General features: G+C 74.6%; 49 protein-coding genes (1 of these 49 only partly in view). 36 read left to right on the top strand and 13 right to left on the bottom strand.

The annotated features are described in order from the left end of the window. Positions 1 to 23: 23 nt before the first annotated feature. Positions 24 to 698, top strand: a complete 675-nt coding sequence (locus BXA05_RS14750) for a 4a-hydroxytetrahydrobiopterin dehydratase (RefSeq protein ID WP_076405746.1) — start codon at positions 24 to 26, stop codon at positions 696 to 698. Between the two features lie 68 nt (positions 699 to 766). Next, positions 767 to 1,579 carry a hypothetical protein gene (locus BXA05_RS14745; RefSeq protein WP_076405745.1) on the top strand — a complete coding sequence of 271 codons (813 nt, stop codon included), beginning with the start codon at positions 767 to 769 and terminating at the stop codon, positions 1,577 to 1,579. Between the two features lie 36 nt (positions 1,580 to 1,615). Here BXA05_RS14745 and BXA05_RS14740 read toward each other — a convergent pair whose 3' ends face one another. Then, positions 1,616 to 2,980 (bottom strand): cytochrome P450, encoded by a 1,365-nt coding sequence (locus tag BXA05_RS14740; RefSeq protein ID WP_244550479.1) that lies wholly within the window; start codon positions 2,978 to 2,980, stop codon positions 1,616 to 1,618. 128 nt (positions 2,981 to 3,108) lie between these two features. On the opposite strand from BXA05_RS14740, the gene BXA05_RS14735 reads away from it, so the two are divergent. From BXA05_RS14735 to BXA05_RS14685, 11 genes are all read left to right on the top strand, one after another. Continuing rightward, positions 3,109 to 4,203 carry a 3-oxoacyl-ACP synthase III family protein gene (locus tag BXA05_RS14735; RefSeq protein ID WP_240696671.1) on the top strand — a complete coding sequence of 365 codons (1,095 nt, stop codon included), beginning with the start codon at positions 3,109 to 3,111 and terminating at the stop codon, positions 4,201 to 4,203. Positions 4,204 to 4,226: 23 nt separating this feature from the next. Beyond that, entirely contained in the window at positions 4,227 to 4,991 is a 765-nt protein-coding gene (locus tag BXA05_RS14730; protein WP_076405743.1) for a glycosyltransferase family 2 protein, read from the top strand. Beyond that, a complete protein-coding gene (locus tag BXA05_RS14725) occupies positions 4,988 to 6,280 on the top strand; it encodes a cytochrome P450 (protein ID WP_244550478.1) in 1,293 nt (430 codons plus the stop codon). Before BXA05_RS14730 ends, BXA05_RS14725 begins: the two co-directional genes overlap by 4 nt. Beyond that, positions 6,277 to 8,112, top strand: coding sequence for a class I adenylate-forming enzyme family protein (locus BXA05_RS14720; protein WP_076405741.1), 1,836 nt, complete (start codon positions 6,277 to 6,279; stop codon positions 8,110 to 8,112). Before BXA05_RS14725 ends, BXA05_RS14720 begins: the two co-directional genes overlap by 4 nt. Next, positions 8,109 to 9,089 (top strand): NAD-dependent epimerase/dehydratase family protein, encoded by a 981-nt coding sequence (locus tag BXA05_RS14715; protein ID WP_076405739.1) that lies wholly within the window; start codon positions 8,109 to 8,111, stop codon positions 9,087 to 9,089. Before BXA05_RS14720 ends, BXA05_RS14715 begins: the two co-directional genes overlap by 4 nt. Positions 9,090 to 9,136: 47 nt before the next feature. Beyond that, a complete protein-coding gene (locus BXA05_RS14710) occupies positions 9,137 to 10,183 on the top strand; it encodes a DUF4037 domain-containing protein (RefSeq protein WP_076405737.1) in 1,047 nt (348 codons plus the stop codon). Positions 10,184 to 10,202: 19 nt separating this feature from the next. Further along, complete coding sequence (locus BXA05_RS14705; protein WP_083711908.1) at positions 10,203 to 12,071, top strand: alpha-glucosidase; 1,869 nt, start codon at positions 10,203 to 10,205, stop codon at positions 12,069 to 12,071. A gap of 376 nt (positions 12,072 to 12,447) precedes the next feature. Further along, positions 12,448 to 14,358: an acetolactate synthase large subunit gene (locus BXA05_RS14700; RefSeq protein WP_061268746.1), complete on the top strand. Its 1,911-nt coding sequence runs from the start codon at positions 12,448 to 12,450 to the stop codon at positions 14,356 to 14,358. A gap of 98 nt (positions 14,359 to 14,456) precedes the next feature. Next, a complete protein-coding gene (ilvN, locus tag BXA05_RS14695) occupies positions 14,457 to 14,981 on the top strand; it encodes an acetolactate synthase small subunit (protein ID WP_061268745.1) in 525 nt (174 codons plus the stop codon). A 114-nt stretch (positions 14,982 to 15,095) separates the two neighbouring features. After that, the gene (gene ilvC, locus BXA05_RS14690) at positions 15,096 to 16,121 is read left to right on the top strand and encodes a ketol-acid reductoisomerase (protein ID WP_021481959.1); all 1,026 of its coding nucleotides are present in this window, start codon (positions 15,096 to 15,098) and stop codon (positions 16,119 to 16,121) included. A gap of 289 nt (positions 16,122 to 16,410) precedes the next feature. Beyond that, positions 16,411 to 16,950, top strand: a complete 540-nt coding sequence (locus BXA05_RS14685; protein ID WP_074809855.1) for an ASCH domain-containing protein — start codon at positions 16,411 to 16,413, stop codon at positions 16,948 to 16,950. A gap of 73 nt (positions 16,951 to 17,023) precedes the next feature. Here BXA05_RS14685 and BXA05_RS14680 read toward each other — a convergent pair whose 3' ends face one another. Further along, the gene (locus tag BXA05_RS14680; protein ID WP_076405735.1) at positions 17,024 to 18,244 is read right to left on the bottom strand and encodes an ROK family transcriptional regulator; all 1,221 of its coding nucleotides are present in this window, start codon (positions 18,242 to 18,244) and stop codon (positions 17,024 to 17,026) included. Between the two features lie 132 nt (positions 18,245 to 18,376). On the opposite strand from BXA05_RS14680, the gene BXA05_RS14675 reads away from it, so the two are divergent. Continuing rightward, complete coding sequence (locus BXA05_RS14675) at positions 18,377 to 19,420, top strand: 3-isopropylmalate dehydrogenase (protein ID WP_076405733.1); 1,044 nt, start codon at positions 18,377 to 18,379, stop codon at positions 19,418 to 19,420. A 207-nt stretch (positions 19,421 to 19,627) separates the two neighbouring features. Next, positions 19,628 to 20,761 (top strand): branched-chain amino acid aminotransferase, encoded by a 1,134-nt coding sequence (locus BXA05_RS14670; protein WP_076405831.1) that lies wholly within the window; start codon positions 19,628 to 19,630, stop codon positions 20,759 to 20,761. Between the two features lie 110 nt (positions 20,762 to 20,871). Here the strand turns inward: BXA05_RS14670 and BXA05_RS14665 are convergent, their stop codons facing one another. Then, entirely contained in the window at positions 20,872 to 21,465 is a 594-nt protein-coding gene (locus BXA05_RS14665; protein ID WP_076405730.1) for a hypothetical protein, read from the bottom strand. A 335-nt stretch (positions 21,466 to 21,800) separates the two neighbouring features. On the opposite strand from BXA05_RS14665, the gene cimA reads away from it, so the two are divergent. From cimA to BXA05_RS14625, 8 genes are all read left to right on the top strand, one after another. Next, on the top strand, positions 21,801 to 23,459 hold the full coding sequence (gene cimA / locus BXA05_RS14660) for a citramalate synthase (protein WP_076405729.1): 1,659 nt from the start codon (positions 21,801 to 21,803) through the stop codon (positions 23,457 to 23,459). Positions 23,460 to 23,494: 35 nt separating this feature from the next. Next, positions 23,495 to 24,544 carry a lipoate-protein ligase LplAB gene (gene lplAB / locus BXA05_RS14655; protein WP_076405727.1) on the top strand — a complete coding sequence of 350 codons (1,050 nt, stop codon included), beginning with the start codon at positions 23,495 to 23,497 and terminating at the stop codon, positions 24,542 to 24,544. Positions 24,545 to 24,840: 296 nt separating this feature from the next. Next, a complete protein-coding gene (locus BXA05_RS14650) occupies positions 24,841 to 26,148 on the top strand; it encodes a sugar ABC transporter substrate-binding protein (protein WP_076405725.1) in 1,308 nt (435 codons plus the stop codon). 111 nt (positions 26,149 to 26,259) lie between these two features. Continuing rightward, on the top strand, positions 26,260 to 27,264 hold the full coding sequence (locus tag BXA05_RS14645) for a carbohydrate ABC transporter permease (RefSeq protein ID WP_076405723.1): 1,005 nt from the start codon (positions 26,260 to 26,262) through the stop codon (positions 27,262 to 27,264). Between the two features lie 56 nt (positions 27,265 to 27,320). Continuing rightward, entirely contained in the window at positions 27,321 to 28,157 is an 837-nt protein-coding gene (locus tag BXA05_RS14640) for a carbohydrate ABC transporter permease (protein ID WP_371810625.1), read from the top strand. Beyond that, positions 28,154 to 29,890, top strand: a complete 1,737-nt coding sequence (locus tag BXA05_RS14635; protein ID WP_076405721.1) for a glycoside hydrolase family 3 N-terminal domain-containing protein — start codon at positions 28,154 to 28,156, stop codon at positions 29,888 to 29,890. The genes BXA05_RS14640 and BXA05_RS14635 overlap by 4 nt, the downstream gene beginning before the upstream one ends. Continuing rightward, positions 29,887 to 31,188 carry an anhydro-N-acetylmuramic acid kinase gene (locus BXA05_RS14630; RefSeq protein ID WP_076405719.1) on the top strand — a complete coding sequence of 434 codons (1,302 nt, stop codon included), beginning with the start codon at positions 29,887 to 29,889 and terminating at the stop codon, positions 31,186 to 31,188. Before BXA05_RS14635 ends, BXA05_RS14630 begins: the two co-directional genes overlap by 4 nt. Then, the gene (locus tag BXA05_RS14625) at positions 31,185 to 32,177 is read left to right on the top strand and encodes an N-acetylmuramic acid 6-phosphate etherase (protein WP_083711907.1); all 993 of its coding nucleotides are present in this window, start codon (positions 31,185 to 31,187) and stop codon (positions 32,175 to 32,177) included. The genes BXA05_RS14630 and BXA05_RS14625 overlap by 4 nt, the downstream gene beginning before the upstream one ends. A gap of 102 nt (positions 32,178 to 32,279) precedes the next feature. Here BXA05_RS14625 and BXA05_RS14620 read toward each other — a convergent pair whose 3' ends face one another. Continuing rightward, positions 32,280 to 33,029, bottom strand: coding sequence for a YggS family pyridoxal phosphate-dependent enzyme (locus BXA05_RS14620; protein WP_076405717.1), 750 nt, complete (start codon positions 33,027 to 33,029; stop codon positions 32,280 to 32,282). 109 nt (positions 33,030 to 33,138) lie between these two features. Here BXA05_RS14620 and BXA05_RS14615 point away from each other — a divergent pair, with 109 nt between their 5' ends. Continuing rightward, positions 33,139 to 33,537: a YccF domain-containing protein gene (locus BXA05_RS14615; protein ID WP_021483390.1), complete on the top strand. Its 399-nt coding sequence runs from the start codon at positions 33,139 to 33,141 to the stop codon at positions 33,535 to 33,537. An 8-nt stretch (positions 33,538 to 33,545) separates the two neighbouring features. On the opposite strand, the gene ybaK is transcribed toward BXA05_RS14615, so the two are convergent. The 3 genes from ybaK to BXA05_RS14600 all read right to left on the bottom strand — a co-directional run bounded on the left by ybaK (position 33,546) and on the right by BXA05_RS14600 (position 36,254). Then, positions 33,546 to 34,049: a Cys-tRNA(Pro) deacylase gene (gene ybaK / locus BXA05_RS14610; RefSeq protein WP_061266868.1), complete on the bottom strand. Its 504-nt coding sequence runs from the start codon at positions 34,047 to 34,049 to the stop codon at positions 33,546 to 33,548. A 42-nt stretch (positions 34,050 to 34,091) separates the two neighbouring features. Then, entirely contained in the window at positions 34,092 to 35,276 is a 1,185-nt protein-coding gene (locus tag BXA05_RS14605) for a Cmx/CmrA family chloramphenicol efflux MFS transporter (protein WP_076405715.1), read from the bottom strand. 252 nt (positions 35,277 to 35,528) lie between these two features. Further along, positions 35,529 to 36,254, bottom strand: a complete 726-nt coding sequence (locus tag BXA05_RS14600; RefSeq protein WP_061266857.1) for a VIT1/CCC1 transporter family protein — start codon at positions 36,252 to 36,254, stop codon at positions 35,529 to 35,531. A gap of 89 nt (positions 36,255 to 36,343) precedes the next feature. Here BXA05_RS14600 and BXA05_RS14595 point away from each other — a divergent pair, with 89 nt between their 5' ends. Beyond that, a complete protein-coding gene (locus tag BXA05_RS14595; RefSeq protein ID WP_076405713.1) occupies positions 36,344 to 36,769 on the top strand; it encodes a carboxymuconolactone decarboxylase family protein in 426 nt (141 codons plus the stop codon). Positions 36,770 to 36,796: 27 nt separating this feature from the next. Here BXA05_RS14595 and BXA05_RS14590 read toward each other — a convergent pair whose 3' ends face one another. Continuing rightward, positions 36,797 to 39,532, bottom strand: coding sequence for a DEAD/DEAH box helicase (locus tag BXA05_RS14590; protein WP_043657742.1), 2,736 nt, complete (start codon positions 39,530 to 39,532; stop codon positions 36,797 to 36,799). Positions 39,533 to 39,869: 337 nt separating this feature from the next. Here BXA05_RS14590 and BXA05_RS14585 point away from each other — a divergent pair, with 337 nt between their 5' ends. Beyond that, complete coding sequence (locus BXA05_RS14585) at positions 39,870 to 44,987, top strand: glycoside hydrolase domain-containing protein (protein ID WP_076405711.1); 5,118 nt, start codon at positions 39,870 to 39,872, stop codon at positions 44,985 to 44,987. A 118-nt stretch (positions 44,988 to 45,105) separates the two neighbouring features. Continuing rightward, positions 45,106 to 45,702, top strand: a complete 597-nt coding sequence (locus BXA05_RS14580) for a YdeI/OmpD-associated family protein (RefSeq protein ID WP_074809840.1) — start codon at positions 45,106 to 45,108, stop codon at positions 45,700 to 45,702. A gap of 30 nt (positions 45,703 to 45,732) precedes the next feature. Here the strand turns inward: BXA05_RS14580 and BXA05_RS14575 are convergent, their stop codons facing one another. Beyond that, positions 45,733 to 46,560, bottom strand: a complete 828-nt coding sequence (locus tag BXA05_RS14575; RefSeq protein ID WP_061266840.1) for an aminoglycoside 3'-phosphotransferase — start codon at positions 46,558 to 46,560, stop codon at positions 45,733 to 45,735. Positions 46,561 to 46,644: 84 nt separating this feature from the next. Continuing rightward, entirely contained in the window at positions 46,645 to 47,640 is a 996-nt protein-coding gene (locus BXA05_RS14570) for a 3-methyladenine DNA glycosylase (RefSeq protein ID WP_374990521.1), read from the bottom strand. 201 nt (positions 47,641 to 47,841) lie between these two features. Between BXA05_RS14570 and BXA05_RS14565 the strand changes: the two genes are divergently transcribed. Next, positions 47,842 to 48,891: a DUF4190 domain-containing protein gene (locus BXA05_RS14565; RefSeq protein ID WP_076405709.1), complete on the top strand. Its 1,050-nt coding sequence runs from the start codon at positions 47,842 to 47,844 to the stop codon at positions 48,889 to 48,891. A 28-nt stretch (positions 48,892 to 48,919) separates the two neighbouring features. Then, on the top strand, positions 48,920 to 49,867 hold the full coding sequence (locus tag BXA05_RS14560; RefSeq protein WP_076405707.1) for a hypothetical protein: 948 nt from the start codon (positions 48,920 to 48,922) through the stop codon (positions 49,865 to 49,867). A 24-nt stretch (positions 49,868 to 49,891) separates the two neighbouring features. Here BXA05_RS14560 and BXA05_RS14555 read toward each other — a convergent pair whose 3' ends face one another. From BXA05_RS14555 to BXA05_RS14545, 3 genes are all read right to left on the bottom strand, one after another. Continuing rightward, entirely contained in the window at positions 49,892 to 50,272 is a 381-nt protein-coding gene (locus BXA05_RS14555) for an MmcQ/YjbR family DNA-binding protein (RefSeq protein ID WP_076405705.1), read from the bottom strand. 76 nt (positions 50,273 to 50,348) lie between these two features. Continuing rightward, on the bottom strand, positions 50,349 to 51,356 hold the full coding sequence (locus BXA05_RS14550) for an aldo/keto reductase (protein WP_076405703.1): 1,008 nt from the start codon (positions 51,354 to 51,356) through the stop codon (positions 50,349 to 50,351). 10 nt (positions 51,357 to 51,366) lie between these two features. Further along, a complete protein-coding gene (locus BXA05_RS14545) occupies positions 51,367 to 52,587 on the bottom strand; it encodes a heparan-alpha-glucosaminide N-acetyltransferase domain-containing protein (RefSeq protein WP_076405701.1) in 1,221 nt (406 codons plus the stop codon). A gap of 129 nt (positions 52,588 to 52,716) precedes the next feature. Between BXA05_RS14545 and BXA05_RS14540 the strand changes: the two genes are divergently transcribed. From BXA05_RS14540 to BXA05_RS14510, 7 genes are all read left to right on the top strand, one after another. Then, positions 52,717 to 53,607: a methyltransferase domain-containing protein gene (locus BXA05_RS14540; RefSeq protein WP_083711906.1), complete on the top strand. Its 891-nt coding sequence runs from the start codon at positions 52,717 to 52,719 to the stop codon at positions 53,605 to 53,607. A 31-nt stretch (positions 53,608 to 53,638) separates the two neighbouring features. After that, positions 53,639 to 54,421 carry a fumarylacetoacetate hydrolase family protein gene (locus BXA05_RS14535; protein WP_076405698.1) on the top strand — a complete coding sequence of 261 codons (783 nt, stop codon included), beginning with the start codon at positions 53,639 to 53,641 and terminating at the stop codon, positions 54,419 to 54,421. Positions 54,422 to 54,424: 3 nt separating this feature from the next. Continuing rightward, positions 54,425 to 54,700: a hypothetical protein gene (locus BXA05_RS14530; RefSeq protein WP_076405696.1), complete on the top strand. Its 276-nt coding sequence runs from the start codon at positions 54,425 to 54,427 to the stop codon at positions 54,698 to 54,700. A 2-nt stretch (positions 54,701 to 54,702) separates the two neighbouring features. Further along, complete coding sequence (locus tag BXA05_RS14525) at positions 54,703 to 55,326, top strand: hypothetical protein (RefSeq protein ID WP_143311167.1); 624 nt, start codon at positions 54,703 to 54,705, stop codon at positions 55,324 to 55,326. Beyond that, positions 55,326 to 55,670, top strand: a complete 345-nt coding sequence (locus tag BXA05_RS14520; RefSeq protein WP_076405692.1) for a YxzC family protein — start codon at positions 55,326 to 55,328, stop codon at positions 55,668 to 55,670. Before BXA05_RS14525 ends, BXA05_RS14520 begins: the two co-directional genes overlap by 1 nt. A 66-nt stretch (positions 55,671 to 55,736) precedes the next feature. Continuing rightward, positions 55,737 to 57,239, top strand: a complete 1,503-nt coding sequence (gene gltX / locus BXA05_RS14515; protein WP_170963186.1) for a glutamate--tRNA ligase — start codon at positions 55,737 to 55,739, stop codon at positions 57,237 to 57,239. Next, positions 57,236 to 57,671, top strand: partial view of an HAD family hydrolase gene (locus BXA05_RS14510; RefSeq protein ID WP_076405688.1) — the 5' portion only. 353 nt of this gene lie beyond the right edge of the window; only the first 436 of its 789 coding nucleotides appear in the window; its start codon is at positions 57,236 to 57,238; its stop codon lies off the right edge, out of view. Before gltX ends, BXA05_RS14510 begins: the two co-directional genes overlap by 4 nt.

Raw genomic sequence — 57,671 nt, 5'->3', positions numbered from 1 at the left:
GCGACGCACCCCGGAGGACGGCCATGACCCAGACGGCGGACGACCGCATCACCGCGCGCCAGTTCCACGACAGCGACGGCGTCGAGGACTGGCGGTTCATCCTCAGGACGGTGCAGACGCTGTTCCGCACGGGGTCGTTCACCGCGGGGGTGGAGCTCGTCGACGCGATCGGCGAGCTCGCCGAGGCGGCGAACCATCACCCCGACGTCGACCTGCGGTACGGGACGGTGACGGTCCGGCTGACCTCGCACGACGTCGGGGGCGTCAGCGAGCGGGACGTGGCCCTCGCCCGGCAGATCTCCGCGGCGGCGCGCGAGCTCGACCTCGTCGCGGACCCGACGGCGGTGCAGGACCTCGAGATCGCTGTCGACACCCTCGTCGGGACGGCGGTGCAGCCGTTCTGGCGCGCGGTCCTCGGGTTCGACGAGGGCGCCCCCGAGCTGCCCGCACCCGAGCTCCGCGATCCGAGCGGGCGCGCCCCGGCGTTCTGGTTCCAGCAGATGGACGCGCCGCGCGAGCAGCGCAACCGCATCCACGTGGACGTGACGGTCCCGCACGACGTCGCGGAGGCGCGCGTCACCGCCGCCATCGCCGCGGGCGGGCACCTCGTGTCCGACCGGCGCGCGCCCGCGTTCTGGGTCCTGGCCGACGCCGAGGGCAACGAGGCGTGCGTGTGCACCTGGCAGGCGCGCGACTGACCGGGGCCGGTGGCTACGGGGATGAGACGAGCGCGCAGGAACCGTCCGGTCCCTGCGAGGCTGGTCCCGTGAGCGCACGTCCGGAGAGATCGCCGCGCCGTCGCCGGGCCGCGTCCGCCGTCGTCCTGCTGGCCATCGTGACGGCCGCGGTCGTCGCGGTCGGCGGGTGCACTGCCGCCGGGGAGCCGGAGGTCGCTCCGGGGTCCTCCACCCCGAGCCCGACGGCCACCGAGGACGCGCTGGGCACGCGCGACGAGCCGTCGGAGGAGACGACGCCCGAGGTGGTCGACCCGCTCGCCGACCGTCCCTCCGCGCCACCCGCCCAGGCGGTGGACGCGGGAACGGTCGCCGCCGGTGCACCCGCCGCGGCGAGCGGGACGGGGAGCGCCGCCGTGACGTTCGCGCGCGACGGCGACTTCGCCGTCGTCGTGCACCTGGACTGCGGCGACTGCGCGGGGACGCGCGCGTTCATGGCACCGACGGACGTCACGCCGTACCCGGGTGCGCTCGGTGAGACGACCGGGTCGTACCTCATGGACGTCTTCGAGGACTCCGCGCCGCAGCAGTCGATCTGGCTCGAAGCGTCGGGGGAGTGGTCCCTGCGGTTCGAGAGCTGGAACGACCTGCCGCCCGTCGCAGGGCCGCAGTCGGGCACGGGACCGACCGTCCTGCGGCTCGACGGCAGCACGACGAGCGCGGAGGTGTCGTGGACGCCAGCGGGCCCCGAGGACTCGTTCCAGGGCCGATACTTCGGGGTCACGCGCGAGGCGTCGCGCATGTTCGGCGACACCGAGGCGTTCACCGAGACGTACGACCTCGCGCTTCCCGGTGTCCTCGCCGTGAAGACCGCCGGCACGTGGAGCGTGACCCCGGAGGGCTGACGCCCGGTGTACCGCTGCCGATTCCCGCCCTGCGGGTCAGGCGCGCGCAACGACCAGCTGGTCGTAGCCGGGCACGAGGACCCGGCGCTTGGCGCGGCGCGACACGACGCGCAGGGGTGCGCCGTCGTCGTACAGCGCGTGCAGGAGCGCGGCGATCTCGGCGCGGGCGAGCGCGGCGCCGAGGCACAGGTGGCGCCCCGCGCCGAACCAGAGCTGGCGCGTCTCGCGCACGTAGGGGCGGTCGGCGCGGAACGGCCCGGCCGCTGTGTTCGCCGCCCACGTGAGGATCATGACGCGCTCCCCGGCGCGCAGGGTGCGGCCCGCGACCTCGACGTCGGCCGACACGCCCCGGCCGATCACCGAGGCCGGGCTCGTCACGCGCAGACCCTCGCGCACGGCGTTCTCGACGGCGTCCGGCTCGCCGGCGGTCCGCTCGACGGGGTGGGCGCGCTCGTCGGCCAGGAGCCGGAGCAGGCGGTGCTGCTCGCCCGTGTCGATCAGGAGCGCGGTGGTGCGGGCCATGGCCGACGCCGACGTCTCGGTGCCCGCGACCATGAGCAGGCTCGCGAGCCCGGTCGTCTCCTCCAGCCCGAGGCCGAGCTCGCGGCACCGGCCGAGCAGGCGGTCGGCCGGCGCGTGCCGCCACCCGTCCGGGACGCCCTGGGTCAGCTCGGCGACGATCTCCCGCGCCGCCGCGACCTGGCCCGGCGCGAGGTACGTCGAGCCGGCGCTCCCGAGCGCGATCGACGCGAGCCGCTCGCCCGTCGCGAAGGCCGCCAGGGCGTCGTCGTCCGTCGGGACGGCCTCCGGCGTCACACCGGTCCCGGCGCCTGCCGCTGAGCCCGGCGCTGAGCCCGCCCCTGAGCCCGCCCCGGTGGCCGCCGGGGACGGGATGCCGAGCAGCGAGATCATCATCCGGCCGACGAGCACGCGCGCGAGCCGGCCGACGTCGACCGTCCCGCCCGCGGCGAGGGTGCGGCGCGCGTCGTCGAGCGCGAGCGACCACGCGCCGTCAACCAACGCCGCGGCGCTCGCCTCGGTGAAGAGCTCGCGCGAGCGGGTGCGCAGGTCGTGGTGGCCCGGGCCGTCGAACAGGTCGAGGACCCAGTCGCCGAGGATCTGGGCCCAGAGGTGCCCGACCCCGCCCTCGCCGACGATCGTGAAGTGCCGGTGGTCGGTGAGGATGCGGCGACCCACGGTCGGGTCGGCCGTCACCCACCCGAGGCCCGGCACCCGGCGCAGCCAACCGCCCGGACGCCGCCCGGTGAGCGCGCCGCCCACGAGGAGCACGCCGGCCATCGCGGGGCGCGCGGCGGTGAGGACCTGCAGCTCGTGCCGGGTCGTGAGCAGGGCGCGACGGCGCTCGCGGGTGGGCACGGGTCCGGTCGTGGTCGCAGTCACGGGGTCAGTGTGGCGCACGGGCAGGGCCACGGGGCGGCCGCGCCGCCGTCCGGGGATGGGCACTTCACCCCATCGGAACCTGTGGACGACCGCCGTCCGAGGGGGTCTGCTTGGCTACTGTGTCGCGCGTGCCAGAGAACCCACCCCGCCCGGTAGCCCCCGGGTCCGCACCCGTGCGTCCCGCGGCGGTGATCGCCGCCGTCGGGGTCCACCTGCCCGAGCGCGTGGTCGACGTGCGCGAGGCGGAGCGCGCGCTCGCGGAGCGCAACCCGGGCGCGGCGCCGCGCGTGCCGATGGTCTCGCGCCTCACGGGCGTGCGGCAGGTCCACGTGCTCCCCGACGACTGGGACGCCTCCGACCTCGCCGTCGCGGCCGCGGAGAAGCTGCTGGCGACCCAGGGCCTCGCCCCCGACGACGTCGACCTGCTGCTCTTCGCGTCGGCGAGCCAGGACATGGTCGAGCCCGCGACGAGCCACATCGTCGCCGCGAAGCTCGGGGTCCGGGCGCCCGTCATGGACGTCAAGAACGCGTGCAACTCCGTGCTCAACGCCATCGAGGTCGCCGAGGCGCTCGTCGCGACGGGCCGGTACGGCACCGTGCTCGTCGCGTGCGGGGAGGCGCCGTCGCGCGCCGTGCGCTGGGACGTCCCCGACCGCGCGACCTACCTGCTCTCCGCCCCGGGCTACACCATGTCCGACGCCGGGGCCGCCGTCCTCGTGCGCCGCGCCACCGCGGCGGAGGCCGACGCGCGCGACGGCTCCGGCGCCCCCGCGCCCCGCGGCATCCTCGCGAGCGCGTTCGGCGCCGAGTCGACGCACTGGGACGTCGGCATGCTCCCCGGGGGCGGCACCGCGCACCCGCGCGACCTCGAGCGCACCTACTTCGAGATCGACGGGTCCCGGCTGCGGGACGCGTTCCTCGCGCTCGGGCCGGGGGTCGTCCTCGACGCGCTCGGCCGTGCGGGGCTCACGTGGGACGACGTCGCGCTCGTCGCCGTGCACCAGGTCGCCGTCGCCTACCTCGACGACGTGCACGCCGCGCTCGGTCTGCCGACCGGCCGCACGCTCGTCACCGTCGCCGACCACGGCAACGTCGCCTCCGCGACGCTCCCGCTCCAGCTCGCGACCGCGCTCGAGACGGGCCGGGTCGGGCCGGGCGACGTCGTCGTGCTCGTCGGCCTCGCGGGCGGCATCAGCATCGGCGCGACGGTGGTGCGGCTGTGAGCACCCGGCGGTTCACGCGAGGAGTGACGAGCACGCAGCGGCTCGCCGTCGTGGTGCCCGCGCGCGACGAGGCGCACGGGATCGTCGCGACGCTGGAGGCGCTGCGCGACCAGCAGGACACGGACTTCGACCTCGTCGTCGTGGACAACGGGTCGTCGGACGGCACGGGCGACCTGGTGCGCGCGACCGCGGCGGCGTGGGGCATGACGCGGTGGCGCGTCGTCGACGAGCCGCAGAAGGGCACGGGCGCGGCGGCCGACACGGGGATGCGGGCGGCGATCGCGCAGGGCGCGACCCACCTCGCCCGCACCGACGCCGACTGCCTGCCGCTGCCCGACTGGACCCGACGCGTGCGGGCCGCGTTCGCGAGCGGGCACGACCTCGTCGCGGGACGGCTCGTGCCGCGTACCGACGACCGCCCGGTCTCGCGCGTCCAGCAGGGCGTGCTCTCCGCGGCGGTGAGCGTCGCGAGCACGTTCGGGCGCTTCCGCCCCGGCAACCAGGACCCGTCCTACCTCGGGCCCTACGTCATGGCGCCGGGCTGCAACATGGCGATCACCGCGGCGCTGTACGAGGCGGCGGGCGGGTTCCCGCGCACCGCGATCGAGGACGTCCACGAGGACCGGGCGCTCGTCAACGCGGTGCGCCGCCGCACGCGACGGTACGGCGCGCACCGTGACGTCGTCGTGCGGGCCTCGACGCGCCGGGCGCACGCGTGGGGCCTCGTCCGCACGCTCGGCTGGTACGCCGACCACCGCTACCGGCCCGAGCTCGTGGACATCCGGTGACCGGCACGGCGCTCGCGCCCGCACCCGCCGGGCTCGCCGCGGCGATGCGCTGGGAGGAGCGGGTGCAGCGCGGGGCGCACCCGCTCGTCTACCCGGCGATCCGGGCCCTGCGGCACCGCGGCCCGGTCGTGCGCGTCCCCGGGATCGGGGTGGTCGTGTCCGACGCCGCGACGGCGCGCGCCGTGCTGCTCGACACCGAGCACTTCTCCAAGGTGGGCCCGGGGTCGCCGTCGGACCTGTGGACGCCCGTGCTCGGCCCGTCCGTGCTCCTCAACATGGAGGGCGCCGACCACGCGCGCCTGCGCCGGGCGCTGTCAGGTCTCTTCACGCCCCGCGCGGTGCGCGACCTCGTCGCGGTGAGCGTGCCCGACGTCCTCGCGGGCCTCGCCCCGCGGCTGCTCGCGGGCGAGCGCGTCGACTTCGTGGCGGAGACGGCGACCATGGCCGGCACGGTCGTCTGCGCGATGACCGGGCTGCCCCCGACGGACTCCGCCGTCCGCGAGGCGATGACCGCCGCACAGTCCGTGGTCGGCCTCGTGCGCCTGCACCGGCGCAGCCTCACGCCCAGCCAGGTGCGGCACGCGCGCGCCGTCCTCGCACGGCTGTCCGCACCGGCGCGCGACGCGTACCGCGCGGGGGACCCCGCGACCGTCCCCGGGCGCATGCGCGAGCTCGGGCTCTCGGAGGACGAGGCGCTCGGCGCCGTCGGCGCGTTCGTCCTCACGGGCACCGAGACCATCCAGTCGTTCGTGCCGCGCCTCGTGGCACTCACCGCGGACACCGGCTGGCTCGACCGGCTCCTCGCGGCCGACCCCGGCGCCGGGCCGGAGGCCGCGGCGCTGCGCGGCCGCGTCGTCGAGGAGGCGCTGCGCGTCACGGCCCCCACGCCCGCCATGCTCCGCTCCGTGCGTGCCGCCACGACCGTGGGCGACGTCCGCGTCCGCGCGGGCGACCGGGTCGTGATCGCGACGATCTCCTGCTGCAAGGACGCGGGCCCCTTCGACCCGGACGCCCCCGTCGACCCGGCGGTGCGACACCTGTGGTTCGGCGCCGGCCCGCACTTCTGTCTCGGCATGCCGCTCGCGACGGCCCAGGTCGACGCCGTCCTGGACGCCCTGCGCCCGGTCGCCGCGGCGGGTCGGAGCCTTCAGGTCACCGACCGAGCCGTCGCCCGCGGCGTGCTCATCCCGGCGTACCGCTCGCTCGTCGTGCGGGCGGTCGGCGGCGAGGTGCGCGCACCGGGCCCGGTCGCCGGATCGGCCGCGTCGTCGGCCGGGGAGGCGGCATGACCGCGCCCGACGACGTGGCCCGCCACCTGCTCGCCCCGATCCTCGCCCGCGGGGCCGCCGGGCACGCGTCCGCCGACGCGGTCGCGCTCCGGCGCTGGACGCGGCCGGGCCGCCGCGGTGCGCGCGTGCGCGAGGAGGCCTCGTACGCCGACCTCGCGCGGCGCGTCGAGGCGACCGCGACGACGCTCTCGGCCGACGGCCTCGCGCCGGGCGACCGCGCCCTGTTCTCGGTGCGGCCCCGGCCGGAGGGAGTCGTGCTCGCGTTCGGGGTGGTCCGGGCGGGCGGGACCGTCGTCTTCGTCGACCCCGGCTCGACGCCCGAGCTCTTCGCGGCACGCGTGAGCGCAGCCGGGCCGTCGCTCGCGACGACCGAGTCGCTCCTCTACGCCGTCTCGCGCGGGCCGCTGCGCCGTCTGGCGCGGTCACGGGGCCTGCTCCTGCCCGACTACGCGAGCCTCCCGCTGCGGCACGTGCACGCCGGCCCGTGGCTCCCCGGGGTGCCGCGCGGCTCGCGCGCCGCCCGCCGCCTCGCCGCGAGCGCGGTCGACCGCGCGGCGCTGCCGCCGCTCGACCCGGACCGTGAGGCGCTCACCGTCTTCACGTCCGGCACGACGGCGCAGCCGAAGGCCGTCGTGCACACGGCCGGGTCGCTGCTCGCCGGGTGCGACCTGCTGCGCGACGTGTTCGCGCTCGCGCCGGGCGACGTCGTGCACACCGACCAGATGCTGCTCGGCGTCCCGGCGCTGCTCGCGGGTGCCACGTGGTCCGTGCCGGCCGACCCGCCGAGCCGCGACATCACGACCTTCGCGCGCCAGCTCGACGGCGCCGCGGGCACGTACCTCGTGCCCGCGGACGTCACGGCGCTGCTCGACGTGATCGAGGCCGGGGCGGTCCCGGCACGCGGGCCGCGCGTCGCGCTCGTCGGCGGTGCGCCCGTGACCCGCGCGCTCCTGGAGCGCGCGGCGCGCCTGCTGCCCGGCACGCGGTGGGTCGCGGTGTACGGAATGACCGAGATCCTGCCGGTCGCGGTGGTCGAGGCCCGCGAGAAGCTCGCGTACGCGGGCGACGGCGACCTCGTCGGCGTGCCGCTGCCCGGCACGGTCGCGCGGCTCGACCCGGTCGAGGACGAGGAGCCCGAGGGCGGCCGGGACGCCGTCGGCGAGCCCGGCCGCGACGACGTCGTCGGGGAGCTCGTGCTGTCCGGGCCGTCGCTCATGGCGGGCTACCTGCACGACCTCGACGCCCCCGCCCGCGGCGCGGGCGCCCGGGCGGCGGAGCACCGCACCGGCGACCTCGCGCGCCGCGACGACGCGGGGCGGCTCGTCCTCGTCGGCCGCACGCGGGACATGATCATCCGGGGCACGACGAACATCTACCCCGGCCTCTACGAGCCGCGCGTCGCGGCGCTCGACGGCGTCGGCGAGGCGCTGCTCGTGGGGGTTCCCCAGGTGGACGGCGACGAGCGGGTCGCGCTCGTCGTCACCTCGGCGTCGGGAGACTCTCGGCCGGACACGGCCACCAGGCCCGATCCTCGGCCCGACGCCGGTACGGCGGTGCGCCTGGACCCGCACCACCCACTCGTGGACCGGGTGCGCACCGCGCTGCCGGGCATGCTCGACCACGACGCGCTGCCCGACGTCGTGCTGCTCGCCGACCGCATCCCGCTCGCCGGTCGCTCGCGCAAGCCCGACCGCGCCGCGCTCTCGCGCGCCGCCGCGCCGCTGGTGCCCGCCGCACCGCTGGAGACCGCCGCGCCGAGCGTGCCCGCCGCGCCGCTGGTGCCCGCTGAGTCGGCCGCCGTCGGCCGAGACACGCCCGGCGCCCGCGCGTGAGGGTCGTCGTCACCGGGGCGTCGGGGTTCGTCGGGGGAGCGGTCGCGCGCGGGCTGGTCGGCGACGGCCACGAGGTCTGGACGTCCTCCCGCCGCGACCCGGCGGTCGACGGCGCCCGGCACCTCGCCTGGGACCTCACCACCGGTCCGCTCGCCGACCCGCCCCCGGTGGACGCCGTCGTGCACGCGGGCGCCGCCGTGTCCGACTGGTGCGCGCTCGACGTCGCGCGCGCCACGAACGTCGCCGGGACGCTCGCGGTCCGCGACACGTTCCCCGGCGCGCGGTTCGTGCACGTCTCGTCCGGCAGCGTGTACGACCCGTACCGCCCGAGCGTCCGCGCCCGCGAGCACGAGGCGCCGGTCGCCCGGTACCTCGACGCCTACGGCACGACGAAGGCGGAGGCCGAACGCGCGCTGGCCCGCGACGTCGCGCGCCACCCCGACCGCGGCGCTGTCGTCGTCCTGCGCCCGCACGCCGTCTACGGGCCGGGCGACTCGACGCTCCTGCCGCGCGTCGAGGCCGCCGTGCGGCGCGGGCGCCTCGTCCTGCCCGGCGGCGGGCGCGTGCTCCAGTCCCTGACCCACGTGGACACGCTGCTCGCCGCGGCGCGCGCCGCCGTCGTGCTGCCCGACGCCGCGGCCCGCGCGCCCGGCGCGGGGGACGGCGCGGCCGGAGGCCCGCTCGTCGTGAACGTCGCCGACGCCGAGCCGGTGGTCCTGCGCGACGCGCTCGCCGACGCGCTGCGCCGCCGGGGTACCGCCGTGCGGGTCGTCGCCGTCCCGGTGCGGCCCGCCTGGGCGCTCGCGGGCGCGGTCGAGACGGTCGCCCGGCGGCTGCGTCGCCGCGAGCCGCCGCGCCTGACCCGGTACGCGCTGAGCCACCTCGCGATGGAACGCACCTACGACCTCACGGTCCTGCGCGACGTGCTGGGCGTCGACCCGGCTCCCACGCGCTTCGTCGGGGCCGAGCGGTGGTAGCGGCGAAAGCCCTGGGTGTCGTGACGCCGACCCGCTAGGTTGCCCGGGTGGAGACCGGGACCGACCTCGCGCGGCGCTACTACGACGAGGTCGTCGGGCCGATCCTGCTCGGCCGCTGGCCCGGGCTGCCGCACGCGGCGGGACGCCTCGGGAGCGGGTCCGACGTCCTCGGGCTCGACGACGCGACGTCGCGCGACCACGACTGGGGTCTGCGCCTGACGTTGCTGGTCGACGAGCCGATGGTCGACGAGGTCGACGCGCTGCTCGGCGCGGCGCTGCCCGACACGTTCGCCGGGCACCCGACCCGGTTCCCGACCACGTGGAGCCCGCACGGTCCGCACCAGGTCGAGGTCGCGTCGCCGTCGGGCTTCGTCACGTCGCGCCTCGGCGTCGACGCGACGCGACCGCTCGCCGTCGACGACTGGCTCACGCTCACCGGTCAGGCGGTCCTCGAGGTGACGGCCGGGCCGGTGTTCGTGGACACCGGCGGTCAGGCCACCGCGGCGCGCGAGCGCCTCGCCTGGTATCCCGACGACCTGTGGCGGTACGCGGTCGCCGTCGACTGGGCGCGGATCGGGCAGGAGCTGCCGTTCGTCGGCCGGACGGCGGAGCGCGGAGACGGCCTCGGGTCGCGCGTCGTCGCCGCCCGGCTCGTGCGCGCAGCGATGCACCTCGGCTTCCTGCTCGAGCGGCGCTGGACGCCGTACGCGAAGTGGTTCGGGACGACGTTCGCCGCGCTCCCGCGTGCCGCCGCCGCCGGGCCCGACCTCGCGGAGGCGCTCGCGGCCGACGACTGGCGGGCGCGCGAGGCGGCGCTGTGCCGAGGGCTGGCGACCCTGCACGACCTCCAGGGCGAGGTGGGCCTCCCGACCGCGACCGACGTCGTCGTCCCGTTCTTCGACCGGCCCTTCCGGGGGCTCGGGCCGGTGGCCGACGTGGTGACCTCCGCGATCCAGGACCCGGTGGTGCAGGCGCTGCCACCGGGCGTCGGGACCGTCGAGCAGTGGGTCGACGACGTCGACGTCCTCACGGACCCCGCCCGTCGCGTCGCCGCGTCGCGCGGCGTCGGGCAGGCTGGGACCAGGACCCCCTGACCCGAGAGGAAGCCGTGCGATGACCTCGTCCGCACCCACCCCGGACCCCCTGCCCCGCGGCGGGTGGCCCGGCGCCGAGACGCCCGGTGACGCCCCCTGGTGGACGCGCTCGGTCGTCTACCAGGTGTACCCGCGCTCGTTCCAGGACACCGACGGCGACGGCATCGGGGACCTCCCCGGGATCACGCGACGCCTCGACCACCTGGAGCGGCTGGGCGTCGACGTCGTGTGGCTGTCCCCGGTGTACCGGTCGCCGCAGGCGGACAACGGCTACGACATCAGCGACTACGAGGACGTCGACCCGCTGTTCGGGTCGCTCGCGGACCTCGACGCCCTGATCGAAGGGCTGCACGCGCGCGGGATGAAGCTCGTCATGGACCTCGTCGTCAACCACACGAGCGACGAGCACCCGTGGTTCGTCGAGTCGCGCTCGTCCGCGCAGAGCCCGCGGCGCGACTGGTACTGGTGGCGCCCCGCGCGCGAGGGCATGGAGCCCGGCGCCCCGGGCGCCGAGCCGACGAACTGGCGCTCGTTCTTCGGGGGCAGCGCGTGGCGGTTCGACGAGGCCTCGGGCGAGTACTACCTGCACCTGTTCGACCCCAAGCAGCCGGACCTCAACTGGGAGAACCCCGACGTCCGCGAGGCGGTCTACGCGATGATGCGGCGGTGGCTCGACCGCGGGGTCGACGGCTTCCGCATGGACGTCATCAACCTCATCTCCAAGGACGTCGCGCCCGACGGCTCGCTGCCCGACGGCGAGGTGCACTGGGGCACGTACGGGGACGGGAGCCCGCACTACACGGACGGGCCGCGCGTGCACGAGTTCCTCGCCGAGATGCACCGCGAGGTGTTCGCGCCTTACCTCGCCCAGGGCCGGGAGATCCTCACGGTGGGGGAGACGCCGGGCGTGACGGTCGAGCACGGCGTGCGGTACACCGACCCGGACCGTCGCGAGGTCGACATGGTGTTCCAGTTCGAGCACATGGGCATCGACCACGGGGCGACCCGGTACGACCCGGTCCGGTGGGACCTCGCCGACCTCAAGGCGACCCTCGGCCGCTGGCAGGCGGGCCTCGCCCACCGGGGCTGGAACGCCCTCTACTGGGACAACCACGACCAGCCGCGCGTCGTCTCGCGGTTCGGCGACGACTCCCCGGAGCACCGCGTCGCCTCGGCGAAGGCGCTCGCCCTCCTGCTGCACCTGCACCGCGGCACGCCGTACGTCTACCAGGGCGAGGAGCTCGCCATGACGAACGCGCCGTTCACGCGGATCGAGCAGTACCAGGACGTCGAGTCGCTCGGGTACTTCCGCGAGCTGACCGGTCGCACGGGCGCCCCGCGCCTGCGGACCGACGGCGAGATGCTCGCCGTGCTCGCGCACGCGAGCCGCGACCACGCCCGCACGCCCGTGCAGTGGGACGCGAGCGCGAACGCGGGCTTCACGACGGGGACGCCGTGGCTCGAGGTCAACCCCAACCACACGACGATCAACGCGGAGGCCGCCTGGGCCGACGAGGACTCCGTGCTGCACTTCTACCGGCGGCTCGTCGCGCTGCGCCGGGAGGAGCCGGTCGTCGCGCTCGGCGACTTCCGCATGCTGCTGCCCGACCACGAGGCGGTCTACGCGTTCACGCGCGCCCTCGACGCGCCCGGGCCCGACGGCACGACCGTCCGGGACGAGCTCCTCGTGCTCGTCAACGTCGGTGGCGTCCCGCAGGACGTCCCGCCCGGGACGCTCACGGGCTGGGACGCGGGGTCGGTCCTCGTGACCACGCACCCCGGGCGGGCCGACGACGGCACCCGGCCGGGCGCCGTCGGGCACCTGGAGCCGTGGGAGGGACGGGTGCTCCGGCGCACCGGACCGCACCCCGCACGTCCCAGTGCGTGAGACGGCCGCCTCGACACGTGACATCACCGGGACATGGGCGTACAGTCCCAGACGTGCAGACGATCCTCCTTGTAGTACTTCCTGAGCGCGCCGGCTGAGTCCACGCCACCAGGCTTCGTCAGCGCGCTCACCCCTCGTCCAGCCCGGCATCCCGGGTCCGAGGGGTTTTTTGTTGCCACCACAACGCCATCAGCACGGCAGACAGACCGCGGCAGGCCCACCCGGCCACCGCGAGCGCCGCACCCGCGAGACCCGCGAGGACCGGCACCCGCACACCGCGACCAGCACGACCGCACCACCACGGTCGGCTCCGGCTCCCGGCGGAGCGCCCCACGGGGCGCCCGCCGGGCCGAGGCCACGACACGCAGGAGACACCATGGCCCAGGGTCCCACCCCGGCACCTCCGCGACAGGGCGCCCCGGCGCCCGCCGCGGCGCCGAAGCCCGCCCCGACACCCGCGTCGGTCGCCCCGCGCGGCGACGTCCGGCGCGCAGCCACGGCTCGCCCGGCCGGCGCCTCGAACGGCGCCCCGACGGGCGAGGAGATGACGGGCGCGCAGTCGATCGTCCGCTCGCTCGAGGAGGCCGGTGCCGAGGTCGTCTTCGGCATCCCGGGTGGTGCGATCCTCCCGACGTACGACCCGCTCATGGACTCCCAGCGCCTGCGCCACATCCTCGTGCGCCACGAGCAGGGCGGCGGCCACGCGGCGCAGGGCTACGCCCACGCGACCGGACGCGTCGGCGTCACGATGGCGACGTCGGGACCGGGCGCGACGAACCTCGTGACCCCGATCGCCGACGCGAACATGGACTCGATCCCGCTCGTCGCGATCACGGGCCAGGTCGCCGAGTCGATGATCGGCACCGACGGCTTCCAGGAGGCGGACATCGTCGGCATCACGATGCCGATCACCAAGCACTCCTACCTGGTCACCGACCCCGACGACATCCCGCGCACCATCGCCGAGGCGTTCCACATCGCCTCGACCGGCCGCCCGGGCCCGGTGCTCGTCGACATCGCGAAGTCGGCGATGCAGTCCCGCACCACGTTCTCCTGGCCGCAGGACGTGCAGCTGCCCGGCTACCACCCGGTGACGAAGCCGCACAGCAAGCAGATCAAGGAGGCCGCGCGCCTGCTCGCGACGGCCCGCCGCCCGGTCCTGTACGTGGGCGGCGGCGTGATCCGCGCGAACGCGTCGGCCGAGCTGCGCCGCCTCGTCGACCTGTCGGGCGCGCCCGTCGTGACGACGCTCATGGCGCGCGGCGCGGTGCCCGACACGCACCCCCAGAACCTGGGCATGCCCGGCATGCACGGGACCGTGCCGGCCGTGGCGGCGCTGCAGAAGGCCGACCTCGTCGTGTCGCTCGGCGCCCGCTTCGACGACCGCGTCACCGGCGCGCTGTCGAGCTTCGCCCCGCACGCGCAGGTGGTGCACGCCGACATCGACCCCGCGGAGATCGGCAAGAACCGCGACGTGGACGTGCCGATCGTCGGCGACCTCAAGGAGGTCATCACCGACCTGCTGCCGGAGCTCGAGCGTGAGCACGAGGCCAAGGGCAAGCCGGACGTCGAGGCCTGGTGGCGCCAGATCGACGACTGGCGCGAGACGTACCCGCTCGGCTACACGGAGCCCGACGACGGCCACCTCGCCCCGCAGCACGTCATCTCCCGCCTGGGCGAGATCTCGGGCCCCGAGTCGATCTACGTCGCGGGCGTCGGGCAGCACCAGATGTGGGCGGCCCAGTTCATCCGCTACGAGCACCCGCGGACGTGGCTCAACTCCGGCGGCCTCGGCACCATGGGCTTCTCGATCCCGGCGGCCATGGGCGCGAAGGTCGGACGCCCCGACGCCACGGTGTGGGCGATCGACGGCGACGGCTGCTTCCAGATGACCAACCAGGAGCTCGCCACCTGCACGATCAACGAGATCCCCATCAAGGTCGCGCTGATCAACAACAGCTCGCTCGGCATGGTGCGCCAGTGGCAGACGCTGTTCTACGACCAGCGCTACTCGAACACGGACCTGCACACCGGCCACGGCACGGCGCGCGTGCCCGACTTCGTCAAGCTCGCCGACGCGTACGGGTGCGAGGGCATCCGCGTCGAGTCGATGGGGGAGGTGGACGCCGCGATCAAGCGCGCGATGGAGATCGACGACCGTCCGGTCGTCATCGACTTCAACGTCTCGCGCGACGCGATGGTGTGGCCGATGGTCGCCGCCGGCGTGAGCAACGACGACATCCAGTACGCGCGGGGCATCTCGCCCGCCTGGGACCGGGAGGACTGAGCGGAATGCAGCGGAGGTTGAGGGCCGCAGCGAAGCAAGGCACTCGGCTGCAGCGCAATGCAGCCCCGATCCGACCCCTGTCCCTGGAGGACTGACCGATGTCCCGCCACACCCTCTCCGTGCTCGTCGAGAACAAGCCCGGCGTGCTGACGCGCGTCGCGGGCCTGTTCGCCCGCCGCGCCTTCAACATCCACTCCCTCGCCGTCGGCCCCACCGAGCACGAGGAGATCTCGCGCATCACCGTGGTCGTCGACGTGGAGGAGCGCCCGCTCGAGCAGGTGACGAAGCAGCTCAACAAGCTGGTCAACGTCATCAAGATCGTCGAGCTCGACTCGTCCGCGTCGGTCCAGCGCGAGCTCCTGCTCGTCAAGGTGCGTGCCGACGGCACCCACCGCACCGGCGTGCTCGAGGTCGTCAACCTGTTCCGCGCGAAGGTGGTCGACGTCGTGCCCGACGCCGTGACCATCGAGGCGACGGGCACGGGGGAGAAGCTCGACGCGCTGCTCGGGGCCCTCGAGCCCTACGGCGTGCGCGAGATCGTGAAGTCGGGGACCGTCGCCGTCGGGCGCGGGTCCCGCTCCATCACGGACCGCGCGCTGGAACGCGTCGTCCGCTCCGCCTGACCATCGCCTACCCTCGCACCGAGACCCCCGTGGGCGTCGGCGCGCACCGGTCGCCGTTCCGCGCGACACCGCAACAGACCCCTGCACCGCAACGAAGAACCGAGGAGATCCATCGTGGCTGAGCTGTTCTACGACGACGACGCCGACCTGTCCATCATCCAGAGCAAGAAGGTCGCGATCGTCGGCTACGGGAGCCAGGGCCACGCGCACGCCCAGAACCTGCGCGACTCGGGCGTCGAGGTCGTCGTCGCCCTGCGCGAGGGCTCCAAGTCCGTCGCGAAGGCCCAGGACGAGGGCTTCGAGGTCAAGTCCGTGGCGGACGCCGCCGCGTGGGCCGACCTGATCATGATCCTCGCGCCGGACCAGCACCAGCGCTCGATCTACAACGACGAGATCAAGCCGAACCTCGCCACGGGCAAGACGCTCGCGTTCGCGCACGGGTTCAACATCCGCTTCGGCTACATCGAGGCCCCCGAGGGCGTCGACGTCATCCTCGTCGCCCCGAAGGCGCCGGGTCACACGGTGCGCCGCGAGTTCGTCGCGGGCCGTGGCATCCCGGACATCATCGCCGTCGAGAAGGACGCGTCGGGCCAGGCCTGGGACGTCGCGCTGTCGTACGCGAAGGCGATCGGCGGCACGCGCGCGGGCGTCATCAAGACGACGTTCACCGAGGAGACCGAGACCGACCTGTTCGGCGAGCAGGCCGTGCTCTGCGGCGGTGTGTCGCAGCTCGTCCAGTACGGCTTCGAGACGCTGACCGAGGCCGGCTACCAGCCGGAGATCGCGTACTTCGAGGTGCTGCACGAGCTCAAGCTCATCGTCGACCTCATGTGGGAGGGCGGCATCGCCAAGCAGCGCTGGTCCGTCTCCGACACCGCCGAGTACGGCGACTACGTCTCCGGCCCGCGCGTCATCGACGCCCGCGTCAAGGAGAACATGCAGGGCGTCCTCGCCGACATCCAGTCGGGCGCGTTCGCCAAGCGCTTCATCGACGACCAGGACGCCGGCGCGCCGGAGTTCACGGCGCTCCGCGAGAAGGCCGCGCAGCACCCGATCGAGAAGGTCGGCAAGGAGCTGCGGTCGCTGTTCGCGTGGAAGCAGCAGGACGCCGACTACACCGAGGGCAGCGCCGCGCGCTGATCCTCGGCCTCTGAGCTCGGCTCACCTCTGGGGGTGGGTGACCCCTGTCGCGCGATCTACCATCCGCGGTGCTCGTTCCTCGCACCGCTCCCGCCAGGCCCACCACGATCGCGCGACAGGGGTCACCCACCCCCTTGCTGTCGGCTCACCCGGGCGCTGGCCAGCAGGCCGCCAGTCCCGGACCTGGTCGCGGCGTCCGAGAAGATGGCGGATCGTGCCGGCGCGACACGGGTGGGACGAAGGGCGGGAGACCGGGCAGATCCGATTCTCGGTGCGCCACGATAGGGGCATGACCCGAGAGACGGACGAGGGAGACCCGGTGACGGACGACGTGACGGTGGACGAGCGGGCGGCGGAGATCCTGGCGTTCTGGGAGCTGGCGCGGCCCAGCGCGGGCATGGCGCGGCTCGGTGTCGTCACGGGCACGACGGTGTCCGAGAGCGTGCCGCCCCCGGCGTGGTCGTTCGGGGACAACCCGGCGCTGGCGGACGACCTGCTCATGGCGGTGCTCACGGGGGAGAAGACGGCGACGTCGTCGGCCCTGTGGGAGTACGAGGAGACGGGCGAGGCGGTGCCGCGCGTCGGCGAGCTGTCGATCCTGCTCGACGGCGCGGGCCACCCGCGCGCGCTGATCCGCACGACGTCGGTCGAGGTGGTCGCGTTCGAGGACGTCGACGCGGACTTCGCGCACGCGGAGGGCGAGGACGACCGGTCGCTGGAGTCGTGGCGCGTCGAGCACGAGAAGTACTTCCGTCGCGTCCTGTCGCGCGAGTTCGCGCCGGACATGCCGCTGGTGTGCGAGCGGTTCGAGCTGCGCTACCCGCGCTGAGCGCGGCGAGGATGAGCGGTGGCCGGCCGTGCCACGGTCGGCCGGCCACCGCTCGCGAGGTAGGTGAAGAGGACTACCCCGGGACGGAGGGCGCGACGACCGGGTGGTCCGGTCGTCCCGCGGCGGCGAGCAGGAGGGTGCGCACGTCCTCGGCGACGACGGAGCGCGCGCCGCGCAGGACGGCGAGCTCGGGGACGGCGCTCGCGACGACCGCTCCCGTCCGCTGGTCGGTGCCGCGCAGGACGGCGGCGGTCGCCTCGGCGAGCGGCGCGCCGCACGCGACGCCCGTGGGCCCGCCGAGCACGACGGCATCGGGCTCGAGGATGGCGACGACGGGCTGGAGGACGACCGCGACGCGGAGCGCGAGGTCCTGCACGAGGTCGTGCACCGCGGTGCTGTCGCGGTGCGCGGCGAGGGCGGCGACGGCGTCGCCGTAGGAGGAGCCCTCCTCGGTGATGCCGGGGAGCCCCGCGCGGGCGCACAGCTCGACGAGGCGGAGACCGCCGACGAGGTCCTGCACGTTGACCGAGTCGTCGATGCCGGCGGCGGGCACGGGGAGGTAGCCGATCTCACCGGCGCCACCCGCGGTGCCGTGGTGCACGCGGCCCTCGAGCCACGCGCCCATGCCGATGCCCTCGCCCAGCCACAGCAGCGCGAAGCTCTCCTCGTCGCGGCCGGCGTCGCGCTCGGCGATCGCGGCGAGGTTGACGTCGTTCTCGACGTGGACGTCGATGCCGAGCACGTCCTCGAGGTGCGCGCGCAGCCCGCGGCGCGGCCAGCCGGGGAGCTCCCCGACGAGGGCGATGTCGCCGGTGCGCGGCGCGACGGCGGCCTGCACGCCGACGACCGCGGTCGCGACGCGGGAGACGGGGATGCCGGCGTCGGCGCAGGCCTCGTCGCGCGCGGCGAGGACGTCGGCGGCTGCCGAGCGCTCGGGACCGGCGGCGACGGTCGTCTCGCCGAGCGTGCGGCCGAGCGCGTCGACGACGCTGGCGCGCACCCCGGCGGGCACGACGTCGAGCGCGAGTCCCACGACGACGTCGGTCCGGGCGGCGTACTGCGTGGCCTGGGGGCCGCGCGCGCCCTGCACGGAGCCGGTGGGCTCGATGAGCCCCGACTGCTCGAGCCGTGCGACGATCTGGGAGGCGGTCGGTCGCGAGACGCCGGTGCGGTCACCGATCTGGGACCGGGTCAGCGGGCCGACGTCGAGGAGGAGCTCCAGGGCCGCGCGGTCGTTGATGGTGCGCAGGAGCCCCGGGGTGCCGGGAACCCTCGACGTGGCGGGCGCGGTCATGGTCGGTCCTTCGACGGGCTTTAGGAAAGTTTACTAATAGTGGACCCGCCGCGCGTGGAACGCAACTCGGCGCCCGTCCGAGACGTGAGACCACCGTCCCGAAGGGTGGCGGCGCGGCGTAGGCTCGCCGGCATGACGCGCACCATTGATCTGGCAGTCGTGGCCGGCGACGGCATTGGGACCGAGGTCGTCGAGCAGGGGCTCGCCGTGCTCGAGGCCGCCGTGGCCGGCTCGGACGTGAAGGTCTCCACGACGCCGTTCGACCTGGGTGCGCGCCGCTGGCACGCGACGGGGGAGACGCTCACCGACGCGGACCTCGACGCGATCCGCGGGCACGACGCGATCCTCCTGGGCGCGATCGGCGACCCGAGCGTCCCGTCCGGCGTCCTCGAGCGCGGCCTGCTGCTCAAGCTGCGCTTCGCGCTCGACCACTACGTCAACCTCCGCCCGGGCAAGCTGTACCCGGGCGTCACGTCGCCGCTCGCCGACCCGGGCGAGATCGACTTCGTCGTCGTGCGCGAGGGCACCGAGGGCCCGTACGTCGGCAACGGCGGCTCGCTGCGCACCGGAACGCCGCACGAGATCGCGACCGAGGTCTCCCTCAACACGGCGTTCGGCGTCGAGCGCGTCGTGCGCGACGCGTTCGCCCGCGCCCAGGCGCGTCCGCGCAAGCACCTCACGCTCGTGCACAAGCACAACGTCCTCGTGCACGCGGGCCACCTGTGGCGCCGCACGGTGGAGGCCGTCAACGCGGAGTTCCCCGACGTCACGACCGACTACCTGCACGTCGACGCCGCGACGATCTTCCTCACGACGAAGCCCTCGCGCTTCGACGTGATCGTCACCGACAACCTGTTCGGCGACATCCTCACCGACCAGGCCGCCGCGATCACGGGCGGGATCGGCCTCGCCGCGTCCGCGAACATCAACCCCGACCGCACCGCGCCGTCGATGTTCGAGCCCGTGCACGGCTCGGCTCCGGACATCGCCGGGCAGGGCAAGGCCGATCCGACCGCCACGGTGCTGTCGGTCGCGCTGCTCCTCGACCACCTGGGCCTCGGCGACGAGGCGCGGCGCGTCGAGGCGGCCGTCGCCGCCGACCTCGCCGAGCGGGGGAGCCGAGTACGCTCGACGGCCGAGGTGGGCCGCGAGCTCGCCGCTCGCGTCGCCGGCTGACACGCCGTCACGGGCCCCTCGCGGGCCCGGGCACCGGTTCGCCGCAGTCCCCGCACCTCGGTCGTCATCGCCCCAGGACCGGATCCCTCCCGTTCTGACCCGGTGGCGCCCCACGTCGTCGTGCCCTCGCGCGGATCCCCGCACGAGCCGCACCGGCGTGGAAAACTAGGCGGAGACCACCCGGGTCGCCAGGTGAAAGGCCTCATGATGAGCACCCTCGCAGCGCAGCACCAGCCGTCCTCCTCGGCGGAGGACCTCGTCGCCCTGTTCGACGTCCGCCCCACGGACTCCCCGACGCCGCCCGCCGAGCGCGAGGCCGCCATCGCGGCCCCGAAGTTCGGCACCGTCTTCACGGACCACATGGCGCGGATCAGCTGGAACTCGACCGACGGGTGGGTCGACCGCCGCATCGAGAGGTACGGCCCGCTCCTCCTGGACCCGGCGACCGCCGTCCTGCACTACGCGCAGGAGATCTTCGAGGGCATGAAGGCGTACCGCCACGCCGACGGTTCGGTGTGGACGTTCCGGCCCGAGGCGAACGCGGCACGCTTCGCCCGCTCGGCGCACCGCCTCGCGCTGCCCGCGCTGTCGGTGGACGACTTCGTCGGCTCGATCACCGCGCTCGTGCGCACGGACGTGGACTGGGTCCCGTCGGGCGAGGAGGCGAGCCTCTACCTGCGCCCGTTCATGTACGCCTCGGAGGCGTTCCTCGGCGTGCGCCCGTCGCTCGAGGCGGAGTACCTCGTCATCGCGTCGCCCGTCGGCCCGTACTTCTCGGGCGGCGTGAAGCCCGTGTCCATCTGGGTGGACCGCGAGTACAGCCGCGCCGGCGCGGGCGGCACCGGCGACGCGAAGTGCGGGGGCAACTACGCCTCGAGCCTGCTCCCGCAGGTGGTCGCGCAGCAGCACGGGTGCGAGCAGGTGTGCTTCCTCGACTCCGCGACGCGCACGTTCCTCGAGGAGCTCGGCGGCATGAACGTGTTCGTCGTCAAGGCGGACGGCTCGGTCGAGACGCCGGAGCTCAGCGGCTCGATCCTCGAAGGCGTGACGCGCTCGTCGATCATCCGCCTCCTCACCGACCGCGGGCACGAGGTCGTCGAGCGCCGGATCCCGCTGTCCGACGTCCTCGCCGGGATCCGGGACGGCTCCGTCACGGAGGTCTTCGCGTGCGGCACGGCCGCCGTGATCACGCCGATCGGCCGGCTCGCCGGCTCGGACTTCGACCACACGATCGGCACCGGCGAGGCGGGCTCGCTGACCATGACGATCCGCACCGAGCTCACGGACATCCAGACCGGTCGCGCCGCCGACCGCCACGGCTGGCTGCGCCGGCTCGCCTGAGCGCCGGCTCGCCCGAGCCGGCCGGCACGACACGGGGCGCCCCTCCCGCGGGAGGGGCGCCCCGTCGTCGTAGGGCGGGCGGCGCGGTGGGTCCGCCCGGGTGCTCCGGGTCAGACGACGGGCGCGGGCCGCGCGACGATCGTCCGCCCGGCGACGCCCGCGAGCAGCGACCACACCGCGACGCCGATGAGCAGGTTGATGAGCCCGGACAGCGCCGCCGCGGTGACGTCGCTCGACCACGCGAACGGCAGGACGGCGATCGCCACCACGACGAGCGCCATGATCCAGCCGAAGAACGCGCGCGGTCGGGGCGTGCTGAGGATGAGCAGGTGCAGCACCCCGGCGGCGAGCAGCGCGAGGATCGCGCCGTCGATCGCCCACGCCGCCTGGCGTGACCCCGTGGCGAAGAGGTCGGGCGGCGGGACGAGGGTGATCGCGAAGATGCGCTCGAAGATGATCACGCCGAGCAGCCCGATGAGGGCGGCGACGAGCGCGGTCGCGGCGGCGCCCGCCCAGAACCGGCCGGCCTCGACCGTGAGGCGCGGGTCTGCCGGGCTCACCGGCGTGCGGGGCTCGGGGAACTGGGTCTGCGGGTCCGTCGGGCGGATCGCCGGGGGCGGGGACTGCGGGGGGACCGGCGGCTGGCCGTAGCGCCGCGTCGGAGGGTTCTGCGGGTCGTAACCGCCCGGGGTCGGGTCGCTCATCGTCACTCCTCGCTCGGTCGCCGTCGCGCCGACGGGCGGCGGGCGGCTCAGTGGATGGACGCTCTGGTCCATCCTGGCGGAACCTGTGGCACCATGTGCCCTGTGACACACCTCGTCTCCCAGCTCATTATCGAGTAGCGCGCCCGGTAGCACCCACCGGACGCGCAGACCTCCCGCACCCTCGGGGGGTTTTTTTGTTGCTGGGCACCACCTCCGCCCGGCGGCACGGACGCCGGGCCCACCGCCTCACGAGGGCCCCTCCCGGCGTCGGGAGACGCACCGCAGGGGCGGGCGCAGCGACGCCCGCGACACGACGAACGGCAGGAAGAGGCACCATGACCTCGGCGACGACCCCCGGGACCGGTCCCCACGAGCCCCGGGTCTTCCACGTCTACGACACGACCCTGCGCGACGGCGCGCAGCAGGAGGGCATGAACCTCTCCGTCGCCGACAAGCTCGCCATCGCCCCGCTGCTCGACGAGCTCGGCGTCGGCTTCATCGAGGGCGGCTGGCCGGGCGCCGTGCCCAAGGACACCGAGTTCTTCCGCCGCGCGGCCAAGGAGCTCGACCTGCGCCGGGCGGTGCTCGCGGCGTTCGGCGCGACGCGCAAGGCCGGGCTGCGGGCCTGGGACGACCCGCAGGTGCGGGCGCTCGTCGACTCCGAGGCGCCGGTGGTCACGCTGGTCGCGAAGTCCGACGTCCGGCACGTCGAGCGCGCGCTGCGCACGACGCCCGACGAGGGACTCGCGATGATCACCGACACGGTCTCGTTCCTCGTGGGCGAGGGGCGCCGGGTCGTCGTCGACGCCGAGCACTTCTTCGACGGCTACCGGTACGACGCCGCGTTCACGCGCGCGGCCGTGCAGGCCGCGTTCGAGGCGGGCGCCGAGGTCGTCGCGCTGTGCGACACCAACGGCGGCATGCTCCCCACGTGGGTCGCCGAGACCGTCGCGGAGCTGCGCGACGCCGTCGGGCTCCCGCACGGGCGCGACGCGCTGCCGGGGGACGCGCTGCTCGGGATGCACGCGCACAACGACTCGGGCTGCGCCGTCGCGAACACGCTCGCCGCCGTCGAGGCGGGCGCGGCGCACGTGCAGGGCACGGTGAACGGGTACGGGGAGCGCACGGGCAACGTCGACCTGCTCACGGTCGTGGCGAACCTCGAGCTCAAGCACGGGGTGCGCACGCTCACGGGCGAGGGCCTGGAGGAGGCGACGCGCATCTCGCACGCGATCAGCGAGATCACGAACATCTCCCCATACGCGCGCCAGCCGTACGTCGGGGCGAGCGCGTTCGCGCACAAGGCGGGCCTGCACGCGAGCGCCATCAAGGTCGATCCGGACCTGTACCAGCACATCGACCCGACGGCGGTGGGCAACGACATCCGCATGCTCGTCTCCGACATGGCGGGCCGGGCGTCGATCGAGCTCAAGGGCCGCGAGCTCGGGTTCGACCTGTCGGGCCAGGGCGACCTCCTCACCCGTGTGACGAACCGCGTCAAGGACGACGAGGCGCGCGGCTACACGTACGAGGCGGCCGACGCGTCGTTCGAGCTGCTGCTGCGCGAGGAGATCGCGGGGGAGCGCCCGCCGTACTTCCGGGTCGAGAGCTGGCGCACGATCGTCGAGCGCGCCGGGTCGCGCGGCACCGAGGCGACGGCGGAGGCGACCGTCAAGCTGCACGCCGGAGGCGAGCGCATCGTCTCCACGGGCGAGGGCAACGGCCCGGTCAACGCGCTCGACCACGCGCTGCGGCTGGCGCTCGGGCGCGTCTACCCGGAGATCGAGGTGTTCGAGCTCATCGACTTCAAGGTGCGCATCCTCGACACCGAGCAGGGCACGGACGCGATCACGCGCGTGCTCATCGAGACGACCGACGGCTCGACGTCGTGGTCGACGGTCGGCGTCGGGCCCAACCTCATCGAGGCGGCCTGGGAGGCGCTCACCGACTCGGCGATCTACGGGCTGGTCCACGCGGGCGTCGAGCCGCGCTGAGCCGGTGGTGCGCGCGTCGGGCTTAGGGTGGACGCGTGCGTGGTGAGTACAAGGTCCCCGGTGGCAAGCTCGTGGCGGTCGACGTCGAGGTGGAGGCCGGGCGGCTCGCCCGGGTCGCGGTCAGCGGCGACTTCTTCCTCGAGCCGGACGACGCGCTCGAGGACATCGACGGCGCCCTGACGGGGATGCCGGAGACGGCGACGGTCGCGCAGCTCGCGAGCGCCGTGCAGGCCGCGCTCGGCCCCGACGTGACGATGGTCGGGTTCTCGCCCGAGGCGGTCGCGATCGCGGTGCGCCGGGCGCTCGGCCGGGCGACGGGGTGGGGCGACCACACGTTCGAGATCGTGCACGAGGGGCCCGAGGAGCCGGCGATGCACCTCGCGCTCGACCAGGTGCTCACCGAGGAGCTCGACGAGGGCCGTCGCGGCCCCACGCTGCGGATCTGGGAGTGGGCGTCGCCCGCGGTGATCATCGGCTCGTTCCAGTCGCTGCGCAACGAGGTCGACCCGGAGGGCGCGGAGCGGCACGGGGTGTCGGTCGTGCGGCGCATCTCGGGCGGGGGCGCGATGTTCGTCGAGCCCGGGAACACCATCACCTACTCGCTGTACGTGCCGGGGTCGCTCGTCGAGGGGCTCAGCTTCGAGCGCTCGTACGCGTTCCTCGACGACTGGGTGCTGGGCGCCCTCGCCGACCTGGGCGTGGAGGCGACGTACAAGCCGCTCAACGACATCGCGTCCCCGGCCGGCAAGATCGCGGGCGCGGCGCAGAAGCGGCTGCGCGGGGGAGCGGTGCTCCACCACGTGACGATGGCGTACGACATCGACGCCGACAAGATGACCGAGGTGCTGCGCATCGGGCGCGAGAAGCTCTCCGACAAGGGCACCACGAGCGCCAACAAGCGCGTCGACCCGGTGCGCTCGCAGACGGGCATGGCGCGCGAGGACGTCATCGAGGCGTTCAAGGAGCACTTCCGCTCGCGGTACCGCACGGTCGAGGGTGCGGTCACCCCCGAGGAGCGCGAGCGCGCGCAGGAGCTCGCGCGGACGAAGTTCTCCACCCCGGAGTGGACCGCGCGCGTCCCGTGACGCGCGCGGAGTGCGCAGGGTGGTGCGCGGCCGGGGCGTGAGGGGGACGCCCGCCCGCGTGCTGGGCCCCGCGGCCTGAGCGGTCTCCCGAGCCGGGCGACCCCCGGCGATTGTTAAGAACGTGCAACATCTGCCGCCGTGGCTTCCGTTCGCGCACTCGTGGCAGTAATCTCCACACATACGTCCACTGATGGAAGTAAGTTTCACACCGCGGGAGCCGACCGGCCGCGCGGGACCGTCAGGACACACGACCCGGCCGTTCCCCCGACGGCCGACCAGAAAGGAAGTGTCACGGCATGCAGCGACGCAGCACGGTGGCCGTCACGGGCACCCTCGTCCTCGCGCTCGGCCTGGCCGCGTGCAGCTCCGGCGGCGGGTCCGGCTCCGAGGGGACCGGTGGCGACGACGCGACCGACTTCTCGGGCGAGACCCTCACCGTCTGGATCATGGAGGGCACCAACCCCGACGCGGACGCGTTCTTCGACGAGGTGACGACCGCGTTCAAGGACGAGACCGGCGCCGACCTCCAGATCGAGTTCCAGCCGTGGGCCAGCGCCCACGACAAGTTCACGACCGCCATCGCCGGCGGCACGACGCCCGACGTCGCCGAGCTGGGCACCACCTGGACGGGCGAGTTCGCGGACGTCGGCGCGCTCGCCGACCTCTCGGACCGGGTCGCGGAGGCCGGTCTCGAGGACGACCTCGTCCCCGGGCTCGTCGAGTCCGCGACGCTCGACGGCAGCATCTACGGCATGCCCTGGTACGCGGGCGTGCGCTCGGTCGTCTACCGCGCCGACCTCTTCGAGGCCGCCGGCATCGCGACCCCGACGTCCTGGGACGAGCTCGTCGCCGCGGCGGACGCGCTCAAGGCGGCGAACCCGGAGATCACCCCGTTCCCCGTCGCGGGCGACAGCCAGTACGGCGCGATGCCGTTCATCTGGGGCGCGGGCGGTGACCTCGCGGTGAAGGACGGCGACACCTGGACGTCGGAGATCAGCTCGCCGGAGTCGGTCGAGGGCCTCGAGTTCTACACCGGTCTCGCGACCGAGCACGGCTTCTCGACCGCCGCCGCGACGACGTGGAAGGAGACGGACCTCCTCGCCGCGTTCGAGCAGGGCCAGGTCGGCATGATGATCTCCGGCAGCTGGACGCCGGGCAAGATCCTCGCCGACGTCCCGGACATGGAGGGCAAGATCGGCGCCTTCCCGATCCCCGGCCAGACCGAGGGCCTGTCCGACTCGTTCCTCGGCGGCTCGCACCTCGGCGTCTTCGAGGCGAGCGAGAAGCAGGACCTCGCGTGGAAGTTCGTCGAGATGATGACGACCGGCGAGTTCGCGCAGGCGTGGGGCGAGCAGTCCGGCTACTTCCCGGGCCAGACGTCCCTGCTCGAGAAGGTCGTGGCGGAGGACGACCCGATCGTCGCGCCGTTCGCCCGGCAGATGGCCGAGGCCGGCCGCTCGGTCCCCGTCACGCCGCTCTACGGCCAGATCCAGGGCAAGAAGACGCTGGAGACGATGCTCCAGTCCGTCCTGTCGGGCAGCGCGACCGTCCAGGAGGCCGCCGACACCGCGGCCGCCGACATGGACGAGACGTTCGGCTCCTGACCCGACGCGTCCGGCCGCGGGCAGCCCGCCCGCGGCCGGACGCCGCCCTCCGCCGGCGCCCGACCGTCGGCGCCCGCACCACGCCCCGCACCCCGCGACAGGACCTCTCCCATGGCAGACCTTCGAGCCGCGCCCGGCGCCTCGCCGGCCCCGGCCGCCCCGGCCGACCGGCCGCCGTCGAGCACCGTGCCGACCGCCGTACGACGCCGCCGCACGGGCCTCGGCCACCGTTCCCCGCTGCGCCCCTGGCTGCTGCTGGCCCCGGGACTCGTCGTCCTCGGCGTCCTGCTCCTGTGGCCGCTCGTGCGCGTCGTGCTGCTCTCGCTGCAGGACTACGGCCTGCGGCAGATCGCGAGCGGCGAGTCGAACTGGATCGGGCTCCAGAACTACGCCGACCTGCTCGGCGACAGCTACCTGTGGACCACGGTCCTGCCCAACACCGTGCTGTTCGCCCTCGCGTGCGTCGTGCTCACGGTCGCGCTCGGGACGGCGGTCGCGCTGTTCCTCAACACGCTCGGCGGGTTCTGGCGGGGCGTCGGCGCGACGGCGATCATGGTCGCCTGGGCGGTCCCGGCGATCACGGGCACGTACGTGTGGGTGTGGATCTTCGACCCGCTGAACGGCCTCGTCGCCTCGGTGCTCGAGGGCATGGGCGCGATCGAGCCCGGCACGGTCAACTGGTTCACGGAGCGCCTGTCGTTCTACGCGATCGCGACGCTCAACGTGGTGCACCACGGGTTCCCGTTCGTCGCGATCACCGTGCTCGCGGGGCTCATGACGATCCCGCACGAGCTGCACGAGGCCGCCAAGGTCGACGGCGCGACGGCGTGGCGCCGGTTCTGGGCCATCACCGCGCCCATCCTGCGCCCGGTGTTCGCGGTCGTGACGATCCTGTCGACCATCTGGGACTTCAAGGTCTTCACGCAGATCTACCTCATGCCCGGCGGCAACGGCGGGAACAAGGACGTCTTCAACCTCGGCGTGTGGTCGTACATCCAGTCCTTCGCCCAGGGCAAGTACGGCATGGGCGCGGCCATCGCGGTCCTGCTCACGCTCATCCTGCTCGGCATCACGCTCGTGTACATGCGCACCCTGTTCAAGGAGGAGGAGCTGTGAGCGCCGCCGTCGTCGACACCCGCGCCACCCCCGGGCCCGGCGCCCGCACCGAGCAGGTGCTGCGCGCCCGCCGCCGCCGACCTGGCGTCGCGGCGGCCAAGACCCTGGGGATCGTCGCCCTCCTCGTCTTCTCGCTCTTCCCCGCCTACTGGATGTTCTCCTCGGCGATCGACCCGGAGGCCGCGACGCGCGGCGCCCGGCTCCTGCCCGCCGGCGTCACGTGGGACAACTTCGTCACCGTGATCGACGACGGCGGGTTCGGCCACTACCTGCGCAACTCGGTGCTCGTCGCGCTCGGCACGGTGCTCGCGTCGTCGGTCGTGGCGCTGCTCGCCGCCGTCGCGGTGAGTCGGTTCCGCTTCCGGTTCCGCAAGTCGATGCTCGTGCTCATCCTCATGGTGCAGATGGTGCCGCTCGAGGCGCTCGTCATCCCGCTGTTCATCCAGATGCGCAACCTCAACATGCTCAACTCGCTCCTGGGCCTGGCGGTCGTGTACCTCGCGTTCGCGCTGCCCTTCGCGATCTGGACGCTGCGCGGCTTCGTCGCCGCGGTGCCGGTCGAGCTGGAGGAGGCGGCGTTCCTCGACGGCGCGTCGTGGGGGCGCATGTTCTGGAAGGTCCTGGTGCCGCTCGTCGCGCCCGGGGTCGTCGCGACGAGCGTCTTCTCCTTCATCACCGCGTGGAACGAGTTCATCTTCGCGCTGACGTTCCTCCAGCAGTCGAGCAAGTACACCGTGCCGATCGGGCTGCAGAAGTTCTTCGGCGAGAACACGACCGACTGGGGCGCCGTCATGGCCGCGTCGACGATCATCACGCTGCCCGTGCTCGTGTTCTTCGTCCTCGTGCAGCGCAACCTGTCCTCGGGCCTCACCGCCGGGTCGGTGAAGGGATGAGCGGCGCGACGCCCCCGACCGGGGCCCCGGCGGCGGCCCCGACCGCGAGCCCGACCGGGGCCCAGCGCGCGGCCGACGTGGTGCGCGCCGTGAACGGCGTGCTCCTGCCCGGGTTCACCGGCACGGACGACCTGCCGGCGTGGCTCGTCGACGCGGCGCGCGACGGCCTGGCCGGGGTCGTGCTGTTCGGGCACAACACGCCCGACGTCGCGACCACCGCGCGGCTCACCGCGCGCCTGCGCGGCGCGTCGCCCGACCTGCTCGTCGCGGTCGACGAGGAGGGCGGGGACGTGTCCCGGCTCGAGGCGGCGACCGGTTCGAGCCTGCCCGGCAACGCGGCCCTCGGGCTGGTCGACGACGTCGCGGTCACCGAGGAGATCGGCGCCGCGCTCGGTCGTCTGCTCACCGCGACGGGCGTCGACCTCGACCTCGCGCCCGACCTCGACGTGAACTCCGACCCCGACAACCCCGTGATCGGCGTGCGCTCGTTCGGCGCGGACCCCACGCTCGTCGCCCGCCACGGGGCGGCGTTCGTCCGCGGCCTGCACGCGGGAGGCGCGGGCGCGTGCGGCAAGCACTTCCCGGGCCACGGTGCGACGAACGTCGACTCGCACCTCGCGCTCCCGGTCGTGGACGCGAGCCTCGACGAGCTCCGCGCGCGCGACCTGCCCCCGTTCGTCGCGACCATGGCCCCGGACGCCGGACCCGGCGACGCGCTGCTCGACGCCGTGATGACGGCGCACGTCGTCGTCCCCGCGCTCGGCGCGCTGCCCGCGACGCTCGAGCCCGCCGTCGGCGCGCTCGTGCGCGAGCTCGGGTTCGACGGGCCGATCGTCACCGACGCGCTCGACATGGGTGCGGTCGCGACGTACGCGGCGGGCGACACGGTCACCTCGTCCCGTGGCGACGACGCCGCGCCGCACGGTATCGGCGAGGTCGCGGTCCGCGCGGTCGAGGCGGGCGCCGACCTGCTGTGCCTGGGCACGACCGTCGGGCGCGACGACGAGGTCCTGTTCCGCCAGGCGCAGCGCGCGCTCGTGGACGCCGTCGCGTCCGGCCGGGTCACGGTCGAGCGCCTGCGCGCGTCCGCCGCGCGCACGGCACGCACCCTCGCCGCGGTGCGCGCGCGCCAGGCGGCGAGCGGCGTCGTCCCCTCGCCGGAGTCCGCGCGCGCCGCGCTCGACGTCCTCGACCAGGTGGGCGCCCGCGTCGCGGCGCGCGCCGTCCGGTTCGCCGGGCCCGCGCCGCAAGATCCGCCCGTCCCCACGGCACCCGACGTCGTCGACCTGCGCCTGCGGTTCGACCACGCCGCGGGCCGCACCGCGCAGCACGTCCAGCGCGCGCTCGACGACGCGTTCGGCCCCGACGTGCGGCACCTGCGCCCGGCCGACGCCGAGGCGTGGGCGCGCACGCTCGACGCCGTGCGCGCGGGCGACCGCCCGCTCGTCGTCCTCACGCGCGAGCCGGTGCCCGGCTCGGGCGAGCACGAGCGGCTCACGGAGCTGCTCGCCGCGCGGCCGGACGCCGCTGTCGTGCACACCGGGTTCCCCGGCGCCGTCGGCCCGTGGTTCGGCGCGGGCCGCACGGTCGTGGTCGCGTGCGGGACGGGGCGCGCCAACGCGCGCGCCGCCGTCGCGCTCCTGCGGGGGACGACAGGCCCCCGCGCGAGCACCGGTACGGAGACGCCTCGAGCCGACCCGACCGTCGGCGTGGAAGGGGAGGGAGAGCGATGATCGTCCTCGGACTGTCCTCCGGCACGTCGGTCGACGCGATCGACGCGGCCGCGGCCGACCTCACGCTCGGCGACGACGGCGTGCTGCGCATGCGGCCCCTGGGCCACACGGAGTACGCGTGGCCGCGCGCCCTGCGCGAGCGCATCCTCAAGGCGCTGCCGCCCGCCGCCGTCGACGTGGCCGAGGTGGCCCAGCTCGACACCCTCATCGGGCAGGAGCTCGGCCGCGCCGGTCGGCGCGCGATCGACGACGTCGCCGGCGGCGACGTCGACCTCGTCGCGTCCCACGGCCAGACGATCTACCACTGGGTCGTCGGGGCGCGGGCCCGCGGCACGCTCCAGCTCGGCAACGCCGCGTGGGTCGCGGAGCACGTCAAGCGCCCGGTCATCAGCGACTTCCGCGTGGCCGACGTCGCGGCCGGCGGCCACGGCGCGCCGCTCGTCAGCGTGCTCGACGCGCTCTGGCTCGGGCGCGAGGACGCGGGCGCCGACGCGGCCGCGGACGCCGGGCTCACCGCAGCCCTCAACATCGGGGGGATCGCGAACGTGTCCCTCGTGGGGCGCGTCGACGACCCGGTCACCGGCTGGGACACGGGCCCCGGCAACTGCCTGCTCGACGTCGCGGCCGCGGCGCTCACCGACGGCCGTCTCGCGTACGACAAGGACGGCGAGCTCGCCGCGCAGGGCACGGTCGACCCGGTGGCGCTCGCGGCTCTGCTCGACGACCCGTACTTCGCCGCGCCCGCCCCGAAGTCGACGGGCCGCGAGCTCTTCGACACGACGTACACGGCCCGCCGGCTCGCGTCCGTGCGCCCGGGGCTCACCGGCCCCGACCTCGTCGCGACGCTCACCGAGCTCACCGCGGTCAGCGTCGCCGACGCGCTCGCGGGCCGCGACGTGCGCCGCGTCGTCGCGTCCGGCGGGGGAGCGCGCAACCCTGTGCTCCTCGACCGGCTGCGCGCGGCGCTCGCCGAGCGCGTGCCGCACGCGTGCGAGGTCGTGACGTCCGAGGCGCTCGGCCTGCCGGTCGACGCGAAGGAGGCGTACCTCTTCGCGCTCCTGGGCTTCCTGTCGGCCCACGGGCTGCCGGGCACCGCCGTCGGCGAGCACCGCCGTCGGGCGACGGGGGCCCGCCGCGCGGTCGTCCTCGGCTCGCTCACCCCGCCCACGCCGCTGCCGTGGCCCGCCGCGAGCGGCCCGGTGCGCCGTCTGACGCTCGCCAACACCCCGCACGGCCTGCACCCGGGCCCGCGCACCCAGGGTCCGCTGCCGGACCCGACGAAGGGAACCTCCCGATGACCGACCCGACCGTCGCCACGAGCGGCACTCCGAGCGGGGCTGCGAGCACCACCTCGAGCCCCGACGAGTGGCAGGAGCTGGTGCGCCTCGCCTCGCCGACCGAGGAGCGCAACCCGCGCACGACCGACGTCGACCTGCTCCCGACGGCGGACGTCGTCCGGCTCATCACCGAGGAGGACGCCGTCGTCGCGGACGCGGTGCGGGCCCAGCGCGGTCGCATCGCGCAGGCCGTCGACCTCGCCGTGGAGGCGCTGCGCTCCGGCGGCCGCGTGCACTACGTGGGGTCGGGCACGTCGGGCCGACTCGGCGTGCTCGACGCTGTCGAGCTCCTGCCGACGTACGGGGTGGGCGAGGAGTGGTTCGTCGCGCACCTCGCCGGCGGCGTGGGCGCCATGATGCTGGCCGTCGAGGGGGCGGAGGACGACGTGGCGCTCGGGCGCGCCGACGTCGACGCGGTCGGGCCGCGCGACGTCGTCGTCGGGCTCGCGGCGAGCGGCCGCACGCCGTACGTGCGCGGGGCGCTCGACGTCGCGCGCGAGCGCGGGGCGCGCACGGTGCTCGTCTCGGCCAACCCGGACGCGCCGCTCGCGGCCGGGGTGGACGTCGCGATCCTCGTCGACACGGGCCCCGAGGTCGTCACGGGCTCCACGCGCATGAAGGCGGCGACGGCTCAGAAGCTCGTGCTCAACACGTTCTCGACCGCGACGATGATCCGCCTCGGCAAGACGTACTCGAACCTCATGATCGACGTGCGCCCGACGAACCAGAAGCTGCGCGCACGCATCGTCCGGATGCTCGTGCAGGCGACCGGCCTGGGCTCGGCGGAGTGCGAGGACGTGCTGCGCGCGGCCGACGGCGAGGTGCACGTCGCGCTCGTGATGCTCCTCGCGGGCGTCGAGGCCGACGCCGCGCGCGAGGCGCTGGCCGGAGACGGCGTGGCCGGGGTCCGCGGCGCGCTCGCGCGCCTGGGCGCCCTCCCCGCGCGATGACCACCCCGCCGAGGGAGAGGCCCGGTACCGCGAGGTAGAGGCCTGGTCGCGACCAGGCCTCTACCTCGCCCTACCGGGCCTCTACCTCGGCCGACCGGGGCTCTACCTCGGCGGGGTGGGGCGGGGACCGAAGACGGCGGTGCCGACGCGGACGATCGTCGCGCCCTCGGCGACCGCGAGCTCCAGGTCGCCGCTCATGCCCATGGACAGCGCACGGGCGTCTGCGGTCCCCGGCGCGCCCGACCCCACGACGGCGTCGCGCACCGCGCGCAGGCGCGCGAAGCCCGCGCGCACCACGGCCTCGTCGGGCGAGTTCGCGCCGATCGTCATGAAGCCCGCGAGCCGCAGCCCGTCGAGCGCGGCGACCGCCGTCGCGAGGGCGGGCGCGTCGTCGGGCCGCACGCCCGACTTCGACTCCTCGCCCGAGACGTTGACCTGCACCAGGACGTCGAGCACGCGGCCGTCGCGCGCGCAGCGCGCCGCGAGCGCCTCGGCGAGCGCGAGCGAGTCCACGCTCTCGACCCCGGTGGCGGTGGCGAGGACCTGGTTGACCTTGTTGCGCTGGAGGTGGCCGATCATGTGGACCTCGACCCGTCCCGCGGTGACGAGGTCGGCGAGGTCCGGCGCCTTCGCGACCAGCTCCTGCACGCGGTTCTCGCCGATGAGGTCCGCGCCCGCCTCGACCACCGCGCGCACCGCGTCGGCGGGCTGGGTCTTCGTCGCCACGAGCAGCCGCACGTCCGACGCCGCACGCCCAGCCGCGCGCGCGGCGTCGTCCACCCGGGTCCGCACCCGGGCGAGGTTCTGCGCGATCTGCGCGGCCAGCACGGACGACGGCTCGGGGAGGGGCATGCGGTCAGTCTAGGTCGGCCGCACGGTCCGGGATCCGGGTCGTCTCAGGGTGGTCCCCGATCCGCACCGACCGCTCGATCGGCGAGAATGGTGGGGAAAGGACGGTGCCGTGAAGACGCTGCTCAACATCATCTGGCTCGTGTTCGCCGGGCTGTGGCTCGCGCTGGGCTACGTCGTGGCGGGGATCATCTGCTGCATCCTGATCGTGACGATCCCGTTCGGGATCGCGTCGTTCCGCATCGCGGGCTACGCGCTGTGGCCGTTCGGCCGCACGGTGGTCGACAAGCCGACCGCGGGCGCCTGGTCGACGATCGGGAACGTCATCTGGGTGCTCGTCGCGGGGATCTGGCTGGCGATCGGGCACGTCGTCACCGCGATCCCGCTGTTCGTGTCGATCATCGGGATCCCGCTCGGCATCGCCAACCTCAAGATGATCCCCGTCTCGCTCCTGCCGCTCGGCAAGGACATCGTCCCGACCGACGCGCGGTACACCTTCTACCAGCGCTGACGGACCGCCTACCGCGCGATCGGGGCGGCCGTGCCCGCCGTGAGGCGCAGGAGGTCCGCGGGCGACAGGCCGACGTCGAGCCCGCGGCGTCCGCCCGAGACGTAGACGGCGTCGAACGCGAGCGCGCTGTCGTCGACGAACGTGCGGTGGGGCTGCTTCTGGCCCAGCGGCGAGATCCCGCCGACGACGTAGCCCGTCGCGCGCTCGGCCGCGGCGGGCTCGGCCATGCTCGCCTTCTTGCCGCCTGCGGCCTTGGCGAGCGCCTTGAGGTCGAGCTGCCGGTCGACCGGCACGATCCCGACGACGAGCGGGCCGCCGTCGACCACGGCGAGCAGCGTCTTGAACACCTGCTCCGCGGGCACCCCGATGGCCGCGGCCGCCTCGAGCCCGAAGGACAGCTCGCTCGACGGGTCGTGCTCGTACGGGTGGAGCGTGTGCGCGACCCCCTCGCGCTCGAGGAGGGCGACCGCGGGCGTGCCGGCGTGCGCGGAGGACTTCGACTTCTTGGCCACGGCCCGATTGTGCCGCAGCGCGCGGGGGAGCGCCCGCACGGGTCATCGGGGGGCGCGGGCCGTCGTGGGGCCGGCCGCGCGACGCAGGATGGCCGCCGTCACCAGGGCGAGCGCGGTCGCCGCCACGGCGACCCACACCGGCCCACGGTCGCCGAGCCGGGTGGCGATGGTCGCTGCGGCGACGGCCGGCCCCACGGCCGCGCCGACGTTGAGCGCCGCCGTGGCGAAGGAGCCGCCCAGGGTCGGTGCGCCCGACGCCGCGCGGAGCACCTGCGCGATCAACGTGCTGCCGACCGCGAAGCCCAGGACGCCCTGCACCAGCACGAGGCAGAGCAGCACCACCGGAACGGCGGCGAAGGTGGCCAGGGCGACCCAGCCGCCCAGCAGCAGGACGCCGCCCACGGCGACCACGACCCCGGGGATGCGGTCGGACGTCCGGCCCGCGACGGTGACGCCGAGGAAGGAGCCGACCCCGAAGAGCACGAGCGCGACGGGCACCCACCACCGGCTCAGCCCGGCGACGTCGGTCACCAGCGGTGCGAGGAACGTGAGCGTCGCGAAGGTGCCGGTGTTGACCAGCGCGGCGGACACCATCGTGAGGCCGAGCGGGGGCGAGACGAGCTGTGCCACCTCCGTCCGCAGCGACCGTGCGCCGACGGGCAGCAGGGCCGCACGCTCGGGCCCGCGCGCGGGGAGGCCGCGCGCGATCCCGAGCGCGGCGGGCAGGCAGAGGACCGCGACGGCCCAGAAGGTCGACTCCCAGCCCCACGCGGCGCCGAGGAGAGCCCCGGCCGGGACGCCCGCGACCATCGCGACCGTGGTGCCCGACAGCAGCACGGCGACGGCGCGCCCCGTGCGGTCTGTGGGCACGAGCGTCGCCGCCGTGCCGAGCGCGACGGCGAGGAACCCCGCGTTGGCGAAGGCTGCCACCACCCGGACCGCGACGAGCGCCGCGAAGCTCGGGGTGACCGCGCCGACGACGTGGGCGAGGGCGAACAGCGCGACGCAGCCGAGCAGCGTCGCCCGCACCGGCAGGCGGCGGGCCGAAGCCGCCATGACCGGCGCGCCGACGACCATGCCGACGGCGAAGGCCGACGTCAGCAGGCCCGCCGTCCCCACCGGGACGTCGAGACGGGCGGCGATGTCCGGCACCAGGCCGGCGAGCATGAACTCCGAGGTGCCCATGGCGAAGACCGCCAGGGCGAGCAGGTACAGGGCACGAGGCATCGAGGGCTCCGGGGTGCGAGAGGACGAGCAGGAGGTGTCTCGTCACACCACGGTCAGCGCCCGGAGGGCGGCGTCCGGCACGGCACCCGCACGGAGCGGGGGCGGAGGGCAGCGCTGAGAGGCTCAGCGGTCCTGGGGGCTGACGGTGTGACCGAAAGCCCCCGGAGTGGATGCCTCAGGGCTCGACATGGGCCACACCCTACCCAAGTCGCCGCGCCGGCGCCGGGAGCCCCGACAGTCCCGGGCCTTCGGCTAGACGTTCACGTCGAGCAGCGAGCCGATCGCGTACGTGACGCCCATCGCGACCGCGCCGCCGACGACGGTCCTCACCGTCGCGCGGCGCGTGGGCGCGTCGCCGAGGCGTGCCGACCCCCAGCCGGTGAGGACGAGCGCGAGCACGACGGCGACGAAGGTGAGCGGGATACGGATGGCCGCCGGGGCCAGGAGGATCGCCGCGAGCGGCAGCAGGCCACCGACGGTGAACGACACGATCGACGCGACCGCGGCCTCCCACGGGCTCGTGAGCTCGTCGGGGTCGATGTGCAGCTCCGCGTCGGCGTGCGCGGCGAGCGGGTCGCGCTCGGTGAGCTGGACCGCGACCTGGCGTGCGAGGTCGGGCGTCAGGCCCTTCGCCTCGTAGATGCCGGCGAGCTCGTCGAGCTCCGCGTCCGGCATCTCCGCGAGCTCGCGGCGCTCGGTCGCCAGCAGCGCCTTCTCGGTGTCGCGCTGCGTGCTCACCGAGACGTACTCGCCCGCGGCCATGGACAGCGCGCCCGCGAGCAGCGCCGCGCCGCCCGCCGTCGCGATGACGGGGATCGACGTGCTCGTCGCCGCGACGCCCACGACGACGCCTGCCGTCGAGACGATGCCGTCGTTCGCGCCGAGCACCCCCGCCCGGAGCCGGTTGAGCCGTGAGCCTGTGCTCTCCGGGTGGTGGGGCTCGCCGGGGTGCCGACCGGTGCGCGGTGCGTCGCTCATGAGTTCACCGTAGGACGCGACCAGCGCGGCGCGACCTGGGGCGCGAGACCGTCGACCGCGACCGCCGCGCGTCCTCTACCCTGCTCCGCGTGACGCAGGGGAACTCCACGGACGACCGGTCGACGACGCGCGCGGAGCGCTACGAGCACGGGCGGGCGGTGTTCGGCGCGGTCAACGAGGCGGCGCCCGCCGCCATCGCCGAGGCGCTCGCGGACGTCTCGCCCGAGCTCGAGCATCAGATCTCGGCGTGGGCGTACGGCGAGATGTACGCGCGGCCGCACCTCGAACCGCGGGACCGCCAGCTCGTCACGCTCGGGATGCTCGCCGCGCTCGGGGGCTGCGAGGCGCAGCTAGACATCCACGTCGTCACCGCGCTGGAGGTCGGGCTGACGCCGCGCGAGATCGTCGAGGCGCTCCTGCAGTCCGCGGTGTACTGCGGGTTCCCGCGCGCGCTCAACGCGACCGCGGTCGCGAAGGACGTCTTCGCGCGGCGCGGGCTCCTGCCGGTCGAGTGAGGGCGGCGGGGCGCGGTCTCGCCCGGCCTACAGCGGCCCGACGGCGAGCACCGTCACCACGGGCTCGCCCGCCTCGTCGCTCGCCGCGAGGTCGACGCTCGCCGTGATCGCCCAGTCGTGGTCGCCCGCCGGGTCGTCGAGCACCTGCCGCACGAGCCACGTGCCCGCGGGCACCACGCCGCCGGGGGCGTGCTCCGCCGTCGGGCCCTCGTGGCCCGCGGGCAGCTCGGCGCCCGCCTCGACGACGCGGAACAGCGCCGCGGAGCGGGCTCCGGGCCCGATGCCGATCGCGTCGTCGCCCTGGTCCTCGAAGAGCGGGTCGAGCGCGTCGCCCCACGCGTCCGCGTCCCAGCCCGCGCCGCCGTCGAGCGCGCCGAGCGCGCGGTAGTCCTCACGCGCGGCGAGCTCCACGCGCTTGAACAGCGCGTTGCGCACGAGGCGGCGGAACGCGCGCGGGTTGCCTGTGACGGGACGCGTCGGCGCCTCGGCCCCCGCCCCGGAGAGCGGGCCGTCGCCCACCTCGGTGTCCGCGTCGTCGTCGACCGGGTGCGCCAGGCGCTCCCACTCGTCGAGGAGCGACGAGTCGACGCCGCGCACCAGCTCGCCGAGCCACTCGACGATCTCCTGCACCTCCTCGGTGCGGTGCTCCTCGGGGACGACCTGGCGCAGCGCGCGGTAGGCGTCCGCGAGGTAGCGCAGCACCACGCCCTCCGTGCGCTCGAGCCCGTAGACGGACACGAACTCCGCGAACGTCATGGCGCGCTCGACCATGTCGCGGACCACGGACTTGGGGGAGAGCTCGGCGTCCGCGACCCACGGGTTGGACCGCTTGTACATCGCGAACGCGGGCGCGAGCAGCTCCTCGAGCGGCTTGGGCCACGTGATCTCCTCGAGCAGCGCCATGCGCTCCTCGTACTCGTACCCCTCGGCCTTCATCGCGGCGACGGCCTCGCCCTTGGCGGCGTTCTGCTGGGCGTAGAGGACCTGGCGCGGGTCGTCGAGCGTCGCCTCGATGACGGAGACGACGTCGAGCGCGTGGGTCGCGCCCTCGACGTCGAGCAGGTCCAGGGCCGCGAGCGCGAACGGCGACAGCGGCTGGTTGAGCGCGAACTCGCGCGGCAGGTCGCCGACGAGGCGCACGCTCGGGCGGTAGCCCGCAGGGCGCGACGGGTCGGGGACGCGCACGCGCTCGACGATCCCCGCGACGCGCAGCGAGCGGTAGATGCGGAACGTCTGGCGCACGTGCTCGCGGCGCTGCGACTCGGTGTCGTGGTTCGCGAGGAGAAGGTGGCGCATGGCCTCGACCGGGTCGCGGCGCGGGTCGCTCGCGTCGGCCTGGCCGCCGCGACCGTGCTGCGCGGTGCGCGCGAGGACGTTGAGCACCATGGCGTGCGTGACGGTGAAGTGGCTCGTCAGCGGCTCGGGCTCGGCGTCGCGCAGGCGCTCGAACGTCGCGTCGGTCCAGTTGACCGAGCCCTGCGGCGCCTTCTTGCGGACGATCTTCTTGAGCTTCTTCGGGTCGTCGCCCGCCTTGGCGAGCATCTTGCGGTTCTCGATGACGTGCTCGGGCGCCATGACGAGCACCTCGCCCACGGTGTCGTACCCGGCGCGGCCTGCGCGCCCCGCGATCTGGTGGAACTCGCGTGCCGTGAGGTGGCGCATGCGCTCGCCGTCGAACTTCACGAGGCTCGTGAGCAGCACGGTGCGGATCGGTACGTTGATGCCGACGCCGAGCGTGTCCGTGCCGCACACCACCTTGAGCAGACCTGCCTGCGTGAGGCGCTCGACGACGCGCCGGTACTTGGGCAGCATGCCCGCGTGGTGCACGCCGACGCCGTGGCGCAGGAACTTGCTGAGCGTCTTGCCGAACCCGGTGCCGAAGCGGAAGTCGCCGAGCTCGGCGGCGATCGCCTCTTTCTCGGACTTCGTCGCGACGTTCATCGACAGCAGGGACTGCGCGCGCTCGACCGCGTCCTTCTGCGTGAAGTGCACGACGTACACGGGCGCGCGGCGCGTGCTGACGAGCTCCTCGATGACCTCGGTGAGCGGCTCGACGACGTAGCTGAAGTGCAGGGGGACCGGCCGCTGCGCGGTGGTCACCTCGGCGACGGGCCGGCCGGTGCGCTCCTCGAGCTCCTCGACGAACCGGGTCGTGTCGCCGAGCGTCGCGGACATGAGCAGGAACTGGGTGTTCGGCAGCTCGAGCAGCGGCACCTGCCACGCCCAGCCGCGCTGCGGGTCGGCGTAGAAGTGGAACTCGTCCATGACGACCTGCGAGATCGCGTCCTCGTCGTCCGCACCGGCGTTCTCGCCGCCGCGGCGCAGCGCGATGTTCGCGAGGATCTCGGCCGTGCAGCAGATGATCGGCGCGTCGGGGTTCACGGCGGAGTCGCCCGTCGTCATGCCCACGTTCTTGGAGCCGAACGCCGCGACGAGCGCGAAGAACTTCTCGCTGACGAGCGCCTTGAGCGGCGCGGTGTAGTAGGTGCGACCGCCGCGGCCCGAGCGGTGCGCGGCGAGCGCCGCGAACTGGGCGCCCATCGCGACGAGCGACTTCCCCGACCCGGTGGGCGTCGAGAGGATGACGTGCGAGCCGGTGACCAGCTCGATGAGCGCCTCGCTCTGGTGGGGGTAGAGCTCGAGACCCTGCTCCGTCGCCCAGGTGGTGAACCCCTCGTAGAGCGCGTCCGGGTCGGGGGCCTTGCCCGTCGGGGCGGGCACGTGCGCGAGGAGAGCCGGGGTGCGGCCGGTCGTGGTGGTCACGGGACGAGTCTGTCAGGTGTCGCGGAGGCGGGTCGCCGGACGGGCGCTGCGGGCGACCCGGGGGTCCGAGAAGGGGGTTGATAGCGCTGTCAACGTGTGCGAGGGTAGCCCCGGACGTGCACGGGACGCGCGTCCAGCCTCCGCGTCACCGACGACCACCGAGCCCACGCCGCCGTGGGACGGAGGGAGCACCCCGTGCGGCCACCCGCAGACCACCCGCTCGTCACCTGCCCCTGACAGGGTGGCGCGGGCCCGCCCCGGCCCCCCGCGCCATCCCACCCCCTGACCGACCCTGCCGCCCCGGCGCCCCCGCCGGCGGCCCCTGCCCGAGGACACCATGGCCCCCAGCCTGCCGACCCCCCGATCCCTGCACCCCAGACCGTCGGGCCCCGCGACCGCGACCCCGGACCGCCCGCGCCGACCCGCCCCGCGGCTGGTCGCGGGCGCGCTCGCCGTGGCGCTCGCGGTCGTCGGCCTCGCGCCCGCGACCGCCGCGAGCGCCGCCCCCGAGCCGCCGTCGGCCGACTACGCGTCCCTGGTCGACGTCTTCGTCGGCACCGAGGGTGACTACGGCAACGACATGCCGGCCGCGCAGGCGCCGAACGGCCTCGCGAAGGTCAACCCGCGCACGACCCCGGGCCGCAACAACACCGGGTACGACTACGCGCAGTCGAAGATCTCGGGCTTCACGCACACCAACCTCGACGGGGTCGGGGGCTCCGGCGGCGGCGGTGACCTCCTCGTGGTCCCGACGTCCGGGTCGTACACGGCGCGCCCCGGCACGGGCACGTACGCGCACCCGTTCTCGCACGACGACGAGGACGCGGGCCCCGGCTTCTACTCCGTCGGGCTCGGCAACGTCGCGGGGAAGGACGGCGCGATCACCGGCGCGCCGGGCACGATCGAGGCCGAGGTCGCGGCGACCACGCGCTCGGGCGTGCACCGCTACGCGTTCCCCGCGGGCTCGACGCCGAGCCTCGTCGTGGACCTCGAGACGAACAACACGAGCCGCCGGTCGTCGTCGGTGCAGGTCGAGACGCGCGCGGACGGCACCGTGGAGCTGTCCGGACAGGTCACGGGGTACTTCTACAACGCGGCCTACACGCTGTACTACACCGCGCGCACGCTGCAGCCTGCGACCGTGCAGACGTGGAGCGACGACGACAGGCTCGTCGACGCGACGTCCCAGGACGGCGTCGACACCGGCGCGATCCTCACGTTCGACCCGGCCGACGCCGAGGAGATCGGGCTTCAGGTCACACTGTCGCCGGTGAGCGTCGAGCAGGCTCGGATCGATCAGCAGGTCGAGCTCGGCGACCTGTCGTTCGACGCGATCCGCGACCGCACGCGCGCGGAGTGGAACGCGACGCTCGGGCGGGTCGCGATCGACGCGTCGACGGCGACGGACCCGACGGGCGAGCTCCAGCAGCTCTTCTACACGCACCTCTACCGCATGTTCGCCATGCCGATGAACGCGACGAGCACCTCGGGCACGTATCGCGGCGTCGACGGCGCGGTGCACGCCGCGCAGGGCTTCACGTACTACGACTCGTGGGCCACGTGGGACGACTTCCGCAAGTTCTCCGTCATCGCGTACATCGACCCGGCGCTGTACCGGGACATGGTGCAGTCGCTGGTCTACCTGTTCGCGGACGCCGAGGCGACGGGGACCGGCGGCGGGCTCGGCGGGTTCGTGCACTCCGTCCCGACGGTGCGCTGGGAGCGGTCGTCGGTCGTGGTCGCGGACGCGATCGCCAAGGGCTTCGACGGGTTCGACCGCCTCGACGAGGCGTACCCGGCGCTGCAGCGCCTCGTGGGGCAGTACAGCGCGGACGAGCTCCGGCGTGGCTACGTGGCGGGCAACCCCGGCGCGTCCGTGCAGCGCGGCTACGACCAGTACGGCCTGTCCGTGATCGCGGACGAGCTCGGGCTGACCGACGAGGCCCAGACGCTGCGCGAGCAGGCGTCGTGGCCGATCGAGAAGCTCACCAAGCCGGGCGCGTGGACCGCGGCCGACGGCACGCAGGTCGGCCTCCTCACCCCGCGCGCCGCCGACGGGTCGTGGCAGAGCGCCGACTACGCGAAGTTCGAGGCCGCGAGCCTCTACCAGGGCACGCTCTGGCAGTACCACTGGTACGACGCGTACGACATGGACGCGCTCGTCGAGGCGATGGGCGGCCCCGAGGCGGCGCGCCTCGCCATGCGACACATGTTCGGTGAGCACGCGCCGGACGACGGCACGGCCATGCTCCACTCGAACGCGAACGAGATCGACCTCCAGGCGCCGTACCTGTTCAACTACACGGGCGAGCCGAGCCTCACGCAGAAGTGGGCGCGCGCGATCTACACGAAGGAGACCTGGAACCGGTACATCGCGACGGGCTCCTCGAGCGCCGTCCCGAGCGGAGGCGGCGAGTTCACGCCGCCCGTGAAGACGAAGGTCTACCGGCTCGACCCACGCGGGATGCTCCCCACGATGGACAACGACGCGGGCACGATGTCGACGATGTTCGTCGCCGCGGCCGTCGGCCTGTTCCCGGTGACCGCGGGCTCGTCCCAGTTCCAGGTCGGGTCGCCGTTCTTCGACTCGACGACCATCACGTACGACGACGGCAGCGCCTTCACGGTCACGGCCGACGGCGTCTCGGAGGACGCCTTCTACGTCCAGTCCGCGACGCTCGACGGCGCGACGTTCGGCAACACGTGGGTCGACTACGCGACCGTGGTCGGGGGCGCGGACCTCGCGTTCCGCATGGGCGAGCAGCCGAGCGACTGGGGCACGGACACCGCGCCCGCGTTCTCAATGAGCACCGCGACCGACGAGCCGGCCGAGGGACCGCGCGTCAGCGCCGACCCGACCACCGTGCAGACCCGCGACGGCGGCGCGCTCGACGCGACCGTGACGCTCACGCTCGACGGCGCCCGCCTCGCCGCGCCCGCCGGCACGGACCTCGTCACGAGCGGGACGGCGAGCGTCGTCGGGCTGCCCGACGGCGTCACGGCGGCGGTGACGGTCGCGTCACCGACCGCGCTGACCGTCTCCCTGACGGGGACGGCGTCCGCCGACGCGCGCTTCTTCGTGCACCTGCGCGACGCCGCGCTCGCCGACGGCGTCGCCGCGGCGTCGCTCCAGGGACAGGGCATCTCGGTGCGCTCGCCCCTGCGGTTGTCCGTGGCGTCCGCCGAGCGCGACGCGCTCGCCGCGCTCGTCGACGACGCCGTGCTCGTGCGGCACGGGAACTACTCCTCGGTGACGTTCGACCGGTTCTCCACCGCGCTGACGACGGCGCAGGAGGCCCTCGGTGACGAGGCCGCGACGAGCATCGCGCTGCGGTTCGCGGCCGACCGGCTCGGTGCGGCGGCCGACGCGCTCGACCTCACGGGCGGCGGCTACCGCACGCTCGAGGCCGAGCAGTCCGAGGCGTGGTCGGGCGGCGAGCTGAAGAACGAGGCGAACAGCTCGTCCGGCAACCTCGGCGGCGTGCGCTCCGGGTCGTGGGTGCAGTACCGCGACATGACCTTCGAGACCGCCGCCGGGGACACCCCGCCGCGCTTCCTCACGGTCCGGTACGACACGAGCTTCGCCCCGACGGACACGCCGAGCACCGTGCGCGTGCACGCGGGCGACGTGAGCGGCCCCGTGGTCGCGACCGTCGACCTGAAGGGCACGAGCGGCTGGGGCAGGTACGCCGAGGTGACGGCGGAGCTCGGCGACGTGCAGGCGCTCGTCGACGCGCAGGTCGTCACGTTCGAGCTGCTCGCGCCGTCCGGGCGGAGCTGGGTCGGCAACTTCGACTGGTTCCGGTTCAGCGCCGAGGACCCGGCTGCCCCAGGTCAGCCGGGCGAGTCACCGACGGTGACGATCGAGGCCGAGGACTGGACCGCGAGCTCCGGTCGCGGGCTCAAGAAGGAGTCCTCGACGTGGACGGGCGGTCCGGTGACGAACGTCGGCGGCACCGCGGACGGCGACTGGCTCGCCTACGGCGAGGTCGACCTCGGTGAGCTCCCGCTCGGCGAGCTGTCGGTCCACTACGTGCACAACGCGAACCGCTCCGGGAAGAACTCGGCCCTGTCGGTGTACCTCGACGAGTTCGACCCGGAGAACCCGGGGGAGCCGTTCGTCACCGTGCCGCTGCCGACGACCGGGTCGAGCTGGACCGCGGACGGGACCGCGACCGTCGTCCTGCCCGAGACGGTGCAGGGGACGCACGAGGTGTTCGTGCGCCTGTCGACCGAGCCGTACGCCGACCACCCGTACGTCGCGAACCTCGACAGCCTGACGTTCGCGCCGGGCGGCCCGACGTCGGTCGTCGTCGAGTCCGAGGCCTGGACGTCGAACTCCGGCCGCGGGCTGAAGAACGAGAGCTCGACGTGGACGAGCGGTCCGGTGACGAACGTCGGCGGCACCGCGGACGGCGACTGGCTCGCCTACGGCGAGATCGACCTCGGCTCCGCCGCGCTCGACCGGCTCTCGATCCACTACGTGCACAACTCCAACCGGTCCGGGCGGAGCTCCGCGCTGTCGGTGTATCTCGACGCGTTCGACCCGGCGAACCCGGGCGAGCCGTTCGTCACCGTCCCGCTGGCGAACACCGGGTCGAGCTGGACGACGGACGGGACCGCCGTCGTCGACCTGCCGAGCACGGTGCGCGGCAAGCACCAGGTGTGGGTGCGCCTGTCCACCGAGGCGTACGCCGACCACCCGTACGTCGCGAACCTCGACAGCATGCGGTTCTTCACCGACGCGTACGACGTCGAGGCTCCCTCCACGGACACCGCGGCGCTCGCCGCGTCCGTCGAGGACGCCGAGGCGTTCGAGGCGGAGATCGCGCGGTACGGCCGGATCGACGCGCGCGTCTTCACGCGCGAGCTCGCGGCGGCACGGTCCGTGCTCGCCGACGCCGGCGCCACCCAGGCGCAGGCCGACGAGAGGGCCCGGCGCCTCGGCCTGGCGACCGACCAGCTCGTGCCCGCCGAGCGCCGTCGGCTCGAGAACCTCGTGGCGAGCGCCGAGGCCCTGACCGACGAGGGGTACAGCCCCGAGTCCTGGCAGGCCTTCCGCACGGCTCTCGCCGCGGCGACCGGGACGCTCGACGACGCGGCGGCGTCCGACGTGGCGCTGCACGACGCGCGGCTCGCGCTCCAGGGCGCCGTCGACGCCCTGGAGGAGCCGGCCGACGTCGTGCTCGTCGAGGTCGAGGTCAGCCCGCGCTGCCTCGCCGGCAAGCCCTACGTCGCGGTCCGCGCGGTGAACGTCTCCGACGCGGCCGTCGACGTCGAGCTGGCGTCGTCGCTCGGGACGAGGTCGTTCACCGGCGTCGCGCCGGGGGCGAGCGCGTACCAGTCGTTCGCCGCGCGGTCCGCGACGGGCGACCTGGACGTCACCGTCACGGCGACGGGGGCGGACGGGACGCAGACCGTCGACCAGGTCGTCACCGTCCCGTCCTGCTCCTGACCGCAGGACGCACGACCGGCCCGGGAGGCGCTGACGGGGCGCCTCCCGGGCCGGCACCCTGGCGCCTCCGCGGCGGACCGGGCACGCTGGTGCCCCGACCGACGACGGAGGCGCCACCGTGACCGAGGAGTACCAGGGCCGGCCCGCGTTCCACGCGCAGACCCCCGCGGAGTGGCGGGCATGGCTCGCCGCGCACCACGACGACCCCGAGCCCGGGGTCTGGCTCCTCACGTGGCGCCGCGAGAGCGGGCGGCCGACGTTCGGGTACGAGCCGTGGATCGAGGAGGCTCTGTCCTACGGGTGGATCGACGGGCAGGCCGCGACCGTCGACCAGGACCGGCACGCGCTGTGGTTCACGCGCCGCCGTCCCGGCTCCCGGTGGACGCGCCTCAGCAAGGAGCGGGTCGCGCGCGTCGAGGCGGACGGGCGCCTGACGGACGCGGGGCGCGCCGTCGTGGAGGCCGCTCGGGCGGACGGGTCCTGGACCCGGCACGACGACGCGGAGGCGCTCGTCGTCCCCGACGACCTCGCCGCGGCGCTCGGCGAGCGGCCCGACGCGCGGGCCCGCTTCGACGCCTTCACGCCCGGCGTGCGGCGCTCGATCCTCGGCTGGATCGTCGAGGCGAAGCGGCCCGACACCCGGGCCCGCCGGATCGCGGAGACCGCCGCGCTCGCCGAGCAGGGCGTCGCCGCCCACCAGCCGCGTCGGCGCTGACCGCGTCCGCGGCGGCACCACGCCCCGCCGTCAGGACAGGTCCCAGAGCAGCCGGTAGTACGCGATGCGCTCCGGGTCGGGGTCGACGCCGTAGCCCGCGTAGACGTGGCCGTCGTACCCGGGGCCGTAGTTCCACTCCGTGCTCCACGCCGCGACGGCGAGGTCCGCCCAGCGGTCCGCGACCCCGAGCGACCCGAGGTCGACGTGCGCGGCGAACGTGCCGTCGTCGTGCAGGAGCGTGTTCGGCACGCACGCGTCCCCGTGGCACACGACGAGGCGGTCGACCGGGGGAGCGTCGTCGAGCCGGGCGCGCGCCTCGGCGACGGCCAGACCGCGATGCTCGGGGAACCACTCGTCGGGGCCGTGCCCGCGCGCGAGGCGGTCGTCGGCCTGCGCCACGCGCTGGGCGACGGACCAGGTGAAGGGGCACGACGCGACCGGGAGCGCCTCGTGGAGCGCGCGCAGCCCGCGGCCGATCGCGGCCGCCGCGACCGCCGGGTCGCCCGCCCAGCGCGCCTCGACCGCCGACCGCCCCGAGACGGCTTGCGTCACGAGCCACGAGCCGTCGTCGTCCGCGCCCTGGTCGAGCACGCGCGGCACCGGGGTCCGGTCGCCGACCCACGCGAGCCGCTCGGCCTCCGCGGCCAGGTCGATCTCCGGGACGCCCGCCGGGACCCACTTCGCGTACCGGACCGGTCGCCCGGCCTCGCCGCCGCGGGGGTCGAGGCGGAACGTCAGCCCGCCGACGGTGTTGCGCCAGACCGGGGTGACGACGTCGTCCCCCGCGAGCGCGCGGACGACGGCGGGGACGGCCACGGGTCCGGTCGGGATCTCGGCGATGGTCTCGGCGCGGCTCACGCGGGCGATCCTCGCACGCGGTCCGTCCGCCGGTCACGGCCATTCCCGGCGCGACGTCGGCCCGGTGCGCCGGTCGCCGGTGCGTCAGCGGGGAGGGCGGGCGGCCGCGTCGCCGTCCGGCGGGAGCAGCGCGTCGCACACGGCGACGAGCCGCTCGCGCAGCGCCGCCCCGCGGGCGGCGAAGGCGCGCTGGTGCCGCACGTACTCGGCCTTGCCCTCGGGCGTCTCGATCGCGACCGGCTCCAGCCCGTACGACGACACGTCGTAGGGCGACGCCTGCATGTCGACGACGCGGACGTCGCGCGCGAGCTCGAACGCGTCGAGCACGACGTCGCCGGGGACGGCCGGCGTGAGCTTGAGCGCCCACTTGTAGAGGTCCATCGTCGCGTGCAGGCACCCGGGCTGCTCCAGGGCGGGCTGCGTCTCGCGCGTGGGCCGCAGGCGGTTGAGCGGCCCCGCCTCGGGCGTGAAGAAGCGGAACGCGTCGAAGTGGGAGCACTGCACGGGGTGGTCCTCGACGACCCGGTCGGTCCCGTCGTGCCCGAGCCGCAGGGGGAGCGGGTGGCGGTGGTCGCGGCCGGCCGCCTTGTCGCGGTAGACCATGGCCCACTCGTGGAGCCCGAAGCAGCCGAACCGCCCCGGGCGAGACGCCGTCGCCGTGAGCAGACCGCGCAGGTACCGCACGGTGTCGCCACGGTCGGCGAGGAACGCGTCGGTGTCGAGCGTCAGGCCCTCGGTCGTGCGGCGGTACCAGCGCCAGCCGGCGCGGTCGGTGGACGGGTCGGGGGCGTCGTCGCCGCCCGGTGCCGCACCGCTCGCGGCGGTGGGCGGGGGAGCCAGCACGACGCCCGGCCCCGGGTGCCAGCGCCGGAGCTGGGCCGGGCGCGTGGGGTAGTAGGTGAAGAGGAAGTCCTCGATCGCGTGCTTCTGCCCGAGCGGCTTCCGGTGCCGCCACCCGGCCGTGAGCGCGTCCGCGCGCTCGGCGTGGGCGCGCTCACGCTCCGCCCACTCCGCGGCAGGCAGCACGACGGGGCCGACGACGGACGTCGCCCGGGGGGTCGTGGTGACGGTCGCAGGCACGTACCCAGGGTACGAGAGCCCGTGGGCGCGCCGCCGCGGCGGACTTTCACCCGCCGTGCGGTTTTCCCGATGTGGGCGCGACCGGGAAGAATGGTCGTGAACGTGCTGTGAAGACCCGGCGCGTCAGGCCGGCCGACCGCGCGTCGGCCGTCCACCCCGACCCGAACGACCGAACTCGCGGCGAGGCCGCGGAGGAGCACCATGTCGCAGCCGCCCACGGCACCGCAGGACCCCTACCAGTTCGACCCCTACCGGCCGCAGGACTCGGACCCGGCGCGGCAGGAGCACGGACAGGGGCAGGACCCGTGGGCGCCGCAGGGGGAGCCGCAGCCGTACGGCTCGCCCGACGCCGCGTCCGGCGCGCCCGGGTACGGCGGCACGCCGGAGCAGGCGCCCTACGGCGACCCGGGCTACGCGCCCTACGGCGCGGACCCGCAGACGGCGTACGGACAGCCGGGCTACGGCGGGCCCGCAGGGGACCCGGCCCAGGGGTACGCGCAGCCATACCCGGCCGCCGGGGCGCAGCAGCCGTACGGCCAGCCCTACGGCGACCCCGCCCAGCAGCCCTACGGGAGCCCGTTCGGGAACGGCTACGCCCCGTACGCCGCGCCCGTGTCGACGACCGGGACGATGGCGATCGTCGGGTTCGTGCTCGCGATCCTCGGCTTCCTGGGCAGCTGGATCCCGTTCGTCAACATCTTCGCCGCAGTCATGGGCATCGCGGGCGTGGTGCTCGGCTTCGTCGGGCTGTCGCAGGCGAAGCGGGGCCGGTCGGGCAAGGGCTTCTCCATCGCGGCGATCGTGCTGGGCGTCGTGTCCGTGCTCGTGACGATCCTCGTGTGGGTCCTCTTCGTCATCGCGGCGAACGAGGCCTCGTCGCAGTACGAGCAGTCGCTGGCGGAGATCCAGGAGGACTCCGACCGTGCGCTCGGCGAGTCGACGGACGAGATCCTCGCGAACGACCTCGAGGTCGAGATCGGCACGTTCGAGGGCACCGCCGACGAGTTCGGCTGGGTGGAGTCCGCGCTGCCGGTCACGCTGACCAACACCTCCGACGAGCCGCTGACGTTCGACCTCGACATCGACGCCGTCGCGGCCGACGGCACGGTCGTCGAGTCCGACTTCGCCTACACCGACGAGCTCGCGCCGGGCGAGTCGACGACCGTCGAGGCCTTCGACTTCATCGACTCCGAGAACCTGGAGGCCATGAAGACGGCGACCTTCGAGGTCACCCGGGTGAGCGCGTACTGACCGGCGCACGGGACCGAGGGACGGACCGGTGAGCACGAGCGACCCCAGGACCCCGCCCGACGACGCGGCGCCCGCACCCGTGTGGGGCACGGCGCCCGGTACGGCGGGGGAGCGCGAGCCCGCGCCCTCGGCGCCGGACCCTGTGCAGGCCAGCGCGCCTGCGGACGGCGGCGAACGCCCGGCCCCGGGCGACCCCGAGCCCGGACCGGCCGCGCAGCCCGCGCGCGCCCGGCCGCCGGGTACGGGCGTCCTCGTCACGGCGTGCCTCGGCGTCCTGCTCGTCGGGGCCGTCCTCGTCACCGAGGCCATGACGGCGCGCTGGGGGTGGGCGCACGTGGGCTGGCTCTACCCGGTCGCCGGGGCCGTCGTGCTGACGGTCGGCGCCGTCGCCTGGCGTCGGGGCACGCGCGGTGTGCCGGGGGCGACGCGCGCGCTCGTCGCGCTGCTCGCGGGGACGGTCGTCGTCACGACCTGGGTGGCGGTCGACTTCGTGCCCGCGTCCGGTCCCGGCTACGGCGTCGGCAGCTCGCTGCGGGGGTACCCGCTCGGCGGCGGGTCCGACGACGGCCCGGAGATCACGGCAGTGTCCGACCGCGTCTGGTTCGGCGACTCGGTCCGGTACGCCGACGGACTCGTCGTCGCGGTCTCGGCGCCGCAGGCGTACACGCCGAGCGAGCACGCGGCGGTGCGCGACGGCGACCCGCCGGACTCCGTGCGTGTCCGGGTGCGCCTGACGAACGGCACGGGCCGCGCCGTCGACCCCGGGAGCGTCGACGTGCAGCCGGTGTCGGGCGGCCTCGTGGCCCGCCGGGTGTACGACTACGCGCCGGACGTCCTGCTCGAGCGTCCCGACCTCGTGGCGCGGGGGTCGAGCGGCGAGTGGGATCTCGTGTACGCCGTCCACGACCCGGAGGACGTCACGGTGGCGCTGGAGCCGACGTGGGCGAACTACGCGGTGGTCGTCTTCTCCTGGTGACCCCTCTCCCGACGTGCGCAGGCGTCACTCCGTGCGCCGCAGGTACTCCTGCGCGAGGCGGTGCGGGGCGCGGGCGAGCCACGCGTCCTGCAGGAGCTCCTCGAGCTCCGGCACAGGGACCCGGTCGAGCCGCGCGAGCACGACCGGGTACCCGTCGAAGTGGCTCGTCGTGAAGAACGTGCCGGGGTCGTCCTGGATCAGCGCGGCCTTCTCGCCCTCGTCCGCGACGCGCAGCGCGACGGGCGGCTCCGCCGGGGCTGCGGCGCCCAGCTCGTCGAGGTCGCGCGGGCGCAGGGGGCGCTCCCACACGAAGAGCTTGCCGTGCACCGTCCACCGTCGTGCGTCCTTGAGCGCCGTGCCCGGCAGTACCGCCACGACCCGTCCGACGTCCTCCCACGAGGCCATGCCCCCACGGTAGGCAGCCGGTCGCGGTCGGGCCACACGACCGGCCGCCAGGCCGGCAGGAGCCCGGTGGGGCGGGTCAGAAGGGCGCGACCTTCCCGAGCGGAGGAAAGATCTCGTCGAGCTCGGCGAGGTCCTCGTCCGTGGGCCGCCACGCGCCCGCGGCGGCGTTCTGCCGCACCTGCTCGGGCTTCGTCGCACCCGCGATGACGCTCGACACCTGGGGTCGGGAGAGCAGCCACCCGAACGCGACCTGCACCTCGGTGATGCCGCGCACCTGGCAGAACGCGCCGAGCCGCGCGAGCGCCTCCCAGGGCGCGGACTCGAGCAGGTGCGGCTTGGTGCGCACGAGCCGGCCGTCGTCGGGCCGCGCGCCGTGCGCGTACTTGCCGGTGAGGAGGCCGTTCGCGAGCGGGAAGTACGGCAGGACGCCGAGCCCGTACGCCGCCGCGGCGGGCAGCACCTCGAGCTCGGCCGCGCGGTCGACGAGGTTGTACTGGTTCTGCGCGGACACGAACCGCACGGTGCCCGCCGCGCGCGCGACGAACTCCGCCTCCGCGATCTGCCACCCCGCCCGGTTCGAGTGCCCCACGTAGAGGACCTTGCCCGCGCGCACGAGGTCGTCGAGCGCCGCGAGCGTCTCGTCGATCGGCGTCCGCGGGTCGGGGGCGTGGAACTGGTAGAGGTCGATGCGGTCGGTGCCGAGGCGCCGCAGCGAGTCCTCGACCGCCCGCGCGACGTAGCGGCGCGAGCCGCGCGCGTCGAAGTCCGCCCCCGCGACCCCGCGCATCGACAGGCCGAACTTCGTCGCCACCACGACGTCGTCGCGCCGCGACCCGAGCGCCTGGCCGAGGAGCTCCTCGCTCAGACCCGGACGGCCGCCGTACGTGTCGGCCGTGTCGAAGAAGGTCACGCCCGCGTCGAGCGCGGCGTCGACGACAGCGCGCGTGCCTTCCAGGGTCTCCGTCGCCGTCGTGGGGCGCCCGAAGTTGTTGCACCCCAGCCCGACGGCGGACACCGCCAGGCCGGACCGGCCGAGACGGCGCAGGGCGGGGCGGGGGGCGGTGTCGTCGCTCGTGGTGGTCATGCGGCCGACCCTACGTCGGCCCGCGCGACGACGTGACGGCGGAGGCGCGCGCCGCGACGGACGCGACGAGCCGTTCCAGCGGGCCGCGGCCGAACGCCCAGCGCCAGAGGGTCGCGACCACCAGCGTCGCGAGCACGAGCGCGAGGAGCGGCCCGTTCGTCGTCTGCTCGTACGCCGCGTCGCCCCACGCCCACAGGACGACGATCTGGGCCGAGTAGACCGTGAGCGCCATGGCGCCGACCGCGGCGACGGGGGCGAGCACCCAGCGACCGACCCGGCCCGCGAACAGGCACAGCCCGAGCACCGCGACGGCGAACCCGCCCGACCCCACGACCTCGGGGAGCGTGTCCGTGTGCGGGCCCGCGAGCCAGAGGTAGGCGCTCGTCGGCCACGGGTCCGCCCACCCGAGCGGCTCCGGCCGGTACGCGCTCGACCACACGGCGGCCGCGTCCTCCACGGCCTGCGCCCCGCCGAGCGGACCCGTGAGCACCGCCGAGACGCCGTACCCGAGCCCGGCCGCCAGCAGACCGCCACCGACCAGCGCGACGCGCGTCGTCCTCGCGCCGAGGTCGGACCGCCCGATCGCGATCCCGACGAGCACGTACGCCATCCACACCACCGCCGGGTAGTGCCCCGAGACGAGGAAGTCGGTGAGCGCGCCCGACCCGTCGTCGGGCAGGTGGAGCCCGGCGCGCGCGAGCACCTCCGGGAGCCACAGGGCGAGCACCGGACCGACGACGGCGACCACGCCCGCGAGGACCAGGAGGTCCCGGCGCCGCCAGCGCAGGAACGGCAGCGCGAGCACGAAGTAGGCGGCGTAGAAGCCGAGGATGAGCAGCACGCGTGTGCCGAGCAGGTCCAGCAGCCCGGCCAGGGCGAGCAGGAGCACCGCGCGCACGAGGACGCGGGTGCGGTTCTGGAGCGCGGGCAGCCCGTCGAGCGGGGTGCGCCCGCCCGAGACGAGGGCGAGCGACACCCCGGCCACGAGCGCGAAGAGCACCGACGAGCGCCCGTGCGACAGCGAGAGCCAGCCGGAGACCTCGCCGAAGTCGTCCGTCGTGAAGCCCACGTGCGCCGCGAACATCCCGAGGACCGCGACCCCGCGCGCGACGTCGAGCCCCGTGACGCGGCCCGGCCCGCCGAGCAGGAGCGCGGCGTGGCGCCGCGCGAAGCCGGCGGAGGGGCGAGCGGGGTCGCCCGGGGCGGAGGTCGTGCCGGTCGCGGCCGTCATGGGGGGATTGTCCGCGCGCGGGCGCGCTCCCACCCCGCCGCCACGCCGGGGACGAGCCGCGCGGCGACCGCGAGCCCAGAGTGTGAGAACGGGGTCGAGAACGCCGCACCCGCGGCCTACGGTGCGGGTATGACGCACACCCCCCACGGCGCCGACGAGGCCGCCGAGCACCACGCCGACGCCCCCACCGGGGCAGGCAGCGACCCCGCGCAGGAGTCCGAGTCGTACACCCACGGCCACCACGAGTCCGTGCTGCGCTCGCACCGCTGGCGTACGGCCGAGAACTCGGCCGGCTTCCTCCTGCCGCACCTGCGCCCCGGCATGAGCCTCCTCGACGTCGGCTGCGGCCCGGCCACGGTCACCGTCGACCTCGCCGACCGCGTCGGGTACGGGCGGGTCGTCGGCGTCGACGCGTCCGAGGCCGTCCTCGACAGCGCGCGCGAGCTCGCCGCCCAGCGCGGCACCGCGAACATCTCGTTCCAGCACGCGAACGCCTACGAGCTGCCGTTCGCCGACGGCACGTTCGACGTCGTCTACGCGCACCAGCTCCTGCAGCACCTGTCCGACCCGGTCGGCGCGCTGCGCGAGATGCGGCGCGTCACGAAGCCGGGCGGCCTCGTCGCCGTGCGCGACGCCGACTACGCCGCCATGACCTGGTACCCCGAGTCGCCGGGGCTCACCGAGTGGAACACGCTCTACCACGAGGTCACCCACGCCTACGGGTACGAGGCCGACGCCGGCCGTCGCCTCTTCTCCTGGGTGCAGGACGCCGGGTTCCCGCTCGACGGGATCGAGCCCAGCGCGAGCACCTGGTGCTACGCCACCCCCGCCGACCGCACGTGGTGGGGCGGGCTGTGGGCCGAGCGCTGCGTCGCGTCGAACTTCGCCGTCCAGGCGAAGGAGTCGGCGCTCGCGGACGACGTCGCGCTCGAGCAGCTCGCGCAGGACTGGCTGCGCTGGGCCGAGGAGCCCGCGGGCTGGTTCGCCGTCCTCAACGGCGAGGTCCTCGCCCGCGCGTGATCGACCGGGCACGGCCGGATAGCCTGGGCCCGTGCGCATCGCGAGATTCACCACCGGAGACGACCCCCGCTACGCCCTCGTCCAGCAGGAGGGAGACCGCACGTACCTCGCGGTCCTCACGGGCGACCCGCTCTACATGCCCGTCACGCCGACGGGCGAGCGCGTCGAGCTGGGCGACGGCGTCCGGCTCCTCGCGCCGGTGATCCCGCGCTCCAAGGTGGTCGCCGTGGGCCGCAACTACGCGGACCACGCGAAGGAGATGGGCAACGACGTCCCGACGAGCCCGCTGCTGTTCCTCAAGCCGAACACGTCGGTCGTCGGCCCGGACGACCCGATCGTCCTGCCCGACTTCTCGCAGGAGGTCTCGTACGAGGCCGAGCTCGCGGTCGTCATCGGACGCCTCGCGAAGGACGTGTCGCCCGAGGCCGCGCCGGCGTACGTGCTCGGGTACACGGTCGCGAACGACGTCACCGCGCGCGACGCGCAGCGCACCGACGGCCAGTGGGCGCGCGCCAAGGGCTTCGACTCCGCGTGCCCCCTCGGGCCGTGGATCGACACCGACCTCGACCCGGAGGACGTCGGCGTCCGCAGCCGCGTCAACGGCGAGGTCAAGCAGGACGGCCGCACGAGCGACATGATCTTCGACATCCCGTTCCTCGTGTCCTACGTCTCCGAGGCGATGACCCTGCTGCCCGGCGACGTCATCCTCACCGGCACCCCTGCGGGCGTCGGGCTGATCGACGTCGGCGACCGCGTCGAGTGCGAGGTCGAGGGGCTGGGCGTCCTGAGCAACCCGGTCGTCCGGCGGGCCTGAGGGATGGTCCCGGGGCCGTTCCGGACGGTCGTCCGGTGGGCGACGGTCGGCGCGGTCGTGCCGAGCCTCCTGCTCGCGCTGTGGGGTTCGGTCGTCGCCCTCGCCGGCGGTACCGGGTTCACCGACGCGCTGGGCGCCACGATGCTCGGTCTCCTCGTGGTGGCGCCCTGCGGAGCCGTCGTGGGGCTTCTCCTGGGCGTCGTGCACGCCGTCGTGCGGTCTCGTCGGCGGCCCCCGGCCCGCACAGCCGCCGCGGGCGCGGTCGCCGAGAGCCACTGACGGTGAGACATCGGCCGGGGCGCGCCGTCGCGCGGTGGGCGGCCTGGGCCGCGGCGGTCCCGTGCGTGGCCGTCGTCGTGCTCGTGATCCTCGCGGTGGTCGCCGGCGGCGTCCCTGCGGGGGAAGCCCTGTCCTACGGCATCGTCCTCGCGATCGTCGGCGTCCCGGTCTGTGCGCTCGCGGGGGCAGCGCTCGGCGGACTGGTCGTCCTCGTGCGCACGCGGTCGCTGGGCAGTCCTGTCGCTCGCGTGGGCAGCGGTGGGCGAGCCCTGCGCACTGACGGCGGTCCCAACGGCTGCGCGGCGTCGACCCCGTCGCTCCTCACGTCCGACGAGGTCCTGGCGATCCCCGGCGTCGCCTCCGTCGAAGTCACGCGCGTCGGACCGGGGCTCGAGGACCTGTATGTGCGGTTCGACGACGATCCCGACGGGGAGCGCGACGTCACCGTCCTGCACCACACCGCGGTCGGCAGCGCACTCGCGCTGCTCGGTACGGCGAGGCTCGAGCTCGGTGAGACAGACCTCCGACTGCTCCTGGAGTCGGTCGGTGCTCGCCGGTCTCGCGTCGAGAAGGGCGATCGGATCGTCGTCTGGCACGCGTCGGGCGACGAACAGGTCTTCGTCTGATGGGGACTTCCGGCAAGGACGGTGTCGCACGCGACTACCCGACACGGGAGGAGACGCGGGCCGCTCTGCGCGGGCTCGTGGACCAGTCGCGCTCGCGCGACGAGGTGAGCGACTGGGCGTGGGAGTACCTCGCCCAGGACTCGCACCGATACGACGAGTGCATCCAAGAAGCTCTCGACCGCCTCGCCGGTGCCGAGCCACTCCCACTCGGGGTGACCGGCGACTACACCGTCGACGACTTCCGCGACTGGCTCCACGACTTCGAACGTTGCGTGACCGGTCGAACCCTCCGCGACTCCGTCCCGCTGCCTGTGCCCGATGCGGACCCGGCCACGCGCGACTGAGACGACGACCGGGGCGACGCCGGACGCCCGGGCGGCGGACGGCGTCGGGCAACTAGGCTGGGAGCCGTGATCCCCGCACCTGGTTCCTCGCCCGTCCGCGTCCGCTTCTGCCCGTCCCCGACCGGGACGCCGCACGTCGGGCTCATCCGCACCGCGCTGTTCAACTGGGCCTACGCGCGGCACACGGGCGGCACGTTCGTGTTCCGCATCGAGGACACCGACGCCGCGCGCGACAGCGAGGAGAGCTATCAGCAGCTCCTCGACGCGCTGCGCTGGCTCGGGCTCGACTGGGACGAGGGCGTCGAGGTCGGCGGCCCGCACGAGCCGTACCGGCAGTCGCAGCGCGCGGACATCTACCAGGACGTCATCGCGCGCCTCGTCGAGGGCGGGTACGTCTACGAGTCGTTCTCGACCCCGGAGGAGTCCGACGCGCGCAACGCCGCCGCGGGGCTCAAGACGAAGGGCTACGACAACTTCGACCGCACCCTCACGGACGAGCAGAAGGCCGCCCTTCGCGCCGAGGGCCGCGAGCCGGTGCTGCGCCTGCGGATGCCGGACGAGGACATCACGTTCACCGACGTCGTGCGCGGGGAGATCACGTTCAAGGCGGGCTCGGTCCCGGACTACGCGCTCGTGCGCGCGAACGGGCAGCCGCTCTACACGCTCGTGAACCCGGTGGACGACGCGCTCATGGGCATCACGCACGTGCTGCGCGGCGAGGACCTGCTGTCCTCGACGCCGCGCCAGATCGCGCTGTACCGGGCGCTGCTGGAGATCGGCGTCGCGCACGTGATGCCGGAGTTCGGCCACCTCCCGTACGTCATGGGGGAGGGCAACAAGAAGCTCTCCAAGCGCGACCCCGAGTCCAACCTGTTCCTGCACCGCGAGCGCGGGTTCACGCCGGAGGGCCTGCTCAACTACCTCGCGCTGCTCGGCTGGTCGATCTCGCCGGACCACGACATCTTCACGGTCACCGAGATGGTCGAGGCGTTCGACGTGCACGACGTGCTGCCGAACCCGGCGCGCTTCGACCTCAAGAAGGCCGAGGCGATCAACGCGACGCACGTGCGGATGCTCGCGCCGGAGGACTTTCGCGACCGCCTCGTGCCGTACCTGCACGCGGGCGGGCTCGTCCCGGCGGACTCGTTCGCCGACCTGTCGCCCCGCAACCAGGAGATCCTCACGGCGGCCGCGCCGCTCGTCCAGGAGCGCATGGTGCTGCTGGGCGAGTCGGTCGGGATGCTGGGCTTCCTCTTCACGCCCGACGACGCGCTCACGGTCGAGGAGGACGCGCGCGGCGCCCTGCGCGACGACGCGAAGGACATCCTCGCGGCGGCGATCGCCGCGCTCGACGTGCTGCAGGACGACGAGTTCGTCACCGCCGCCATCGAGGAGCGCCTGCGCGACGCGATCGTCGAGGGCATGGGCGTCAAGCCGCGCTTCGCGTTCACGCCGCTGCGCGTCGCGCTCACGGGCCGCCGCGTCTCGCCGCCGCTGTTCGAGTCGATGGAGCTGCTCGGCAAGGGCTCGACGCTGGAGCGCCTCGTGCGCCTGCGGGACGCGCTGTGACCGACGCCGCGGCCTCGGCGGGCGCGCCGCTCGAGGGCGTCCTGTTCGACGTCGACGACACGCTCGTCGACACGCGTGCCGCGTTCGCGCAGGCCATCGCCGCCGCGTCGCGCGTGTGGCTGCCGCACCTGCCCGAGGAGCGCTACGACGAGGTCCTCGCGCTGTGGCGCGCCGACCCCAACGGGCACTACCGCGCGTACACGCGCGGCGAGGTCGACTTCGACGCCCAGCGGATGGCGCGCGCCAACGAGCTCCAGGCGGCGTTCGGCGGCGAGCTGCTCGACGACGCGGCGTACGTCGACTGGAAGGACCTCTTCTGGGGCACGTTCGAGGAGTCGTGGACGGCGTTCGCCGACTCCCGCGCGGTCGTCGACGCGCTCACGGGGGCCGGGGTGCGCGTCGGGTCGCTGACGAACGCGCGCGTCGAGCTCC

This window comes from Cellulosimicrobium funkei (genome assembly GCF_900155925.1).
In the GTDB taxonomy this organism is placed as follows: Bacteria; Actinomycetota; Actinomycetes; order Actinomycetales; family Cellulomonadaceae; genus Cellulosimicrobium; species Cellulosimicrobium funkei.
Note: the sequence above shows the minus strand (reverse complement) of the source record. Positions and strands in the feature narration are given on the sequence as shown.

Excerpts from the sequence above, each read along its gene's own strand:
- BXA05_RS14540 (WP_083711906.1), top strand. The coding sequence starts at position 52,717 with ATGACGCACACCCCCCACGGCGCCGACGAGGCCGCCGAGCACCACGCC.
- cimA (WP_076405729.1), top strand. The coding sequence starts at position 21,801 with ATGACCTCGGCGACGACCCCCGGGACCGGTCCCCACGAGCCCCGGGTC.
- BXA05_RS14555 (WP_076405705.1), bottom strand. The coding sequence starts at position 50,272 with ATGGCCTCGTGGGAGGACGTCGGACGGGTCGTGGCGGTACTGCCGGGC.
- BXA05_RS14605 (WP_076405715.1), bottom strand. The coding sequence starts at position 35,276 with ATGCCTCGTGCCCTGTACCTGCTCGCCCTGGCGGTCTTCGCCATGGGC.
- BXA05_RS14635 (WP_076405721.1), top strand. The coding sequence starts at position 28,154 with ATGAGCGGCGCGACGCCCCCGACCGGGGCCCCGGCGGCGGCCCCGACC.
- BXA05_RS14520 (WP_076405692.1), top strand. The coding sequence starts at position 55,326 with ATGGGGACTTCCGGCAAGGACGGTGTCGCACGCGACTACCCGACACGG.
- BXA05_RS14645 (WP_076405723.1), top strand. The coding sequence starts at position 26,260 with ATGGCAGACCTTCGAGCCGCGCCCGGCGCCTCGCCGGCCCCGGCCGCC.
- BXA05_RS14550 (WP_076405703.1), bottom strand. The coding sequence starts at position 51,356 with ATGACCACCACGAGCGACGACACCGCCCCCCGCCCCGCCCTGCGCCGT.
- BXA05_RS14665 (WP_076405730.1), bottom strand. The coding sequence starts at position 21,465 with ATGAGCGACCCGACCCCGGGCGGTTACGACCCGCAGAACCCTCCGACG.
- BXA05_RS14680 (WP_076405735.1), bottom strand. The coding sequence starts at position 18,244 with ATGACCGCGCCCGCCACGTCGAGGGTTCCCGGCACCCCGGGGCTCCTG.
- BXA05_RS14675 (WP_076405733.1), top strand. The coding sequence starts at position 18,377 with ATGACGCGCACCATTGATCTGGCAGTCGTGGCCGGCGACGGCATTGGG.
- BXA05_RS14705 (WP_083711908.1), top strand. The coding sequence starts at position 10,203 with ATGACCTCGTCCGCACCCACCCCGGACCCCCTGCCCCGCGGCGGGTGG.
- BXA05_RS14530 (WP_076405696.1), top strand. The coding sequence starts at position 54,425 with ATGGTCCCGGGGCCGTTCCGGACGGTCGTCCGGTGGGCGACGGTCGGC.
- BXA05_RS14625 (WP_083711907.1), top strand. The coding sequence starts at position 31,185 with ATGACCGACCCGACCGTCGCCACGAGCGGCACTCCGAGCGGGGCTGCG.
- BXA05_RS14670 (WP_076405831.1), top strand. The coding sequence starts at position 19,628 with ATGAGCACCCTCGCAGCGCAGCACCAGCCGTCCTCCTCGGCGGAGGAC.
- BXA05_RS14565 (WP_076405709.1), top strand. The coding sequence starts at position 47,842 with ATGTCGCAGCCGCCCACGGCACCGCAGGACCCCTACCAGTTCGACCCC.
- BXA05_RS14700 (WP_061268746.1), top strand. The coding sequence starts at position 12,448 with ATGGCCCAGGGTCCCACCCCGGCACCTCCGCGACAGGGCGCCCCGGCG.
- BXA05_RS14650 (WP_076405725.1), top strand. The coding sequence starts at position 24,841 with ATGCAGCGACGCAGCACGGTGGCCGTCACGGGCACCCTCGTCCTCGCG.
- BXA05_RS14600 (WP_061266857.1), bottom strand. The coding sequence starts at position 36,254 with ATGAGCGACGCACCGCGCACCGGTCGGCACCCCGGCGAGCCCCACCAC.
- BXA05_RS14720 (WP_076405741.1), top strand. The coding sequence starts at position 6,277 with ATGACCGCGCCCGACGACGTGGCCCGCCACCTGCTCGCCCCGATCCTC.
- BXA05_RS14750 (WP_076405746.1), top strand. The coding sequence starts at position 24 with ATGACCCAGACGGCGGACGACCGCATCACCGCGCGCCAGTTCCACGAC.
- ilvN (WP_061268745.1), top strand. The coding sequence starts at position 14,457 with ATGTCCCGCCACACCCTCTCCGTGCTCGTCGAGAACAAGCCCGGCGTG.
- BXA05_RS14620 (WP_076405717.1), bottom strand. The coding sequence starts at position 33,029 with ATGCCCCTCCCCGAGCCGTCGTCCGTGCTGGCCGCGCAGATCGCGCAG.
- BXA05_RS14585 (WP_076405711.1), top strand. The coding sequence starts at position 39,870 with ATGGCCCCCAGCCTGCCGACCCCCCGATCCCTGCACCCCAGACCGTCG.
- BXA05_RS14630 (WP_076405719.1), top strand. The coding sequence starts at position 29,887 with ATGATCGTCCTCGGACTGTCCTCCGGCACGTCGGTCGACGCGATCGAC.
- BXA05_RS14545 (WP_076405701.1), bottom strand. The coding sequence starts at position 52,587 with ATGACGGCCGCGACCGGCACGACCTCCGCCCCGGGCGACCCCGCTCGC.
- BXA05_RS14685 (WP_074809855.1), top strand. The coding sequence starts at position 16,411 with ATGACCCGAGAGACGGACGAGGGAGACCCGGTGACGGACGACGTGACG.